This is a genomic window from Azospirillum oryzae, from assembly GCF_008364795.1.
Lineage (GTDB): Bacteria > Pseudomonadota > Alphaproteobacteria > Azospirillales > Azospirillaceae > Azospirillum > Azospirillum oryzae.
The window spans coordinates 562,061-616,765 of record NZ_VTTM01000001.1 but is presented as its reverse complement, the minus strand read 5'-3'; the positions used below and the strand labels follow the sequence as shown (position 1 = coordinate 616,765).

The 54,705-nt window shown below is 67.0% G+C and carries 59 protein-coding genes (2 of these 59 only partly in view); 34 read left to right on the top strand and 25 right to left on the bottom strand.

From position 1 onward, the window contains the following. The 5 genes from parE to FZ938_RS02925 all read left to right on the top strand — a co-directional run. Positions 1 to 1,735, top strand: the 3' portion of a protein-coding gene (gene parE, locus FZ938_RS02945; RefSeq protein ID WP_149197167.1) for a DNA topoisomerase IV subunit B. The gene continues 254 nt to the left of window position 1, outside the view; 1,735 of the gene's 1,989 nt are visible here — the last part of the coding sequence; its start codon lies beyond the left edge, outside the window; its stop codon occupies positions 1,733 to 1,735. Positions 1,736 to 1,780: 45 nt separating this feature from the next. After that, a complete protein-coding gene (locus FZ938_RS02940) occupies positions 1,781 to 2,419 on the top strand; it encodes a hypothetical protein (protein WP_188093909.1) in 639 nt (212 codons plus the stop codon). Continuing rightward, positions 2,361 to 2,855, top strand: coding sequence for a hypothetical protein (locus tag FZ938_RS02935; RefSeq protein ID WP_149197165.1), 495 nt, complete (start codon positions 2,361 to 2,363; stop codon positions 2,853 to 2,855). The genes FZ938_RS02940 and FZ938_RS02935 overlap by 59 nt, the downstream gene beginning before the upstream one ends. 125 nt (positions 2,856 to 2,980) lie before the next feature. Beyond that, entirely contained in the window at positions 2,981 to 3,787 is an 807-nt protein-coding gene (locus FZ938_RS02930; protein WP_246457471.1) for a hypothetical protein, read from the top strand. Positions 3,788 to 3,876: 89 nt separating this feature from the next. Beyond that, positions 3,877 to 4,431, top strand: coding sequence for a hypothetical protein (locus tag FZ938_RS02925; RefSeq protein WP_149197164.1), 555 nt, complete (start codon positions 3,877 to 3,879; stop codon positions 4,429 to 4,431). Between the two features lie 5 nt (positions 4,432 to 4,436). Here FZ938_RS02925 and FZ938_RS02920 read toward each other — a convergent pair whose 3' ends face one another. Then, positions 4,437 to 5,165 (bottom strand): alpha/beta fold hydrolase, encoded by a 729-nt coding sequence (locus FZ938_RS02920; RefSeq protein WP_149197163.1) that lies wholly within the window; start codon positions 5,163 to 5,165, stop codon positions 4,437 to 4,439. A 16-nt stretch (positions 5,166 to 5,181) separates the two neighbouring features. Beyond that, the gene (locus FZ938_RS02915; RefSeq protein ID WP_149197162.1) at positions 5,182 to 5,727 is read right to left on the bottom strand and encodes a hydrolase; all 546 of its coding nucleotides are present in this window, start codon (positions 5,725 to 5,727) and stop codon (positions 5,182 to 5,184) included. A 257-nt stretch (positions 5,728 to 5,984) separates the two neighbouring features. Here FZ938_RS02915 and FZ938_RS02910 point away from each other — a divergent pair, with 257 nt between their 5' ends. Then, positions 5,985 to 7,541, top strand: coding sequence for a DEAD/DEAH box helicase (locus FZ938_RS02910; protein WP_149197161.1), 1,557 nt, complete (start codon positions 5,985 to 5,987; stop codon positions 7,539 to 7,541). Between the two features lie 4 nt (positions 7,542 to 7,545). Then, complete coding sequence (locus tag FZ938_RS02905) at positions 7,546 to 7,788, top strand: Lrp/AsnC ligand binding domain-containing protein (protein WP_085089209.1); 243 nt, start codon at positions 7,546 to 7,548, stop codon at positions 7,786 to 7,788. Between the two features lie 96 nt (positions 7,789 to 7,884). Here FZ938_RS02905 and FZ938_RS02900 read toward each other — a convergent pair whose 3' ends face one another. The 3 genes from FZ938_RS02900 to FZ938_RS02890 form a co-directional block, all read right to left on the bottom strand. Further along, positions 7,885 to 8,304, bottom strand: a complete 420-nt coding sequence (locus tag FZ938_RS02900; protein WP_149197160.1) for a winged helix-turn-helix domain-containing protein — start codon at positions 8,302 to 8,304, stop codon at positions 7,885 to 7,887. A gap of 16 nt (positions 8,305 to 8,320) precedes the next feature. Further along, a complete protein-coding gene (locus tag FZ938_RS02895) occupies positions 8,321 to 9,448 on the bottom strand; it encodes a PLP-dependent cysteine synthase family protein (RefSeq protein ID WP_149197159.1) in 1,128 nt (375 codons plus the stop codon). Positions 9,449 to 9,540: 92 nt separating this feature from the next. Continuing rightward, positions 9,541 to 11,229, bottom strand: coding sequence for a methyl-accepting chemotaxis protein (locus FZ938_RS02890; protein WP_174757296.1), 1,689 nt, complete (start codon positions 11,227 to 11,229; stop codon positions 9,541 to 9,543). Positions 11,230 to 11,457: 228 nt separating this feature from the next. Between FZ938_RS02890 and FZ938_RS02885 the strand changes: the two genes are divergently transcribed. Then, positions 11,458 to 12,189, top strand: coding sequence for a DUF6065 family protein (locus FZ938_RS02885; protein ID WP_149197157.1), 732 nt, complete (start codon positions 11,458 to 11,460; stop codon positions 12,187 to 12,189). Here FZ938_RS02885 and gmk read toward each other — a convergent pair whose 3' ends face one another. Together gmk and FZ938_RS02875 are read right to left on the bottom strand one after the other, a co-directional pair. After that, on the bottom strand, positions 12,190 to 12,837 hold the full coding sequence (gene gmk / locus FZ938_RS02880) for a guanylate kinase (protein WP_149197156.1): 648 nt from the start codon (positions 12,835 to 12,837) through the stop codon (positions 12,190 to 12,192). Between the two features lie 22 nt (positions 12,838 to 12,859). Beyond that, positions 12,860 to 13,726, bottom strand: coding sequence for a YicC/YloC family endoribonuclease (locus tag FZ938_RS02875; protein WP_149197155.1), 867 nt, complete (start codon positions 13,724 to 13,726; stop codon positions 12,860 to 12,862). A gap of 142 nt (positions 13,727 to 13,868) precedes the next feature. Here FZ938_RS02875 and FZ938_RS02870 point away from each other — a divergent pair, with 142 nt between their 5' ends. After that, positions 13,869 to 14,630: an SDR family NAD(P)-dependent oxidoreductase gene (locus FZ938_RS02870; protein WP_149197154.1), complete on the top strand. Its 762-nt coding sequence runs from the start codon at positions 13,869 to 13,871 to the stop codon at positions 14,628 to 14,630. 10 nt (positions 14,631 to 14,640) lie between these two features. On the opposite strand, the gene FZ938_RS02865 is transcribed toward FZ938_RS02870, so the two are convergent. Next, positions 14,641 to 15,927: an EAL domain-containing protein gene (locus FZ938_RS02865; protein WP_149197153.1), complete on the bottom strand. Its 1,287-nt coding sequence runs from the start codon at positions 15,925 to 15,927 to the stop codon at positions 14,641 to 14,643. A gap of 283 nt (positions 15,928 to 16,210) precedes the next feature. Then, positions 16,211 to 17,401 (bottom strand): ribonuclease D, encoded by a 1,191-nt coding sequence (gene rnd / locus FZ938_RS02860; RefSeq protein ID WP_149197152.1) that lies wholly within the window; start codon positions 17,399 to 17,401, stop codon positions 16,211 to 16,213. A gap of 343 nt (positions 17,402 to 17,744) precedes the next feature. On the opposite strand from rnd, the gene aspS reads away from it, so the two are divergent. The 16 genes from aspS to gloA all read left to right on the top strand — a co-directional run bounded on the left by aspS (position 17,745) and on the right by gloA (position 33,988). After that, positions 17,745 to 19,571, top strand: a complete 1,827-nt coding sequence (gene aspS / locus FZ938_RS02855) for an aspartate--tRNA ligase (RefSeq protein ID WP_149197151.1) — start codon at positions 17,745 to 17,747, stop codon at positions 19,569 to 19,571. Between the two features lie 241 nt (positions 19,572 to 19,812). Beyond that, positions 19,813 to 20,595 (top strand): 30S ribosomal protein S2, encoded by a 783-nt coding sequence (gene rpsB / locus FZ938_RS02850; protein ID WP_109155550.1) that lies wholly within the window; start codon positions 19,813 to 19,815, stop codon positions 20,593 to 20,595. A gap of 133 nt (positions 20,596 to 20,728) precedes the next feature. Then, positions 20,729 to 21,661, top strand: coding sequence for a translation elongation factor Ts (gene tsf, locus FZ938_RS02845; protein ID WP_149197150.1), 933 nt, complete (start codon positions 20,729 to 20,731; stop codon positions 21,659 to 21,661). 66 nt (positions 21,662 to 21,727) lie between these two features. Continuing rightward, entirely contained in the window at positions 21,728 to 22,483 is a 756-nt protein-coding gene (gene pyrH / locus FZ938_RS02840) for a UMP kinase (RefSeq protein ID WP_149197149.1), read from the top strand. A 4-nt stretch (positions 22,484 to 22,487) separates the two neighbouring features. Next, complete coding sequence (frr, locus tag FZ938_RS02835; protein WP_012974236.1) at positions 22,488 to 23,045, top strand: ribosome recycling factor; 558 nt, start codon at positions 22,488 to 22,490, stop codon at positions 23,043 to 23,045. 6 nt (positions 23,046 to 23,051) lie between these two features. After that, the gene (locus tag FZ938_RS02830; RefSeq protein WP_149197148.1) at positions 23,052 to 23,792 is read left to right on the top strand and encodes an isoprenyl transferase; all 741 of its coding nucleotides are present in this window, start codon (positions 23,052 to 23,054) and stop codon (positions 23,790 to 23,792) included. A gap of 19 nt (positions 23,793 to 23,811) precedes the next feature. Further along, entirely contained in the window at positions 23,812 to 24,624 is an 813-nt protein-coding gene (locus FZ938_RS02825) for a phosphatidate cytidylyltransferase (protein ID WP_246457470.1), read from the top strand. Then, positions 24,615 to 25,823, top strand: a complete 1,209-nt coding sequence (locus FZ938_RS02820) for a 1-deoxy-D-xylulose-5-phosphate reductoisomerase (protein ID WP_149197146.1) — start codon at positions 24,615 to 24,617, stop codon at positions 25,821 to 25,823. The genes FZ938_RS02825 and FZ938_RS02820 overlap by 10 nt, the downstream gene beginning before the upstream one ends. A gap of 36 nt (positions 25,824 to 25,859) precedes the next feature. After that, on the top strand, positions 25,860 to 26,993 hold the full coding sequence (gene rseP / locus FZ938_RS02815) for an RIP metalloprotease RseP (protein WP_149197145.1): 1,134 nt from the start codon (positions 25,860 to 25,862) through the stop codon (positions 26,991 to 26,993). 78 nt (positions 26,994 to 27,071) lie between these two features. Further along, positions 27,072 to 29,360, top strand: coding sequence for an outer membrane protein assembly factor BamA (gene bamA, locus FZ938_RS02810; protein ID WP_425529364.1), 2,289 nt, complete (start codon positions 27,072 to 27,074; stop codon positions 29,358 to 29,360). A gap of 1 nt (position 29,361) precedes the next feature. Next, positions 29,362 to 30,006, top strand: a complete 645-nt coding sequence (locus tag FZ938_RS02805) for an OmpH/Skp family outer membrane protein (RefSeq protein ID WP_109155557.1) — start codon at positions 29,362 to 29,364, stop codon at positions 30,004 to 30,006. Between the two features lie 217 nt (positions 30,007 to 30,223). Next, a complete protein-coding gene (fabZ, locus tag FZ938_RS02800; RefSeq protein ID WP_109151386.1) occupies positions 30,224 to 30,706 on the top strand; it encodes a 3-hydroxyacyl-ACP dehydratase FabZ in 483 nt (160 codons plus the stop codon). Next, positions 30,703 to 31,497: an acyl-ACP--UDP-N-acetylglucosamine O-acyltransferase gene (lpxA, locus tag FZ938_RS02795; protein ID WP_149197143.1), complete on the top strand. Its 795-nt coding sequence runs from the start codon at positions 30,703 to 30,705 to the stop codon at positions 31,495 to 31,497. Before fabZ ends, lpxA begins: the two co-directional genes overlap by 4 nt. A 12-nt stretch (positions 31,498 to 31,509) precedes the next feature. Then, entirely contained in the window at positions 31,510 to 32,367 is an 858-nt protein-coding gene (locus FZ938_RS02790) for an LpxI family protein (RefSeq protein WP_149197142.1), read from the top strand. Beyond that, positions 32,364 to 33,575, top strand: coding sequence for a lipid-A-disaccharide synthase (gene lpxB, locus FZ938_RS02785; RefSeq protein WP_149197141.1), 1,212 nt, complete (start codon positions 32,364 to 32,366; stop codon positions 33,573 to 33,575). Before FZ938_RS02790 ends, lpxB begins: the two co-directional genes overlap by 4 nt. Before the next feature lie 17 nt (positions 33,576 to 33,592). Next, the gene (gene gloA, locus FZ938_RS02780) at positions 33,593 to 33,988 is read left to right on the top strand and encodes a lactoylglutathione lyase (RefSeq protein WP_109151382.1); all 396 of its coding nucleotides are present in this window, start codon (positions 33,593 to 33,595) and stop codon (positions 33,986 to 33,988) included. A gap of 12 nt (positions 33,989 to 34,000) precedes the next feature. On the opposite strand, the gene ftrA is transcribed toward gloA, so the two are convergent. Continuing rightward, positions 34,001 to 35,029, bottom strand: a complete 1,029-nt coding sequence (gene ftrA / locus FZ938_RS02775) for a transcriptional regulator FtrA (protein WP_149197140.1) — start codon at positions 35,027 to 35,029, stop codon at positions 34,001 to 34,003. 100 nt (positions 35,030 to 35,129) lie between these two features. Between ftrA and FZ938_RS02765 the strand changes: the two genes are divergently transcribed. After that, positions 35,130 to 35,528: a rhodanese-like domain-containing protein gene (locus FZ938_RS02765; RefSeq protein ID WP_149197139.1), complete on the top strand. Its 399-nt coding sequence runs from the start codon at positions 35,130 to 35,132 to the stop codon at positions 35,526 to 35,528. Positions 35,529 to 35,537: 9 nt separating this feature from the next. Here the strand turns inward: FZ938_RS02765 and FZ938_RS30420 are convergent, their stop codons facing one another. From FZ938_RS30420 to gltX, 3 genes are all read right to left on the bottom strand, one after another. After that, complete coding sequence (locus FZ938_RS30420) at positions 35,538 to 35,711, bottom strand: hypothetical protein (RefSeq protein WP_158280154.1); 174 nt, start codon at positions 35,709 to 35,711, stop codon at positions 35,538 to 35,540. Positions 35,712 to 35,733: 22 nt separating this feature from the next. Beyond that, complete coding sequence (gltA, locus tag FZ938_RS02760; protein WP_149197138.1) at positions 35,734 to 37,047, bottom strand: citrate synthase; 1,314 nt, start codon at positions 37,045 to 37,047, stop codon at positions 35,734 to 35,736. Between the two features lie 100 nt (positions 37,048 to 37,147). Further along, positions 37,148 to 38,554, bottom strand: coding sequence for a glutamate--tRNA ligase (gene gltX, locus FZ938_RS02755; RefSeq protein WP_149197137.1), 1,407 nt, complete (start codon positions 38,552 to 38,554; stop codon positions 37,148 to 37,150). 156 nt (positions 38,555 to 38,710) lie between these two features. Here gltX and FZ938_RS31300 point away from each other — a divergent pair, with 156 nt between their 5' ends. Then, positions 38,711 to 40,864 carry a ComEC/Rec2 family competence protein gene (locus tag FZ938_RS31300; protein ID WP_149197136.1) on the top strand — a complete coding sequence of 718 codons (2,154 nt, stop codon included), beginning with the start codon at positions 38,711 to 38,713 and terminating at the stop codon, positions 40,862 to 40,864. A 146-nt stretch (positions 40,865 to 41,010) separates the two neighbouring features. Here FZ938_RS31300 and lexA read toward each other — a convergent pair whose 3' ends face one another. The 8 genes from lexA to FZ938_RS02710 all read right to left on the bottom strand — a co-directional run bounded on the left by lexA (position 41,011) and on the right by FZ938_RS02710 (position 47,198). Further along, entirely contained in the window at positions 41,011 to 41,736 is a 726-nt protein-coding gene (gene lexA, locus FZ938_RS02745) for a transcriptional repressor LexA (protein WP_149197135.1), read from the bottom strand. Between the two features lie 200 nt (positions 41,737 to 41,936). Further along, a complete protein-coding gene (locus tag FZ938_RS02740; protein ID WP_149197134.1) occupies positions 41,937 to 43,166 on the bottom strand; it encodes a molybdopterin molybdotransferase MoeA in 1,230 nt (409 codons plus the stop codon). A 4-nt stretch (positions 43,167 to 43,170) separates the two neighbouring features. Then, complete coding sequence (gene moaC / locus FZ938_RS02735) at positions 43,171 to 43,668, bottom strand: cyclic pyranopterin monophosphate synthase MoaC (protein ID WP_149197133.1); 498 nt, start codon at positions 43,666 to 43,668, stop codon at positions 43,171 to 43,173. Further along, the gene (locus FZ938_RS02730; RefSeq protein ID WP_149197132.1) at positions 43,665 to 44,138 is read right to left on the bottom strand and encodes a GNAT family N-acetyltransferase; all 474 of its coding nucleotides are present in this window, start codon (positions 44,136 to 44,138) and stop codon (positions 43,665 to 43,667) included. Before FZ938_RS02730 ends, moaC begins: the two co-directional genes overlap by 4 nt. A gap of 4 nt (positions 44,139 to 44,142) precedes the next feature. Beyond that, entirely contained in the window at positions 44,143 to 44,946 is an 804-nt protein-coding gene (gene trpC / locus FZ938_RS02725; RefSeq protein ID WP_149197131.1) for an indole-3-glycerol phosphate synthase TrpC, read from the bottom strand. Then, on the bottom strand, positions 44,946 to 45,980 hold the full coding sequence (gene trpD / locus FZ938_RS02720; RefSeq protein ID WP_149197130.1) for an anthranilate phosphoribosyltransferase: 1,035 nt from the start codon (positions 45,978 to 45,980) through the stop codon (positions 44,946 to 44,948). The genes trpC and trpD overlap by 1 nt, the downstream gene beginning before the upstream one ends. Continuing rightward, entirely contained in the window at positions 45,977 to 46,585 is a 609-nt protein-coding gene (locus FZ938_RS02715; RefSeq protein ID WP_149197129.1) for an anthranilate synthase component II, read from the bottom strand. The genes trpD and FZ938_RS02715 overlap by 4 nt, the downstream gene beginning before the upstream one ends. A gap of 160 nt (positions 46,586 to 46,745) precedes the next feature. Further along, positions 46,746 to 47,198 carry an STY0301 family protein gene (locus FZ938_RS02710; RefSeq protein WP_149197128.1) on the bottom strand — a complete coding sequence of 151 codons (453 nt, stop codon included), beginning with the start codon at positions 47,196 to 47,198 and terminating at the stop codon, positions 46,746 to 46,748. 126 nt (positions 47,199 to 47,324) lie between these two features. On the opposite strand from FZ938_RS02710, the gene FZ938_RS02705 reads away from it, so the two are divergent. The 3 genes from FZ938_RS02705 (at position 47,325) to FZ938_RS02695 (ending at position 49,019) form a co-directional block, all read left to right on the top strand. Beyond that, positions 47,325 to 48,464: a divergent polysaccharide deacetylase family protein gene (locus FZ938_RS02705; protein WP_246457468.1), complete on the top strand. Its 1,140-nt coding sequence runs from the start codon at positions 47,325 to 47,327 to the stop codon at positions 48,462 to 48,464. Positions 48,465 to 48,492: 28 nt separating this feature from the next. After that, positions 48,493 to 48,699 carry a heavy-metal-associated domain-containing protein gene (locus tag FZ938_RS02700; protein WP_109155572.1) on the top strand — a complete coding sequence of 69 codons (207 nt, stop codon included), beginning with the start codon at positions 48,493 to 48,495 and terminating at the stop codon, positions 48,697 to 48,699. An 89-nt stretch (positions 48,700 to 48,788) separates the two neighbouring features. Then, positions 48,789 to 49,019: an FmdB family zinc ribbon protein gene (locus tag FZ938_RS02695; RefSeq protein ID WP_149197127.1), complete on the top strand. Its 231-nt coding sequence runs from the start codon at positions 48,789 to 48,791 to the stop codon at positions 49,017 to 49,019. A 7-nt stretch (positions 49,020 to 49,026) separates the two neighbouring features. On the opposite strand, the gene FZ938_RS02690 is transcribed toward FZ938_RS02695, so the two are convergent. Further along, positions 49,027 to 49,785, bottom strand: coding sequence for an alpha/beta hydrolase (locus tag FZ938_RS02690; RefSeq protein WP_246457466.1), 759 nt, complete (start codon positions 49,783 to 49,785; stop codon positions 49,027 to 49,029). Between the two features lie 214 nt (positions 49,786 to 49,999). Between FZ938_RS02690 and FZ938_RS02685 the strand changes: the two genes are divergently transcribed. The 4 genes from FZ938_RS02685 to FZ938_RS02670 are packed head-to-tail and all read left to right on the top strand — an operon-like array spanning position 50,000 to position 53,090. Next, the gene (locus tag FZ938_RS02685; RefSeq protein ID WP_149197125.1) at positions 50,000 to 50,461 is read left to right on the top strand and encodes a cupin domain-containing protein; all 462 of its coding nucleotides are present in this window, start codon (positions 50,000 to 50,002) and stop codon (positions 50,459 to 50,461) included. Next, positions 50,458 to 50,997 (top strand): bifunctional adenosylcobinamide kinase/adenosylcobinamide-phosphate guanylyltransferase, encoded by a 540-nt coding sequence (gene cobU / locus FZ938_RS02680; protein ID WP_246457465.1) that lies wholly within the window; start codon positions 50,458 to 50,460, stop codon positions 50,995 to 50,997. The genes FZ938_RS02685 and cobU overlap by 4 nt, the downstream gene beginning before the upstream one ends. Then, positions 50,994 to 51,605 carry a cob(I)yrinic acid a,c-diamide adenosyltransferase gene (gene cobO / locus FZ938_RS02675; RefSeq protein WP_149197124.1) on the top strand — a complete coding sequence of 204 codons (612 nt, stop codon included), beginning with the start codon at positions 50,994 to 50,996 and terminating at the stop codon, positions 51,603 to 51,605. Before cobU ends, cobO begins: the two co-directional genes overlap by 4 nt. Before the next feature lie 18 nt (positions 51,606 to 51,623). Continuing rightward, the gene (locus FZ938_RS02670) at positions 51,624 to 53,090 is read left to right on the top strand and encodes a cobyric acid synthase (RefSeq protein ID WP_149197123.1); all 1,467 of its coding nucleotides are present in this window, start codon (positions 51,624 to 51,626) and stop codon (positions 53,088 to 53,090) included. A gap of 63 nt (positions 53,091 to 53,153) precedes the next feature. Here the strand turns inward: FZ938_RS02670 and FZ938_RS02665 are convergent, their stop codons facing one another. The 3 genes in view from FZ938_RS02665 to FZ938_RS02655 are tightly spaced (each overlapping or abutting the next) and all read right to left on the bottom strand, a layout consistent with a single transcriptional unit that may run on beyond the window. Then, the gene (locus tag FZ938_RS02665; RefSeq protein WP_149197122.1) at positions 53,154 to 53,771 is read right to left on the bottom strand and encodes a GNAT family N-acetyltransferase; all 618 of its coding nucleotides are present in this window, start codon (positions 53,769 to 53,771) and stop codon (positions 53,154 to 53,156) included. Continuing rightward, entirely contained in the window at positions 53,747 to 54,181 is a 435-nt protein-coding gene (locus FZ938_RS02660; protein WP_246457463.1) for a GNAT family acetyltransferase, read from the bottom strand. Before FZ938_RS02660 ends, FZ938_RS02665 begins: the two co-directional genes overlap by 25 nt. Continuing rightward, on the bottom strand, positions 54,178 to 54,705 hold the 3' portion of the coding sequence (locus FZ938_RS02655) for a sulfurtransferase (protein ID WP_149197120.1). It continues 375 nt past the right edge of the window; only the last 528 of its 903 coding nucleotides appear in the window; its start codon lies off the right edge, out of view; it ends in the stop codon at positions 54,178 to 54,180. Before FZ938_RS02655 ends, FZ938_RS02660 begins: the two co-directional genes overlap by 4 nt.

Sequence of the window (54,705 nt, the reverse complement as noted above, 5' to 3'; positions counted from 1 at the left end):
CGGCATCCCCATCGACGACCACCCGAAATATCCGGGCAAGTCGGCGCTGGAGGTCATCATGACCACGCTGCACTCCGGCGGCAAATTCTCCAACAAGGTCTACCAGACCTCGGGCGGCCTGCACGGCGTCGGCCTGTCGGTGGTGAACGCCCTGTCGGACCGGCTGACCGTGGAGATCGCCCGCGAAAAGCAGCTCTACGTCCAGGAATACAGCCGCGGCCTGCCGCAGGGACCGCTGGGGCATCGCGGCAACGTCAACCGGCGCGGCACCACCATCCGCTTCCATGCCGACCCGGAAATCTTCGGCGAGACCGCTCACTTCGAGCCGCACCGGCTCTACCGGCTGGCGCGCTCCAAGGCCTATCTCTACCGCGGCGTCGAGATCCGCTGGAGCTGCGACCCGTCCCTGCTGTCGGTCGACGCCACCACGCCGGCGTCGGAGACCCTGCATTTCCCCGGCGGGCTTCAGGACTACCTGAACGCCGCGCTGAAGGACCGCAAGACGCTGACGCGCTTGCCTTTCGCCGGCGCGCTGGACTTCCCCAACGGCCAGGGCCGGGTGGAATGGGCGGTGGCGTGGCCCGACGACGACGAGGGCTTCTCGCACACCTACTGCAACACCGTGCCCACCCCGCAGGGCGGCACTCACGAAGCCGGCCTGCGCACCGCGCTGACCCGCGGCCTGAAGGCCTATGGCGAGCTGACGAACAACAAGCGCGCCGGGCAGGTCACCGCCGACGACGTGATGGGCGACGCCTGCGTCCTGCTCTCGGTCTTCATCCGCGAACCGCATTTCCAGGGCCAGACTAAGGAAAAGCTGGTGACGGCGGAGGCGCAGCGCCTCGTCGAGACCGCGGTGAAGGACCATTTCGACCATTGGCTGTCCGGCGACCCGCAGAGCGCCAACGGCCTGCTGGAACGGCTGATCGAGAAGGCCGAGGAGCGGGCGCGCCGCAAGCAGTCCAAGGAGATGACGCGCAAGTCGGCCACCCGCCGCCTGCGCCTGCCCGGCAAGCTGGCGGACTGCTCGCGCAACTCCCCGGAGGGCACCGAACTGTTCCTGGTCGAGGGCGATTCGGCCGGCGGTTCCGCCAAGCAGGCGCGCCAGCGCGAGACTCAGGCCATCCTACCGCTGCGCGGCAAGATCCTGAACGTCGCCAGCGCCTCGGTCGACAAGATGAAGGCCAACCAGGAGCTGAACGACCTGACCCAGGCGCTGGGGTGCGGCATCGGCAAGGACTTCTCGACCGACAAGCTGCGCTACGAGCGGGTCATCATCATGACCGACGCCGACGTCGACGGCGCCCACATCGCTTCGCTGCTGATGACCTTCTTCTATCGCGAGATGCCGGGCCTGATCCAGGAGGGGCACCTCTATCTCGCCCTGCCGCCGCTCTACCGCCTCAGCCACGGCAACAAGCAGGTCTACGCCCGCGACGACGCCCACAAGGACGAACTGCTGTCGAAGATGTTCAAGGGCAAGAAGCCCGACATCAGCCGCTTCAAGGGCCTGGGCGAGATGATGCCGGCCCAGCTGCGCGACACGACGATGGACCCGTCCAAGCGCTCACTCCTGCGCGTGGTCGTTCCCAACGCCGCCGATCCGGAGGAAAAGCCGGAATGCGAGCGCACCCGGTCCTTGGTGGAGGATCTGATGGGCAAACGGCCGGAGCTGCGCTTCAAGTTCATCCAGGACAACGCGAAGTTCGTAAAGGCCGACGACATCGACGTGTGACGGCGACGCTTGGCAGCGCCGGGATTCGAGATCAGCGGAGGCGCAGTGGAGCTGTCGAGGAACCTGCTGGAACGGGCATTTGAAATGATGGGTGACCTTGCCGCACAGGATGGCAAGGTCATCGACATCGCCGTCTATGGCGGATCGTGCCTTCTGCTCGCCGGCAACATCCGCGACGTGACTCGTGATGTCGATGCGGTGTTCCTCAGCGAACGAAGCCGCGGCTACGAGCTTGCCGATCTCGTCGGGCGTCGTCTCGGCCTTCCCGATGACTGGCTCAATCAGGCGGTAAAGAGCGTTGCTCCGCCGAAGGGCAATCCGCAGCCTAATCTGCTTCCATTTGGGGAATATCCCAGAAATGGGCAGATCGGTCTTCGCGTCTATCTGCCGACTCCGGAATACATGCTGGCGATGAAGTTGCTCGCCAACCGGCTCGACGACCCCGAAGGACTGGCCCGAGACAGGCGCGACCTCTATTTTCTGATGGATGTCACAGGCTTGGCTACAGCAGAGCAGCTGGCAGAGCTTGTGATGCTCTGCTATCCGCAGGTTCCCGGAATAAACGCGCGCATCGCCGCGAAGATCGAGGATACCGTCCAGGGTTATGCTGCCCGGGAGTGTGAAGATGACCGACGACCTGAACCATCGTCCTGGAACGCTGGCCGAGGCCATCCGACGCTATAAATCCGGACGGCAGACCTTCTCGGTGGCGTTGGGCGAGTTCCTCGACGAATTCTATATGGACGGTGACATGGGCAGGCGGTACGCCCGCGTCCAGGACTCTCCGGAGTGCGTTGGCGACAACGTCCTTGACGCCTATGCGGGCGCGGTCGGCGAACATCTGGTGCGCCGCTGGCACCTCGGCACGCCGCCGGAATGGACCGAGGAACCTTGCCGCTTCCTTCGCCGCCCTTGGTTCCCGCCCGGCGTGCAGGCGGAGAAGCCGATCCTTCTGGTCGAAAGCCCGATGGCCTTCCGCCGCAGGATGCTGTTCGTCGAGGCGGAGCCCTTGCGGCGGGCGCGGATGCCCCATGACGCGCGCTGGTGTGCCTACGAATATCTGCGCACGGGTTTGATGCCGGAGGAGGACACACTCGATCCGACCCCGGACGCCGCATAGGAATGGGTGGAAAATCCCGTAATTATTTCGCTGTTTTGGGGAAGGTGTCGCCTGGTCTATCATTCGGGATAGCGCCATTTCCGGGAGATTGTCTCGCGGACCATGGCCCGACCCGTAGGAGGCGTATGCACCCCTTGGCCTATCCCGGCGCCGACATTCCGGCCGATGCCATCCCGCCCGGGATGATTGCCGACGCGCTGTCGCCGTTGACCCCTTTCGTCACCGACCTCTTCGTTCCCCGCTATCAACCCTGCGAGGTCGGGCGCTGGCGTTTGCAGGTGGCGCCGATCCTGCTCAGTGCCGGCTATTGGAGTCCGGCACTGATGACGACCGATACCGCCGCCCTGATGCGGCGCGAGGCCGACGGCGAGTATCGCTGCTGGATGTCGATGACGCCGATGGAGATCGAAAGCCAGGAAATCGGCGTCCGTGCCGCCACCGGCCATACGGTGGTGATGGGTATGGGCATGGGCTGGGCGGCGGTGAACGCGGCCCTGCGGCCGGAGGTGACGCGGGTCACGGTGGTCGAACTGGATCCCGATGTGATCGAGGTCAACCGCAACGTCGGCCTGTTCGACCAGCTTCCGGCCGAGGCCGTGGCCAAGATTTCCATCGTCAATGCCGACGCGCTGGAGTTCCGCACCGACGAGCCGGCCGACACGCTGATGACCGACATCTGGCTGCCGATCAACGGCGACGAGCGGATGGAGCAGTCCCGGATCATGGCGCGCAACACCGGTGCCCGGCGGGGCTATGTCTGGGGCCAGGAACTTGCCATCGCCCGCCGTGCCCGTTCGCTCGGGCTGGAGTTGAATGAGGCGACGGTGGCGCGGATCGTCGCGGAATTCGATCTTCCGCTGATCGGGCCGGAGCTTCCCGACTATCCATCCCTGATCGGCCGCGCCGCGGACAAATGGCTGAAGGATGTGTGACGCCAGGGTCACGCGCTGCGCTGAACCTCTCGTCCGGCGCAGCGTTGCTCCCCATATCGGGAACAGCGACACCAACGGACGAACTGAAAATGCGCATGCTCCCGCCGCTCGCCGCCCTTTTGCTGGGCGCCTCGACCCTTGCCGCCTGCTCCAACGAGCGGGTGGTGGCGAGCGAGCCGGCCCCGGCCTACACGCGTAGCGAAGTGGCCTATGCGGCGGGCAACCGCGACCTGCGGGTGGTGCTGCACGGCGACCCCTTCGGTCTGCCGCCGGAGCGCTTCGCGGAGAAGGTGCTGCCCCAAATGCAGAACCGCGTCATGGGCGTGAAGACCAATTTCACCACCACGCCCAACGATACGGCGCGGCGCGACTACAAGGTGGTGCTGGCCTTCAATGTCACGGAAAACACGCTGAACTCGGAGCTGTGCACGAACGGCCCGATCCGGACCTCTCCACCGGGCGGGGCCATCGTCGTGCAGGGGGCGTTCTGCCGGTCGGGTGCCGCGCTGATCTCCGCCACCGGCTGGCTCGACCGGCCTCAGGGGCCCGACGATCCGGATTTCCGCAGCCTCATCAGCGACATGACCTTCTCACTGTTCCCCAGCCCGCGGGCGGATCTGTTCTGCAACGGATCCGACTGCTGAGTGGATCAGCCCCGCAGCAGCCAGTCGCGCATCAGGGCGGTGACCGCCTGCGGCTGTTCCATCGCCGACAGATGGCCGCAGTCCTCGATCAGCACCAGCCGGGCGCCGGGAATGGCCTCCGCCATCTCCTCATGCAGGGCCGGCGGCGTCAGGATGTCCTGGCGACCGCAGATCACCAGAGTCGGGCAGCGGATGGCGGCCAGTCCCGGCCGGCTGTCCACCCGGCCGATGATGGCCTCCTGCTCCCGCGCATAGCCGTCGACGCCCACGCGCTCCATCTGCGCCAGGACCGAACGGACAAATCCGTCGTCCGCCAAACGGTCCGGGTGGACCAGGCGGGGCAGGGCGGCGCGGATCACCTGTCCGTATCGCCCCTGCCGGGCGAGCGCCACCGCCTCCCGCCGGGTGGCCGTCGCCTCCGCCGTGTCGGGGCGGGCGTTGGTGTCGAGCAGGGCCAGCCGCTCCACCCGTTCCGGCGCGCGGCGCAGGATCTCCAGCGCGACATAGCCGCCCATCGACAGGCCGGCGACGGCGAAGCGTTCCGGCGCCTGGGCCAGCACCTTGTCGGCCATCGCCGCGATGGTCGCGCAGTCGGCCAGTTCGATCACCTTCGGGTCGGCGACCTCGCCCAGATGCCGGACCTGATGGTCCCACAGTGCCGCGTCCAGCGGCATGCCGGGCAGCAGGATCAGGGTGGGGCGGCTGGTGGGGTTCCCGGAGGGGGGCGGGGACATGCGGCTTCTCCTGCGTTCACTTCACCAGTGCGCTGACGACCTTGAAGACCGGCGTGCCGGCCCGTTCCATCCACTCGAACAGCACCATTTCGGTGGTGACGATGGTCACGCCGGCGGCGCGCATCCGCTCAAGCGCCATGGCGTGGTTGGCGGGGGTGCGCGACGATGCCGCGTCGGCGACCAGATAGACCGCATGGCCCTGCTGGCGCAGTCCCAACGCGGTCTGCATCACGCAGACATGCGCTTCCGTCCCGCACAGCACGATCTGCGGGCGGTTCAACGCCTCGACCGCCGCATTGAAGGCCGGCTCGCCGGTGCTGCCGAAGGTGATCTTCTCGATCACCGGTGTGCCTTCCGGCAGATGGGCGCGCACCGCCTCCACCGTCGGTCCCAGGCCGCGCGGATATTGTTCGGTCACCAGCACCGGCACCGACAGGGCGGCGGCACCCTTCAGCAGCATCGCGGCGTTGCGGACGACGCGCTCGGAGTCGTGGATGGCCGGCAGCAGCCGTTCCTGCACATCCACCACCACCAGCACCGATTCCTGGGCACGAAGAATCATCAAATGCTCTCGACCGTTCCATTTGAAGCGGACAGCCTCCGACCGGGGCGCCGGCAAGCGCCGCGACTCGCGGTACTGCCGGACGACAGCCTAGCGCAGAGTGCCGAATTCGCCAACGCGGCGTGTTTTCGCGCCAATTTTCGGTTTCGGAACATCGGATCTATTGACATGCAGCTTTGACTTCCTATTCTTCGGCCTCATCCAGGCATCGGGCGTCGAACGCTCGATTTCCGCACTCCAGAACAGAAACAGGTTGGATGCTTTTTTCGGAACTTGGGCTTGGCCCTGACGTCCTGCGCGCCATCGAGGACAAGGGTTACACCCAACCGACGCCCATTCAGGAACAGGCAATTCCCTGTGTCCTGCAACGCCGCGACGTGCTGGGCTGCGCGCAGACGGGCACCGGCAAAACGGCGAGCTTCACCTTGCCCATGATCGACATCCTGGCGTCGGGCCGTGCCCGCGCGCGGATGCCGCGGTCTCTGATCCTGGAGCCGACGCGAGAGCTGGCCGCCCAGGTGTCGGAAAGCTTCGAGACCTACGGCAAGTACCACAAGCTCAGCATGGCGCTGCTGATTGGCGGCGAGACCTTCACCGAACAGGTGAAGAAGCTCGACCGCGGCGTGGATGTGCTGATCGCGACTCCGGGTCGTCTCATCGACCTGTTCGAGCGCGGCAACATCATGCTGAACGACATCAAGGTCTTCGTCATCGACGAGGCCGACCGCATGCTCGACATGGGCTTCATCCCGGACATCGAGCGCATCGTCAGCAAGCTGCCGAAGAACCGCCAGACCCTGTTCTTCTCGGCGACGATGCCGCCGGAAATCCGCCGTCTGGCCGATGCCTTCCTGACCCAGCCGCTGGAGATCAGCGTCGCTCCGCCCGCCTCGCCGGCGGAGACGGTGACCCAGGCGCTGGCCCTGGTCCATGAGATGGACAAGCGCAAGGCGTTGCGCCATCTGCTGCAGACCGAGGACGTCAAGAACGCCTTCATCTTCTGCAACCGCAAGCGCGATATCGCCGTCCTGCAGAAGTCGTTGGAGCGCCACGGCTTCAATGTCGGCGCTCTGCATGGCGACATGGTGCAGTCCAAGCGCACCGAGACGCTGGAGCGGTTCAAGCAGGGCGAGATTTCGCTGCTGGTCTGCTCCGACGTCGCCGCCCGCGGCATCGACGTCCAGGGACTGAGCCACGTCTTCAATTTCGACGTGCCGCTGACCCCCGACGACTATGTCCACCGGATCGGCCGCACCGGCCGAGCCGGCAAGCAGGGCAGGGCCTTCATGTTGGCCACGCCGGACGACACGAAACTTGTCGGCGCAATCACGCGCCTCATCAAGCGGGAGATTCCCATGATCGCCATCGACGGCCTGGAGACGGCCGAGTTCGGCGAGGAAGACGGCAGCTCCCGCGGTCGCGGCCGTGGTCGTGGCGGCCGTGGTGCCAAGCCCGACAGCCGCTCGGAAGCCCGTCCGCCCCGCGGCGGCCGTGAGGAGCGCCCCCCGCGTGAGGAGGCAGCCGCCCCCCGCGAGGAGCGTCCGGTTCGTGAAGAGCGTCCGGTCCGCGAGGAACGCTCCGCGCGCGACGACCGTCCGGTTCGTGAGGAGCGCCAGCCCCGCGAATCGCTGGCCGCTGCCGAATCCCGACGCAGCAACGAGCCGCGCCGCGACCGTGATCGCGACCGCCGCCGCCGCCGCGATGACGATGACGATGACGTGCCGGTGATCGGCTTCGGCGATCACATGCCGGCCTTCATGCTGCGCTCGGCCCGCCCGCGTCCGTCCAGCGAAGCCTCGACCGAGGAGGGCTGAGCCCGTGCAGACCATCTTCGTCATGGTCAAATGCGATCTCGGTCGCGCCTATGAAGTCGCCGATCAGGCGGTGCAACTGATCGAACAGGTGTCGGAGGTGCATTCCATCTCCGGCCAGTATGATCTGCTGATGAAGTGCTACCTGAAGCAGGACGACGACATCGGCCGTTTCGTGACGGAGCATGTGCAGACGCTTCCCGGCGTTCGCGACACCTTCACGCTGATTGCCTACAAGGCATTCGCGTAGACGGTTCGCGGGGTTGGAAAATGAAAAGGCCGGGCAGTGTGCCCGGCCTTTTGCGTTTCAAATCGCCTGAGACGCAAGTCCCGCTCAATTCCCCGCTCAACTCCCCGGGCCACACCCCGGCCCCACCCCCGGATCGCCGGCAAAGCTCCCGTCGTCCACCTGCTTGTCCGCGCCGTAATCCGGGTTGATCCCCGCCGCCAGTGCCGCCAGCCGGTGGGCCGTCGCCACATGCGCTTCGCGCTCGACCGCGCGGTAATGGTCGATCACCTGTTCGCCAAACCCGGTCAGCACCGTGCCGCCGCCATGCTTGCCACCGACTGCCGCACTCACCACCGGCTCGCGGAAGATTCGGTTCAGGTCGTCCACCAGCAGCCATGCCCGCCGATAGGACATGCCCAGCGCCCGCCCGGCGGCGGAGATCGACCCGGTCTCGCGGATCCGCTCCAGCAGAGCGATCTTGCCGGGACCGATCGAGCCGCCGGTCTCGAAATCGATGCGGATCCGCATGCGGGTCATGGCCGCCGGCTCCCGGTCAGCGCCCGGCCGTTTCCAGACCATCGCCGCTCCAGGCACCGGTCCGGAAGAAGCCGTCGATCCGCTCGCACCACGGGTCGATGTCCAGCCCGTTGGCCTGCAGCCAATCGCGGTTGAAATAGGTCCCCATATAGCGTTCGCCGGGATCGCAGATCAGCGTGGCGACGCTGCCCTGCCGGCCCTCGCGCGTCATTTCGGCGATCAACTCGATGGAGCCCACCAGATTGGTGCCGGTCGAGCCGCCGCAGGCGCGGCCCAGCCTCTCGCGCAGGACCCAGACGGCGGCGATGCTGGCGGCGTCGGGGACGCGGATCATCCGGTCGATCACCGTCGGCTGGAAGGACGGCTCCACCGTCGGCCGCCCGATGCCTTCGATGCCGGACCCCCGCCCGACATTGGCCTTCGGGTCGTTGTCGCGGAATCCCGCGAAGAAGGCCGAATGCTCCGGATCGGCGACGCACACCCGTGTCGGCAGCCGGCGATAGCGCACATAGCGCCCGAAGGTGGCCGAGGTGCCGCCGGTGCCGGCGCCGCAGACGATCCAGTCCGGCACAGGATGCGGTTCCTGCGCCAGCTGTTCGAAGATCGACTGGGCGATGTTGTTGTTGCCGCGCCAGTCGGTGGCGCGCTCCGCATAGGTGAACTGGTCCATGAAATGGCCGTCGCAATCGCGGGCCAGCCGCTGCGCCTCGGAACAGACCTCCGACGCGCGCTCCACCATATGGCAGCGGCCGCCATAGAACTCGATCTGCGCGATCTTGGCCGGCGAGGTGTTGCGTGGCACCACGGCGACGAAAGGCAGTTCCAGCAGCTGGGCGAAATAGGCCTCCGACACCGCCGTCGATCCCGACGACGCCTCGATCACCGTCGTGCCCTCGCGCACCCAGCCATTGCAGATGGCGTAGAGGAACAGCGACCGCGCCAGCCGGTGCTTCAGGCTGCCGGTGGGGTGGGTCGATTCATCCTTCAGGTACAGCGTGATCCCTTGCGCCGCCGGGATCGGCAGCCGCAGCAGGTGGGTGTCGGCCGAGCGGTTCACATCCGCCTCGAGTCGGCGCAGCGCCTCGTCGAGCCAGCCCCGGCGGGCGACGGTAGGGAAAGCTGCGGCGGGGGAGGGGGTGGTCATGGCATCCTGTCCGGCGATTGGCAGAACCCATCCATAGCGCGGATTGTTGCCGATTGCATCCGGCGCCGCACCCGCTCCCCGCGGCAAGCCCCTCAGCCCTGGCGGATGCGGGCGACGAAGGCCGACACCTCGCCCAGCATGCGGTCGGCGCGCTCGCCCACCGCGCGGGCCGCGGCGGCGACCTCGACGGAGGCCTGGCCGGTGGCCGTGGCGTGGCTGCACACCATGTTCAGGCTGTCGGACACCGAACTGACGCCCTGCGCCGCCTCGTTGACGTTGCGGCTGATGTCGCGGGTTGCCGCACCCTGCTCCTCGATGGCGGCGGAGATACTGGACGCGACGCTGTTCACCGTCTCGATGGCGCCGCCGACGCCGCGCATCGCCTCGACCACCGAGGAGGTGGCGTCGGTCATGGCGGCGATCTGCGCCTGAACGTCGTCGGTGGCCTTGGCGGTCTGGTTGGCGAGGTTCTTCACCTCGCTGGCGACCACGGCGAAGCCCTTGCCCGCTTCGCCGGCACGGGCGGCCTCGATGGTGGCGTTCAGTGCCAGCAGGTTGGTCTGTTCGGCGATGGAGCGGATCAGGTCGACCACCTCCACGGTGCGCCGGGCAACGCTGTCCAGTTGCTCGATCAGGGCGTAGGTGCGACGCACATCCTCCACCGCGCGGGCCGAGCCGGTGGTCGATTCGGCGATCTGCTGGGCGATCTCGCGGATGGAGGCGGCCAACTCCTCGGTGGCACCGGCCACCGCCTGGACATTGCCGGAGGTCGTCCCCGCGGCGCGGGCGGCGCCGTTCATCAGCCGGGTGGTCTGTTCCGCCCCGCTGCTCATGGCGCCCGACGTGTGGGTCAGCTGCCCCGCCGACTCGGCGACCGAGCGGACCAGGGCGCCGACCGTGCTTTCGAACTCGTCGGCCAGCCGCTTCATGGTGGCGCGGCGAGCCTCATCGGCTTCCCGTTCCAGCGCGGCGTGACGGCGGCGCAAATCCTCCGCCTCGATGGCGCTGAGACGCAGGGTTTCCACCGAGCGGGCCAGCGCCCCAACTTCGTCGGTGCGGTCGGTGCCGGCGACCTGGGCGCCGAGATCGCCCTTGGCGATGCGGCCGGTGGCGGAGGCGATGCCGTCCAGACCCTTGCCGATGCGCGACACCAGTCGGAAGCCGAACAGCCCCAGCAGCAGCGCCGCCGCCAGCGTCGCCGCCAGCGTGTTGATCAGCGTACTGCGGAAAGCAGTGTCGACGTCGTCGATGTAGACGCCGGTGCCGATCATCCAGCCCCACGGTTCATAGATCGCGGCATAGGCCAGCTTCGGAAACGGTTCGGTGCCGCCGGCCTTGGGAAAGTTGTAGACCAGGGTGCCGTCGCCGCTGCGCGCCGAGTCGATCAGACCGCGGATCACCAACACGCCGTTGCTGTCCTTGAAATCGGCCAGCTTGCGGGTGCCGTCCAGATCGGGGCGGACGCCGTGGAACACGTTGGTGCCGTCGAACTCGTACCCGAACATGTATTCGTTGCCGAAGAAGCGCAGGGCCCGCAGCGTAGCCTTTGCGCGGGTCTGCGCTTCTTCCCGGCTGAACTCGCCCTTGGCGGCACGCTCGTCGTAGGACTTCATGATCGACAGCGAGGTTTGCACCACCGCCTCGATGGATTTGCGGTATCCCTCGACCATCGTCTCACGCTTCGAGGTCGCGGACCAGATGCCGGCCACCAGGATGGTGGCGAGGAACAGCCCCTGAAGGATCAGGAGCTTCGCCTTGATGCTGTTGAGTTTGTTGAACATTGCCGCACCCCACACGATACACGCGCCGCCGCCGCCCGCAGGCGCCGAATAATGCGCATCGCTAATTGAAATAATACTAATATAGAGTGTGACACATATTCGAGTATTTCGCGACCGGGAAACACATAACACCGGCCTAGGAGTAACCCGGATGGACAGGCGGCCGGTTGTGACCATCGCCGGCCTCCGGGTTACGCCCGATGGAGAAGTCTGGCAGGATGCGGCGCCATGACGCTGATCGCTTATCCGCTCTCGGGCGTGCTGCCCGACATCCGCCCGGCTCGTCCGACCCGCGACTGGATCGACGCCCTGCCGGAGCAGTACGGCTATCGCTGCCTGCCGCTGAACATCGCCAGCATGCATGGCTGGGAGGTCTGCTGCCCCGTGCGGGTGACGGCGGTGTGGGATGGCGGAATCGGTGTGGAGGCCATCACCGTCACCGCGGAGGAGCAGCACCCCCTGCTGCCCGCCAGCCATTTCGGCAGCGGCGTGCTGACCTTCCACGTCGCAGCGCTGTTCCGCACGCCGCCGGGCGTCAACCTGATGGTGACCGGACCGCTGAACCACCCGAAGCATGGGATCATGGGCCTGTCGGGGATCATCGAGACCGACTGGTCACCGTACCCATTCACCATGAACTGGAAATTCACCGCGCCCGGCGTGCCGGTCACCTGGGAGAAGGGCGAACCCTTCGCCCATCTGATGCCGATCCAGCGGGGCTTGGTGGAAAGCCTGACGCCGGAGGTCCGCGACCTCGACAGCGACCCGGAAACGGCGGCGCAGTACCGCGCCTGGGCGGCATCGCGCAGCCAGTTCAATACCGACCTGCAGACGCCGGGCAGTGCCGCCGCGCAGGAACGCTGGCAGAAGGGCTATTACCGCGGCAAACAGCCTGACGGCAGCGACGGCCCGCCCGGCCACGAGATCAAGGTCCGGGCGAAACCGTTTCCAGACAAGTAGTTACAGCGTGTCCTGAATGCTGCGCACGAATTCCGGCAGGCCGACCTGACGGCGGCGGCGCAGCCGTTCGGCGTGCAGGATCGCTTCCACCGCGGCGATGCTTTCATTCACGTCGCTGTTGACGATGACATAGTCGTATTCCGGCCAGTGGCTGATCTCGTTGGACGCCTTCGCCATGCGGTTGGCGATTACCTCCTCCGAATCCTGGCCACGGCCGCGCAGGCGGCGTTCCAACTCACCGACCGACGGCGGCAGGACGAAGACGCTGACCAGATCGTCGCGGGCATTCTGCGCCAGCTGCTGCGCACCCTGCCAGTCGATGGCGAACAGCACGTCGCGCCCGGCGCCCAGCGCATCCTCCACCGCCACCCGCGGCGTGCCATAGCAGTTGCCGAAGACGCGGGCATGCTCCAGCAGGTCGCCGGTGTCCGCCATGTGGTCGAAGCGCTGCTGGTCGATGAAGTAGTAGTCCAGCCCTTCGGCCTCGCCGGGGCGCATCGGCCGGGTCGTCACCGACACCGACATGGTGATGCCGGCATCGCGCTCCAGCAGGCCGCGGGCGATGGTGGTCTTGCCGGCACCCGACGGGGAGGACAGCACCAGCATCAGGCCGCGCCGGTGGATCAGGGAGGTGTTGGTCGCAGCCATGGCGCTCACTCGCTGTTGCCAGTTATTCGATGTTCTGGACCTGCTCGCGAAGCTGCTCGATCGAGGCTTTCAGCGACAGGCCGATGCGGGTCAGTTCGACGTCCGCCGACTTGGAGCAGAGCGTGTTGGCCTCGCGGTTGAACTCCTGGCACAGGAAGTCGAACCGGCGGCCGATGGCCCCGCCCTCCGCCATCAGGTCACGCGCGGCCTGGATATGGGCGCGCAGCCGGTCCAGCTCCTCGCGCACATCGGCCTTGCCGATCAGGATCGCCGCCTCCTGCGCCAGCCGGTCTTCCGACAGGGCGGGGAAGGAGCCGAGGATCGCGGCGACCTGGGCGCGCAGCTTCTCGCGCAGCGCTTCCGGTTGGGTGGAGGCGCAGGCCGACGCCGCCTCGACCAGCCGGGCGATCTCGTCGAGATGGCCGTTCAGAACCTCGGCGATGCGGGCGCCCTCGGCGAGGCGGTTGACCACCAGCTGGTCGATCAGCTTGGCCAGTTCGCCCTTCAGCACCGATTCGACACGCTCGCGCGCCTCGGTCTCGTCCTCTTCCACCGGCTCGATGATGCCGCGGACCGCCAGCAGCGAATCCAGCCGCGGCGGGGCGGCCCCGGCCCCCTCGATTTCCCGCGCGATCTCCAGCACCTGGGCGAGAAGCTCGCGGTTGATGCGCAGTTGGGAGACCGCCTGGGCGCGGTTGACGGTCAGCGTCAGGTTGACGTTGCCGCGGGCCAGCCGCTTCGGCAGCTCGGCACGCGCCACCGCCTCGACGCTGTCGAATCCAGATGGCAGGCGGCAGCGCAGATCCAGGCTGCGGCCATTGACGCTCTTGGCCTCGAAGGTCCAGGAATAGCCGTCGCCGTGCCCGTCGACGCGCGCGAAACCGGTCATGCTGGCAATGACGGGGCGATGGGCTGGCAAAGGCGGCCTCTTTTGAAAAGCGGTGTCGATTTGTGTCGTGCTTATAAACGCGACATCACCCTACAACAAGCTTCGGCGCCACACGGCAGCCGGCGAACAGGGCGGAAACTCCATGAAACAGCCGCGATCCATCGTCATCACCGGCGCTTCCAGCGGCATCGGCGAGGCACTGGCTGTCCTCTACGCCGCGCCCGGAGCAGCCCTCGCGCTGACTGGCCGCGACTCCGCGAGGCTGGAGGTGGTGGCCCAGCGTTGCCGCACTGCCGGCGCCGATGTGGAGACGGCGGTGATCGACGTGGCCGACCGCGCCGCCATGGCCAACTGGCTGGCGCGGGTCGATGCCGCGACGCCGGTCGATCTGCTGATCGCCAACGCCGGCATGTCGGCCGGCACCGGCGACGGCGGTGAGACGGAGGAGCAGGCCCGGCGCATCCTGGCGGTGAACATCGACGGCGTGCTGAACAGCATCCACCCGGTGCTTCCGGCCATGCGCGCCCGGCGGCGCGGCCAGATCGCCATCATGGCGTCACTGGCGGGATTTCGCGGACTTCCCGGCGCGCCGGCCTATTGTGCCAGCAAGGCGATGGTCCGGGTCTATGGCGAGGCGTTGCGCGGCGATCTGGCCGGGGAGGGGATTGGCGTGTCGGTGATCTGCCCGGGCTTCGTCAAAAGCCGGATGACGGCGGTCAACCGCTTTCCCATGCCGTTCCTGATGGAAACCGACGCTGCCGCCCGCGTCATCCGCCGTGGACTGGAACGCAACAGGGCGCGAATCGCCTTTCCCTGGCCGATGATGGCCGCGGTCTGGCTGCTGGCCCTGCTTCCCCCGGCCTGGACCGACGGTCTGTTGCGGCAGGCGCCGCGGAAGCCGTAACCCGCTGGCTTCAATCGACCTTGGCGTGCGCGATGGCCTCGCGGACACTGACGCCCTTGCGCATGATGTTGTCGACCGCGCGGCCCTGGACCAGATTGATCCCCATCTTGTGGGCATAGACCAGGCTGGTCACGCTGTCGCAGCGCGCCAGGATGAACTTGCAGCGGTCCTGCTCGGCGATGCGGTCGCGGAAATACTTCTCGAACTGCGGGTCCATCTCCAGCATGTCGTTGGACCAGAAGATCTTGGCATAGTCGGCGTTCAGATATTCCAGATCGAAGTTCGTCACCCAGAACGGGTTCAGCCCGTCCACCGCGATCTGGTACCGGCGGTCCTGCGCGAACTCCACCACCTCGTTGAACAGCGATAGATTCTCGATCAGGTCGCCCTTCGACACCTCCAGCACCACCTGCCCGCGGAAATCGATCGGCAGCCGCTCGTCGAATTTCACGAATCCGGTGGAGATGACGGTCGACAGGTTGATGTTGATGCCGATCCGCCGCCCGCGCATGAAGCTCAGGCCATGGTTCAACGCACGCAGAACCGACTGGTCGAGATTGGCGGTGAAGTAATTGAACAGCCACTTGTTGGCGGTGATGTCGTAATCGGGGCACAGCCGCTCCTGGAGCAGCTTGATGGAGATGTAGAGTTCATAATACTCCATCTCCGCATCGCCGCCGCCAATGTTGGCGATGCCCTGGTTGAACAGGAAGGGCGACAGATCGAACATCTGCATCGAGCGTTCGAGCTTGCCCAGTTCTTCCAGCGTGATCGGCGGCTTGGTCTCAGTGACGTGTTGCCCGGTTTCGCTCGCCTGCAGTTCTTCGATGAAACGGATGACGTTGATGAAGTTCAACGCCAGTTCCATGATCGAATAGAGCGAATATTCCTTGTAGGGGTTCGGCCCGGTCAGCGTCGTCTTCGACAGGAAGACCTGTTCCACCGTCTGGCAGACGTCGGTGACGCCCGTCAGCTTCAGCCCCTTGTAGAGGATGATGACGTCGCCGTTGGAGATGTTGAAGGACTGCAGATAGGACGCCTTGGTCGCCAGTTCCTGGATGATGGAGCGGACCATCATCTGGCTGGTCGGATCGCGGTCCTTCAGCAGCGACAGATGCATGTGGATCAGCCGCATGCCCTGCAGTTCGTTCTTCGCCGAGCGCAGCAGGTTCAGGAGCTTGTCGTTGTCGAAATCCGGCTTCTGGTCCTTGGCGGCGGCGACGGCGGCCTGCTTCTCCGTTGTGGAAAGCCGGACACGGTCCCGTCCAACCGGTGGTCTGCCGCCAAACCTGCTCATACCTTGCTCACTCCCACAACAAGCGTCGCGCCTGCCAACCACCCAGTCTCCGGCCGCTCGTTGTTCGGCAGCCTTTTTCTTTCCGTCCGGGCGTTTTCGCCCGGCCGACTCCGGCGGCCCGTGAACCGGCCGGGCATGCCCGATCCGTCCGATCCTACGAAGCCGAACCGATCTTAACGGTAACTTTCTTTAAAAAGCCCTTAAGGCTAAAGTCCGGGCGCAGGAGGCACCCGGATCGCCGCAAAAGGCGCCGCAATCATCGAAGCGACGCCATCCGAAAAGGTCAAGTTTCGGATTCGGCCGAATCGGTCGACTGGCGCGGTTCGCCAGCAGGAACGATGCGGACGCGACGGTCTATGACCGCAAGGCCGATCTTTCCGTGCTTCAGCGCAAGCGCATCATTGCCGAACAGTTCGCGCCGCCAGCCCTGCATCGCCGGAATCTCTGCCCGATCATCGGCCGCCAACGCTTCCAGATCGGCCGAGGACGCCACCAACTTCGCCGCGACATTGTTTTCGTCGCACTTCATCTTCAGAAGCACGCGCAGCAATTCGACGATCGGTTGCAATCCGGGCGGCGGTTCCTCGCGTGGTTCGACGCGGGGCAGGGCGCTGTCCGGCAGGTCCAGCCCGGCCTGTACCGCGGCCAGCACGTCGGCACCCTGGCGCCCCTCGGCGAAGCCGCGGCCCAGTCCGCGCGTGCGGGCAAGATCGTCGACGGTGGTCGGCGCATGGGCCGCGATCTCCAGCAGCGCCTCGTCGCGCAGCACACGGGACCGCGGCTGGTCGCGGCGCTGGGCCTCGCGCTCGCGCCATGCCGCCAGCTCCTTCAGGATGGCCATGAAGCGCGGCTTGTTGGTCCGCACCTTCAGCCGCATGTAGGAGCTTTCCGGATCGACCTGATAGGTCGCCGGGTCGGTCAGGATCGCCATCTCCTCTTCCAGCCAGTGCGAACGGCCGGAGCGGGCGAGGCGGCGCTTCAGCTTCTCATAGGCCGGGCGCAGATGGATGACGTCGGACAGGGCGTAGGTCAGCTGCCGGTCGGTCAGCGGCCGGTGCGACCAGTCGGTGAAGCGGCTGGACTTGTCGATGCGGGCGCCGGCCAGCTTGGTCACCAGCGTCTCGTAGCCGACGCTCTCGCCAAAGCCGCAGACCATCGCCGCGACCTGGGTGTCGAACAGCGGATGCGGGATCTGGCCGGACAGGTGCCAGAAGATCTCCACGTCCTGACGGGCGGCGTGGAACACCTTCAGCACCGACGGGTCGCTCATCAGCGCGAACAGCGGCGCCAGGTCGATGCCCTCGGCGAGCGGGTCGATTGCGACCGCGCCGTCGGGCCCGCCGACCTGCACGAGGCACAGTTGCGGCCAATAGGTCTTTTCCCGCAGGAACTCGGTGTCGACCGTGATGTACTCGGCCCCTGCCAGCGACTGACAGAAGGCCTGAAGGGCGTCGGTTGTCGTGATGAGCGTCATGGTTGCTTCATACACGACCAAACGGGTGCTTGAAAGTCCGCCGACGCGCGGAGGCGATGCGCGTTGCAAAAGGACAGGCCGGGCGGGCGGCCGGCCGGATTTTCCCGCTCCGCTTATCCCACGGCGACGGCGGTGTTAAACTGTGGTCCGGCAGCCGGCCTGCCGGCGGATTGAACGGTTGAACAGGGTGGCCCAGGATGTTTCATGCTGTTCCAAGCGTTTCATCCGGGCACCCGCCGCACTGCGCTGCACCCTATCGCGGCTTGACTTTCGCGCGCGTCCGGTGTGGTGTGTCGAACCGCTTTTTCCGCCGGAATCCGCCCTTTTCAAGGTGTTTCGACCCATGCACCCCTACCGCACGCACACCTGCGGCCAGCTTCGTGAAGAGAATGCCGGTGAAACCGTCCGCCTGTCGGGCTGGATGAACCGGAAGCGCGACCATGGACAGTTGCTGTTCATCGACCTGCGCGACCATTACGGCCTGACGCAGTGCGTGGTCGATACCTCCAACCCGGCCTTCGAGGTCGCCAACCGGCTGAAGCTGGAATCGGTCATCACCGTCACCGGCAAGGTGGTGAAGCGCACGGCCGAGACCATCAACGACAAGCTGCCCACCGGCCGCATCGAACTGCAGATCGCCGAGCTGACCGTCGAAGGCGAGGCGGAGCAGATCCCGCTGCAGGTCAACCAGGATACGGATGCCGGCGAGGACGTGCGCCTGCGCTACCGCTTCCTCGACCTGCGCCGCGAGCGCATCCACGAGAACATCATGCTGCGTTCGCGCGTGATCGCCTCGGCGCGCCGCCGCATGATCGACCAGGGCTTCACCGAGTTCCAGACGCCGATCCTCACCGCCTCCTCACCCGAGGGCGCGCGCGACTATCTGGTGCCCAGCCGCAACCATCCCGGCAAGTTCTACGCCCTGCCGCAGGCGCCGCAGCAGTTCAAGCAGTTGCTGATGGTCGCCGGCTTCGACCGCTACTTCCAGATCGCCCCCTGCTTCCGCGACGAGGACGCCCGCGCCGACCGCAGCCCGGGCGAGTTCTACCAGCTCGATTTCGAGATGTCCTTCGTCACCCAGGAAGACGTCTTCGCCGCCATCGAGCCGGTGCTGCACGGCATCTTCGACGAGTTCGGCGGCTTCCGGCGCGACTCGAAGCCGGCCATCGACGGCCTGCCGTTCCGCCGCATCTCCTTCGCCGAATCGATGCTGAAGTACGGCAACGACAAACCGGACCTGCGCAACCCGCTCGTCATCACCGACGTGACCGAGGTGTTCAAGCGCGACGACGTCGAATTCCGCGCCTTCAAGCAGACGCTCGAAAAGGGCGGCGTCGTCCGCGCCATCCGCGCTCCGAAGGTCTCGGACCGTCCGCGCAGCTTCTTCGACAAGCTGAACGACTGGGCTCGCGGTCTCGGCGCTCCCGGCCTCGGCTACATCGTCATGGAGGCCGGCGGCGGCAAGGGGCCGATCGCCAAGTTCGTGCCGGACGCCGCCCAGGCCGCCTTGCGCGAACTGGCCGGTCTCGAGGACGGCGACGCGATCTTCTTCGTCTGCGACCAGCCCGGCCCGGCGGCCAAGCTGGCCGGCCTCGCCCGCACCCGCATCGGCGAGGAGCTGGACCTGATCGAGAAGAACGCCTTCCGCTTCTGCTGGATCGTCGACTTCCCGATGTACGAGCTGGATGAAGAGACCAACAAGGTCATCTTCAGCCACAACCCGTTCTCCATGCCCCAGGGCGGCCTGAAGGCTCTGGAGACGATGAACCCGCTCGACATCAAGGCCTATCAGTACGATATCGTCTGCAATGGCGTGGAGCTGTCGTCCGGCGCCATCCGCAACCATCTGCCGGAAGTGATGTACAAGGCCTTCGAGATCGCCGGCTATCCGCCGGAGGAGCTGGAAGCCCGATTCGGCGGCATGCTGAGCGCGTTCAAGCTGGGTGCCCCGCCGCACGGCGGTTCGGCTCCGGGCATCGACCGCATCGTCATGCTGCTGGCCGATGAACCGAACATCCGCGAGGTCATCGCCTTCCCGCTGAACCAGCGCGCCGAGGATCTCCTGATGCAGGCCCCGGCGCCGGTGGATACCGCCCGTCTGAAGGAGTTGCACCTGAAGCTCGACCTGCCGAAGCCGAAGGTCGCCGCACCGTCCGCGCCGCAGGCGTAAAGGAACTTTCACCGGTCCTTGGCGGTTTGCTGAAAAGGCCATCCGGACGCTGGTCCGGGTGGCCTTTTTCCTTGTCAACATGCGCGTGCGGGGCTATGTAAGCGCCGTCGTCAAAACCTCACGCGGGCTGGCGGACCCTCGGTTTTACTCCGATGGCCCGATCCGGTGTCTTCAGCCATGGTTTCCATGCGCTGTCGACAATGCCCGCGGCGGAGCAACCGGAAAAAGGGATTTTTTCCACATGACCATGCCCACCTTCACCATGCGCCAGCTGCTGGAAGCCGGTGTCCACTTCGGTCACCACACCCGCCGCTGGAACCCGAAGATGAACCAGTACATCTTCGGCGTGCGCAATGGCGTGCACATCATCGACCTCGAGCAGACCGTCCCGATGCTGCACCGTGCCCTGCAGGCCGTGCGTGACGTCGTCGCCGGCGGCGGTCGCGTCCTGTTCGTCGGCACCAAGCGCCAGGCCCAGGAGCGCATCGCCGAGGCTGCCGCCAAGTGCGGCCAGTACTACGTCAACCACCGCTGGCTCGGCGGCATGCTGACCAACTGGAAGACGATCTCCCAGTCGATCAAGCGCCTGCGCGAGATGGAAGAGCGTCTGGGCGGCGACACCTCGGGCCTGACCAAGCGCGAAGTGCTGGAGCTGACCCGCGAGCGCGACAAGCTGGAGCGTGCGCTGGGCGGCATCAAGGAGATGGGCGGCCTGCCGGACGTCATCTTCATCATCGACACCAACAAGGAGTCGATCGCGGTCAAGGAAGCCAACAAGCTGGGCATCCCGGTCATCGCGGTCCTCGACAGCAACTCCGATCCGGACGGCGTGGCCTTCCCGATCCCCGGTAACGACGACGCCCTGCGCGCCATCGAGCTGTACTGCGACCTGACGGTCGGCGCCGTGCTTGACGGCTTGCAGGCCGAGATGAGCGCCGCCGGCATCGACGTCGGCGCCGCCGAGGACGCCCCGGCCGAACAGCTGCCGGAGGAAGAGACCGCCGCCGAGACCGCCCAGGCCTGACCCTGACGGTTCAAGGGCAGCCGGGCCTTATGACCTATGGCCCGGCTGCCTTTTTTATGGGTTGCCACCCGTTTTGACTTTGTGACTCAATCCGATCCGCCTGCCGGATCGCTTGGAAGGAAGAGGGCGCAACATGGCCGAGATTACCGCCTCGCTCGTCAAGGAACTGCGCGAGAAGACCGGCGCGGGCATGATGGACTGCAAGAAGGCGCTGAACGAGACGCAGGGCGACCTCGAGGGCGCCGTCGACTGGCTGCGCAAGAAGGGCCTCGCCGCCGCCGCGAAGAAGTCGGGCCGCGTCGCCGCCGAGGGTCTGGTCGCCGTCGCCACCGCCGGCACCAAGGGTGCCGTCGTCGAGGTGAACGCCGAGACCGACTTCGTCGCCCGCAACGACAAGTTCCAGGCTTTCGCCGCCAAGGCCGCCGAGCTGGCGCTGACCTCTGCCGGCGATGTCGAGGCACTGAAGGCCGCGACCTATCCGGGCACCTCGCACACCGCCCAGGACGAGCTGACCAGCCTGATCGCCACCGTCGGCGAGAACATGAACCTGCGCCGCGCCGTCACCCTGTCGGTCTCGGCCGGTGTCGTCGTCAGCTACGTCCACTCGGCCATCGCGCCGGGCCTGGGCAAGATCGGCGTCCTGGTCGCCCTGGAGTCGACCGGCGACACGGCCAAGCTGGCCGATCTCGGCAAGCAGATCGCCATGCACATCGCCGCCGCCCGTCCGGACGCGCTGGACATCGCCGATGTCGACAGCTCGTCGCTGGAGCGCGAGCGCAACGTGCTGGCCGAGCAGGCCCGCGCTTCGGGCAAGCCGGAAGCCATCATCGAGAAGATGGTCGAAGGCCGCGTCCGCAAGTACTACGAGGAAGTCTGCCTGCTGGAGCAGACCTATGTGATCGACGGCGAGACCAAAGTCCGCAAGGTGGTGGAGAACGCCGCCAAGGATATCGGCGCTCCGGTCAAGGTCACGGCCTTCACCCGCTTCGCGCTGGGCGAGGGCATCGAGAAGGCCCAGTCGGACTTCGCCGCCGAAGTCGCTGCCGCTGCCGGCGGTCAGGGCTGAGACCGGTAAGGTCGAACGCTTAGGTCCGCACGCCGCATTCCGAAACAGCAAGGGAGCGTTCCCCCCATGGTCGAAACCACCGGGACCACCGCGCCGGCCGAGGGCGTCCGCTATAAGCGCGTCCTCCTCAAGGTGTCGGGCGAAGCGCTGATGGGTCAGCGCGACTATGGTCTGGACCCGGAGATGGTGAACCGCATCGCCAACGAGGTGAAGGCGGTCATCGCACTCGGCGTCCAGGTCAGTCTGGTCATCGGCGGGGGGAACATCTTCCGGGGTGTGAAGGGTGCGGCGAACGGCATGGAGCGTGCGTCGGCCGACTATATCGGCATGCTCGCCACCGTGATGAACGCGCTCTCGATGCAGAGCGCGCTCGAACGGATGGGCGTCAGCACGCGGGTGCAGTCGGCCATTCCCATGTCGACGGTCTGCGAGCCCTATATCCGGCGCCGCGCCGTCCGCCACATGGAAAAGGGCCGGGTGGTGATCTTCGCCGCCGGCACCGGCAACCCCTTCTTCACCACCGACACCGCCGCGGCGCTGCGCGCCTCCGAAATGGGCTGTGACGGTCTGCTGAAGGGCACGCAGGTCGATGGCGTCTACACCGCCGATCCGAAGAAGGATCCGTCGGCCCAGCACTACGAACGCCTCACCTACATGGATGTCCTGACCAAGGACCTGCAGGTGATGGACGCTTCGGCGATCGCGCTGTCGCGCGAGAACCACATTCCCATTCTGGTCTTCTCGATCCACACGCCCGGCGCCTTCGCCGAAGTGATGCAGGGCCGTGGCAAGCACACCATCATAACGGAAGAAAGGGAGTAGGCCCGTGGCTGCGCCCGACCTATCGGATCTGAAGCGCCGCATGGAAGGCGCGCTTGACTCGTTTCGCAAGGAACTGGGCGGTCTGCGCACTGGCCGCGCCTCGTCCAATCTGCTCGAACCGGTGATGGTGGAGGCCTATGGCAGCCGCATGCACCTGCGCGAGGTGGCGACCGTCTCCGTTCCGGAGCCGCGCCTGATCTCGGTGCAGGTGTGGGACCGCGGCATGACCAAGGCGGTCGAAAAGGCCATCCGCGACAGCGGCCTGGGCTTGAACCCGCAGGCCGAGGGGCAGGTCATTCGTGTGCCGCTGCCCGATCTGACCCAGGAGCGCCGCGCCGAACTGGCGAAGGTCGCCCACAAATATGCCGAGCAGTGCCGTGTCGCCATCCGCAACATCCGTCGCGACGGCATGGACGGCCTGAAGAAGGCCGAGAAGGCCAGCGAGATCACCCAGGACGAGCACAAGGTCCAGGCGGACAAGGTGCAGGTGCTGACCGACCAGCACATCAAGCTGGTCGACGACTCGCTTGCGCAAAAAGAAAAGGAAATCATGCAGGTCTGATCCGGAATGCGCGACGCGGACGACAACCGGTCCAACACGGCCCCAGGGCATGTCGCCATCATCATGGATGGCAACGGGCGCTGGGCCAAGGCGCGCGGCCTGCCGCGCACCGCCGGGCACAAGAAGGGCGTGGACGCCGTCCGCCGCACCGTGGAGGCGGCGCGCGAACTTGGCATCGGCACTCTGACGATCTTCAGCTTCTCCTCGGAGAACTGGCGCCGGCCGGAGGAAGAGGTCAGCGACCTGATGGGTCTGCTGCGCTTCTACCTCCGCAGCGAAGTCGCCGAACTGCACCGGGCGGGCGTCCGCCTGCGGGTGATCGGTGACCGTACGCGACTGTCGGAGGACATCAACCGGCTGATCGACAATGCCGAGGGCCTGACCCGCGACAACCGGGTGATGACGCTCGTGGTGGCACTCAGCTACGGCTCGCGCCTGGAGATCGTCCATGCGGCTCGCCGGTTGGCGGAAGAGGTGGCCGCTGGGCGTCTGGCGCCCGAGGCCATTGACGAGGACGCGCTGTCGGCGCGGCTCTACACGGCCGACATACCCGACCCCGACCTGATCATCCGCACCAGCGGCGAGAAGCGGATTAGCAATTTCCTGCTGTGGCAGGCGGCCTATGCCGAGCTGGTCTTCGTCGATACGCTCTGGCCCGATTTCACCAAGCGCGATCTGGAGGCGGCGATTGAAGAGTTCCACCGACGGGAACGCCGCTTCGGCGCCACCACCGCCGGGTCCCGCTGACACGCCGGATTCGCTCGCAGTGCCGGCCAAGCCATCCAGGGCGGGGGACCTCAAGGTTCGCGTCCTGTCGGCATTGGTCATGGCGCCGGTCGTGCTGGGTGCCGTCTGGATCGGCGGCTGGGTGTTCCATGCCCTGATCGCCTTCGGATCGGTGGTCGCCGTATCCGAATGGACCAGCATCGTTCCGAGCGCCCGCCGCTTGCCGGCCCGCATCATGGCGGCGATCGGCATCATCGTCGCGTTGATGGCGCAGATCGCCGCCGGTCCGGCCGCCGGGCTGGGGGTGGCGGCAGCTTTTGCCGTTCTGACCGCCATAGTCGGTGGCGGCGCCGACCGCAACCTTCTCGGGTTTGGCGTGCTGTATGTCGCTGTCGGCATGGCCGGCCTGATGTGGCTGCGTGATCTGCCGGAGTCCGGGCTGTCTCTCTTCCTGTTCGTCCTCATCGCCATCTGGGCGACCGATATCGGGGCCTATGCCGCGGGCCGCAGCATCGGCGGGCCTAAGCTGGCGCCGCGCATCAGCCCCAAGAAGACCTGGGCCGGCCTGATCGGCGGCATGGCATCGTCGGCCCTGTTCGGCTGGCTGGTGGCTCTCGCCTTCGGAACGGCGCGTCCGGACATCGCTTTGGCGGTTGGCGCGGCCGTCGCCGTGGTCGGGCAGGCCGGCGACCTGTTCGAATCGGCGGTCAAGCGGCGCTACAATGTGAAGGACAGCGGCCAGCTCATTCCCGGGCATGGCGGCATCCTCGACCGCATCGACGGGCTTCTGGCCGCGGCCCCGGTGCTGGCCCTGTTTCACGCGGCCGTTGGATCGGTTCTGTCATGGTGGTGAAAGCGGGGGCGGGGCCTGATGCGCCGCGCAGCGTAACGATCCTCGGGTCGACAGGCTCGGTCGGAACGCAGACCGTGGACCTCGTCTCCCGCGATCCGGAGCGTTTTCCGGTGGAGGCGCTGACCGCCAACCGCAACGTCGCTCTGCTGGCTCAACAGGCCCGGCAACTGAACGCCCGATTGGCCGTGGTCGCCGACCCCGCAGCCTATGCCGAGTTGAAGAGCCTTCTCTCCGGCACCGGCATCGAGGTCGCGGCCGGGTCCGAAGCGGTTGCCGCGGCGGCGGAACGTCCGGCCGACTGGGTGATGGCCGCCATCGTCGGCGCCGCTGGTCTGGAGCCGACCCTTGCCGCTGTCCGGCGTGGCGCCATCGTCGCCTTCGCCAACAAGGAGGTGCTGGTCTGCGCCGGCGCCCTGATGATGGAAGAGGTGAAGGCCCACGGCGCGACGCTGCTGCCGGTCGACAGCGAGCATTCCGCCATCTACCAGGTCTTCGATTTCGACCGCACCGACAGCATCGCCCGACTGATCCTGACGGCGTCCGGCGGTCCCTTCCGCACCAGGGATCGCGCCTTCATGGCGGCTGCGACGCGGGAGCAGGCGGTCGCCCACCCGACCTGGGACATGGGCGCCAAGATTTCGGTCGACAGCGCGACGATGATGAACAAGGGGCTTGAGCTGATCGAAGCCCACTTCCTGTTCGGTATCCCGGAAGAGCGCATCGACGTGCTGGTCCACCCGCAGTCCGTCATCCATTCGCTGGTGGAATATGTCGACGGCTCGGTCCTGGCGCAGCTCGGCACGCCCGACATGCGCACGCCGATCGCCTATGCGCTCGGCTGGCCCGCCCGCATCGCCACGCCAGCGGAGCGGCTCGATCTGGTCAAGGCGGCGACGCTGACCTTCGAGGCTCCTGATCCCCAGCGTTTCCCCGCACTTCGACTGGCCCGGGCCGCCTTGCAAAGCGGGGGGGGCGCTCCTACTATACTCAGTGCCGCCAACGAGGTGGCCGTCCAGGCGTTTCTCGACCGCCGGATCGGCTTCCTCGACATCGAACGGATCGTCGAGGAGACGTTGACGGCGTTGCCCCACCGCCCGCTGCGCGATCTCGCCGCCGTGCGGGAGGCCGACGCGGACGCGAGGCGGGATGCCGCCGGCCGCGTGGCGGCGATCGGTGCGACGGCGGTTGGCAGCCGATGATCCGCGTTCGAGGCGCTGGAAGGCGCAAGGGTTGATATGGACGTTATCGGCGGTTTCTGGACCTCGGTGCTGGCCTTTCTGCTGGTCCTCACCGTGCTCGTCTTCGTGCACGAGCTTGGTCACTATCTGATCGCGCGCCGCAACGGCGTGCGGATCGAGACCTTCTCCATCGGTTTCGGACCGGAACTGTTCGGTTTCACCGACCGGGCGGGCACGCGCTGGAAGTTCAGCGCGCTGCCGCTCGGCGGCTATGTCAAGATGTTCGGCGATGCCGATCCGGCCAGCACGCCAGGCGCCCATCTGACCGCCATGTCGGCGGAGGAGCGCGCGGTGTCTTTCCACCACAAGCGGGTGGGGCAGCGCGCAGCCATCGTCGCGGCCGGACCGATCGCGAATTTCGTCTTCTCCATCGTCGTTCTATCCCTGCTGTTCATGACCGCCGGCCAGTCCTTCACCCCGCCGGACGTCGGTGGCATTCAGCCCGGCAGTGCGGCGGAACGCGCCGGCATCCAGCCGGGCGATCTGATCCTGTCGGTCGATGGTACCGGGGTTCAGCGATTCGAAGAGATCCGGCAGATCGTTTCGATCCGCCCGGGCGAACCGCTGGCCATCGAACTGAAGCGTGATGGGCGGGTGATGACCCTGACTGTCACACCGGAGTCGCAGACGGTCACCGACCGACTCGGCAATGCTCACCAGATCGGTCTGCTCGGGATCAGCCGCGGCAGCGTCGGCATGATGCGTCATGACCCCCTGACCGCCGTCTGGCAGGCGGGACGTGAAGTCGCAGGCATGATCACCGGCACCTTCACCGCATTGGGCCAGATGGTCCAGGGATCGCGCGGGACGGAGGAGTTGGGCGGCCCCCTGCGGATCGCCCAGATGTCGGGCGAGGTGGCGCAATCCGGCTGGTATCCGCTGGTCTGGTTCATGACTTTCCTGTCTGTGAACCTGGGCCTGATCAACCTGTTTCCGGTGCCGATGCTGGACGGCGGCCACCTGCTTTTTTACGGCATCGAAAAGCTTCTCGGCCGGCCGCTTGGAGCGCGAGCGCAAGAATACGGTTTCCGAATTGGATTGGCCTTGGTATTAACGCTCATGGTCTTCGCCACGTGGAACGACCTTGTTCAATTGCGCGTGGTCGATTTCTTCCGGGGACTGGTTTCCTAAAACCAGCCCCTTGCCAGGGAGCGTGATTTGCCGGTGTCGAGCAAAGTTCTGGTGGCGGGCCTGATGGCCGGCTGCGCCATGACGACGGTGTCTGTCGCCCTCGCCCAAACCGCCGCCTCGCCCGGTCGGGCCCCGGCGGTCACCGGGTCCACGGTCAGCCAGGTGTTCAGTGGCGGTACGGTGCGCGACATCCGGGTCGAAGGCACCCAGCGCATCGAACCCTCCACGGTCCGCTCCTACCTGACCGTCCAGCCCGGCGACCCGTTCGATCCCGACCGGATCGACCAGTCGCTGAAGTCGCTGTTCAACACCGGCCTGTTCGCCGACGTCGTGCTGAAGCGCGAGGGCGATACGCTCGTGGTCACGGTGGCGGAGAACCCGATCATCAACCGCATCGCGTTCGAGGGCAATCGGCGCATCGAGAAGGACACGCTGGAGAAGGAAATCCAGTTGCGTCCCCGCGTCGTCTATACCCGGACCAGGGTCCAGTCCGACGTCCAGCGCATCCAGGAGATCTACCGGCGGCAAGGCCGATTCGGTGCGACGGTCGAACCGAAGATCATCCAGCTCGACCAGAACCGTGTCGATCTGGTGTTCGAGATCAATGAAGGCGTGCGCACCGGCGTGCGTGGCATCACCTTCATCGGCAACGAGCATTTCTCCGACGGTACCCTGCGCGAGAACGTCCAGACCAAGGAATCCGCCTGGTGGCGGTTCCTGTCGTCGGATGACAATTACGATCCGGATCGCCTGAACTACGATCGCGATCTGCTGCGCCGCTTCTACCTGAAGGAAGGCTATGCCGATTTCCGCGTCGTGTCGGCGGTCGCCGAACTGACTCCGGACAAATCGGATTTCTTCATCACCTTCACCATCGAGGAAGGCGAGCGCTACAAGTTCGGCAAGGTCGACATCAAGACCTCGCTGAAGCAGCTCGACCCTGCGGTTCTGCAGAACAGCGTCACCACCACCGAGGGCGACTGGTACAATGCCCAGAAGGTGGAAGACACCATCACGAAGCTGACCAGCGCGGTCGGCGATCTGCAGTACGCCTTCGTCGATGTCCGTCCGCGGATTTCGCGCAATCGTGAAACCCACACCATCGACATCACCTACGAGATCAACGAGGGGCCGCGCACCTTCGTCGATCGCATCGATATTTCGGGCAACGTCCGGACGCTCGACAAGGTGATTCGCCGCGAGATGCTGCTGTCCGAAGGTGACCCCTTCAACGCGTCGAAGCTGAAGCGGTCGGAGCAGCGCATCAAGGATCTCGGCTTCTTCGAGCGCGTGAACATCACGACGTCGGAGAGCAGTGCGCCGGATCGTACCGTCGTCAACGTCGACGTCGCTGAGCAGTCCACCGGTGAAATCTCCATCGGTGCGGGCTTCTCGACCTCCGACGGTCCGTTGGGTGACTTCTCTATCCGCGAACGCAATCTCCTCGGCCGCGGTCAGGATCTGCGTCTGGGCGCCACGCTGTCCGGCCGGCGCCAGTTGTACGATATCTCCTTCACGGAGCCGTACTTCATGGACCGCGACCTGTCGGCCGGTGTCGACGTCTTCCGGACGCGCTACAACTACCAGGACGAAAGCTCGTTCAACGAGAAGAACACCGGCTTCGCCCTGCGCCTCGGCTATCCGCTAACCGAGCGCCTTCGCCAGCGCGTTTACTATCAGCTGCAGGACACGCTGATCGAGGAAGTGCCGACCACGGCGTCGAAGTACATCCAGGAGCAGCGCGGTGAACGTCTGACCTCGCTGATCGGACAGGAACTGACCTATGACGTCCGCAACAGCAAGCTGACGCCGACCGAGGGCTACTTCGTCCGTCTGACCAACGACATCGCCGGTCTCGGTGGGTCGGTGCGCTTCCTGCGGAACAAGCTGGCTGCCGGTTACTATCTGCCGCTCGGCGAGGACCAGTGGGTGCTCAGCACCACCGGTGAAATCGGCTACATCCACGGCCTCGGCAAGAAGGTCGATCTGGGCGACCGCTTCTTCATCGGCGGCGACACCCTGCGCGGCTTCAACACCGCCGGTATCGGCCCGCGCGACATTTCGACCGGCGACGCGCTGGGCGGCACGCGCTATGCCCGCGCCTCGGTGGAAATGAGCTTCCCCTTCGGCCTGCCGGAGGAATTCGGTCTGCTTGGCCATGCCTTCACCGATGTCGGCACGCTGGGCAAGGTCGATATCAGCGATCCGAACGTGAAGGATGACGAGAGCATCCGCGTCTCCATCGGCACCGGCGTGTCGTGGAAGTCGCCGTTCGGCCCCATCCGGCTCGATGTCGCCCTGCCGATCCGCAAGGAAGGCTACGACAAGAAAGAGCTTATCCGCTTCAGCTTCGGAACCAGGTTCTAAGATGCAATCCACCCTGTCGAAGACGCCGTTCCGCGTCGCCGCCCTGTCGGCCGTTACGGCTGCCGGTCTCCTCTTTGCCGCGACCTCGGCCATGGCCCAGGCGGCTCCGGCCCAATCGGCACCCAAGACCGACGCCCCGAAGGCCGAAGTCCCGGGTCCGGGTGCGGAGCTCAAGGCGCCTGTCATCGCCGTGATCGACGTCCAGAAGATCATGCAGGAATCCGCCGCGTCGAAGGGCATCACCAAATCCTTCGAATCGCTGCGCGATTCCTACCAGAAGGAAATTTCCGCGCTGGAGGACAAGCTCCGCAAGAACGAGGACGAACTGCGCAAGCAGCAGACCGTCCTGTCGCCGGAAGCTCTCGCCAACAAGCGCCGCGATTTCGAAAAGCAGGTCGCCGACGTGCAGAAGACGGTCCAGAACCGCAAGCGGGCCCTGGAGACCAGCCTGAACGAAGCGATGGCCGTCGTTCACAAGACGATGGTCGAGGTGGTCGCCGACATCTCCCGCGAGCGCGGCGCGAACCTCGTTCTGGCCCGCCAGCAGTTCGTTCTGGTCGACACGCAGCTCGACGTCACCGACGCGGTAATGGAGCGCGTGAACAAGAAGCTGCCGCAGGTCGCACTGAACGTCCCCAAGCAGTGATGCTTGTCTGAACAGGGCCGTCGCCGTCCCGAGCGGGGGGCGGTGACGGCCCTGTTCCGTTTCTGGGTTCGGCGGTTGCGGTCGCCGCGGAAATGGGGCAAGAAGGCGGAGCAAACAATAAGGCACCGGTGTTCCTTATCCGGGCGGCGGTGCCCGTTCCCCTGAAAACAGGGAATACTGAACTCTATCGGTTGGTGGAAAGGCGGGCGGCCGGGCAATGGACGTGACGGCGGACAACAACGCGCAAAGCAATAAGATCGACGACATCGACATCATGCGGATCATGAAGATGATCCCGCATCGCTACCCGATCCTGATGATCGACCGGGTGATCGATGTGACGCTGGGCGAAGGCGCTACCGGCGTGAAGAACGTCACGATCAACGAGCCTTTCTTCCAGGGCCACTTCCCGTCGCGCCCGGTCATGCCCGGCGTGCTGATCATCGAGGCGATGGCCCAGACCTCCGCCGTGCTGGTCGTGGCGACCCTGGGTCCCGACGCGGAAGGCAAGCTGGTCTATTTCATGACCGTCGACGAGGCGCGCTTCCGCCGCCCCGTCACCCCTGGCGACACCATCCACATCCACGTCACCAAGCAGCGTCAGCGCGCCAACGTGTGGAAGTTCAAGGGCGAGGCCAAGGTCAACGGCGTCCTCGTCGCTGAAGCCGTCTATTCCGCCATGATCCTGGACGAAAAATGACCGTGACCATCCATCCGTCCGCCATCGTCGATCCCGCGGCCAAGCTGGGGGAGGAGGTCAACATCGGCCCCTTCTGCGTCGTCGGTCCCGACGTGACGCTGGGCGACGGCGTTCGGCTGGTTTCGCATGTTGCTGTCGACGGGCGCACTAGCATCGGCGCCGAAACCGTCATCTATCCCTTCGCGTCCATCGGGCACCGGCCGCAGGATCTGAAGTTCCATGGCGAACCGTCGGAACTCGTCATCGGCGCCCGTAACCAGATCCGCGAACATGTTACGATGAACCCGGGCACCGAAGGCGGCGGCATGATCACCCGCGTCGGTGACGACGGGTTGTTCATGATGGGCTCGCACGTGGCCCACGACTGCATCGTCGGCGACCATGTTATCATGGCCAACAACGCCACTCTGGGCGGTCATGTCACGCTGGGTGACTATGTCATCATCGGCGGACTGTCGGCGGTGCGCCAGTTCGTGCGCATCGGCTCCCACGCCATGATCGGCGGCATGTCCGGCGTCGAGAACGACGTGATTCCCTTCGGCCTGGTCATGGGGGACCGCGCCCGCCTGGCTGGCCTGAATCTGGTCGGCCTGGAGCGCCGCGGCTTCAAGAAGGACGACATCCACGCGCTGCGTGCCGCCTATCGCATGCTGTTTGGTCCGGAGGGGACCTTCGCCGAGCGGGTGGATGAGGTCGGTCGCGATTTTGGCGGGCGTGCGCTGATTTCGGACGTTCTCTCCTTCATCCGGGCCAAGGAAGCCCGGTCTCTCTGCCAGCCGCGCGAGAGCTGAGGCGACCGGCCGATGGCCGATACCACAAAAGGCGCCGGATCGCCGCCAGCGGGTCCGAAGCTGGCGATTCTGGCCGGCGGCGGTACGCTTCCGGCCCGCATCGCCAACGCGGTGCGCGGGCAGGGGCGTGAGGTGTTCATCGTTGCCTTCGATGGACACACCGATCCCGAGACGGTTGCGGGAGTGCCCCATGTCTGGAGCCGCTTCGGTGCCGCCGGCACGATCCTGCGGCGTCTGCACGAGGAGGGCGTGGGGGAGGTCGTTCTCGCCGGGCCGGTAAAGCGTCCCTCATTCACCGAATTGATGCCGGATTGGCGCACCGCACGTTTCCTTGCCCGCGTCGGCACCCGTGCGCTCGGCGATGACGGTTTGCTGCGCGCCGTTGTGCGCGAAGTCGAGGATGACGGGTTCCGTGTGGTCGGATTGCATGACCTGTTGAAGGAACTGCTGACCGTTGCCGGACCGGTCGGCCGTCTCGCGCCCGACGCGGACGCGGAGCGGGACATCGCCCGTGCGGTCGAAGTCGCCCGCGCACTGGGCGCGCTGGACGTCGGGCAGGGTGCGGTGGTTCAGCAGGGAATCGTTCTGGCGGTCGAGGCAATCGAGGGAACCGACGCCATGCTCGCCCGCTGTGCCGCATTGGCGCGTCCGGGAACCGGTGGTGTTCTGGTCAAGGTCAAGAAGCCGAAGCAGGATCGCCGCATCGACCTTCCCACGATGGGTGTCACCACGGTGGAAAAGGCCGCGGCTGCCGGTCTGCGAGGGATCGCGATCGAGGCGGGCGGCAGCCTGCTGGTGGACCGCACTGCGGTGGCGGAGGCTGCGGATCGCCTCGGCCTGTTCGTTGTCGGTATCGAGATTCCGCAATGAGCGGCCCGCTTGCGGCCGACGGCGGTCCGACGCTGTTCCTGATTGCCGGCGAGCCGTCCGGCGACGCGCTGGGCGCCCGGCTGATGTCTGCGGCCAGGCGGCTGACCGGCGGAAAGGTGAGGTTCGTCGGCATCGGCGGAGAGAAGATGATGGCGGAGGGGCTGGTCAGCCTCTTTCCCATGGCGGAACTGACCCTGTTCGGCATCTTCGAACTGCTGCCGCACCTGCCGAACCTGATCCGTCGTATCGACCAGACCGTCGCAGAAGTCATGCGTGTCCATCCCGACGCCGTGATCGGCATCGATTCGCCCGGCTTTACCGTGCGCGTGGCGAAGAAGGTGCGTGTGGCGGCGCCCTCCATCCTATTGATCCATTACGTCGCACCGACGGTATGGGCCTGGAAGCCGAAGCGTGCGGCGAAATATGCCGCCATCTACGATCATCTGCTTGCCGTGCTTCCCTTCGAGCCGCCCTATTTTGAAAGGGAAGGGCTGGCCTGCACGTTCGTCGGCCATTCGGTGGTCGAGGGCGGAGCGGGGAAGGGCGACGGTGTCGGCTTCCGCAATCGTCATGGGATCGGACCGGCAGACCGCGTGGTCGCCGTTCTTCCAGGCAGCCGCAAAGGCGAAGTGTCGCGCTTGCTGCCGGATTTCCGTGCAACGATGGAGCGGTTACTCCCCTCCCACCCGAATTTGATGGCGGTGGTGCCGACAGTGGCCACGGTACGCGACCGGGTGGCGGCGGCGATCGCCGACTGGCCGGTCCGAACCGTGCTGGTGGAAGGCGACACTGAAAAATACGATGCCTTTGCCGCGGCGGAAGCGGCACTCGCCGCGTCCGGCACCGTTTCTCTGGAGTTGGCTCTCGCGCGGCTGCCAACGGTCATCGCCTATCGGCTCAACCCCGTCACGGTTGCGCTCTATCGTCGGTTGATCCGGGTGAAATACGTCAACCTCGTCAACCTGATGCTTGATCGGATGCTGGTTCCCGAACTGCTGCAGCAGGATTGCCGTCCGGATAGACTGGCCATGGAATTGGGTCGCCTGCTGGACGATCCGGCGGCACGTCAGGCGCAGATCGATGGCGTTGCCGAGGTGGCCCGCTGGCTGGGGCAAGGCGACACTCCCCCCAGCGAACGGGCTGCCCGTGCGGTTCTGGACGTCATTGCGGAGCGACGATTGAATGGGCCCCAAGAGGGCAAACCCTGAATGGGAGAACAGAGACCATGAGTGAATTTCGTCTGCTGCACACGATGCTGCGCGTGCTGGACCTGGAGAAGTCGCTGGACTTCTACACGCGGCTGCTCGGCATGAAGCTGCTGCGCCGCAACGACTATGAGGGTGGCCGCTTCACCCTCGCCTTCGTCGGTTATGGCGAGGAGTCCGATACCGCCGTTCTGGAATTGACCCATAACTGGGATCAGAAGGAGCCGTACGAGATCGGTACCGCCTATGGTCATATCGCGCTCGGCGTTCCGGACATCTACGCCACCTGCGAAAAGCTGGCGGCCGAAGGTGTCAAGATTCCGCGTCCGCCGGGCCCGATGAAGCATGGCACCACGGTGATCGCCTTCATCGAAGACCCCGACGGATACAAGGTGGAGTTGATCGAGAGGAAGTGAGCGGCCCTTCGGTCAAAGGTCGTGAGGAGGGGCGCGGTCGGTGATGACCGCGCCCTTTTTCATTGGCGCAGGCCCGGCCATATGGCGGAAGCGTTCGCGGTAATTGGCCGGGCTGAGCCCCAGCCTGCGGCGGAAATGGTGACGGAGGGTGGCGGCGGAGCCGAAGCCGGTCAGGGTCGCCACCTCCTCCACCGGCAGGCTGCTCGTTTCCAGGAGGTCACGGGCACGGCTCAGCCGCTCGGTCAGCAGCCAGTCGCCGGGCGTGGTGCCGGTCAGGGACTGGAACCGGCGCAGGAACGTACGGAGACTCATCCCCGCCCGCGATGCCATGCCGGACAGGCTGTGTTCTTCCGACAGCCTCTCCCGCAAATGATCGAGCAAGGGTGCCAATCGGGCTCCTTCGCGGGCGGTCGGCACCGGCGTTTCGATGAATTGGGCCTGTCCGCCCTCGCGGTGGGGTTGGACGACCAGACGGCGGGCCACGCTGTTTGCCGCCTCTGGTCCGAAATCGCGGCGGACCAGATGCAGACAGAGGTCGATGCCGGCTGCACTGCCGGCCGAAGTCAGGATGTTGCCTTCGTCCACATACAGCACGTCGGGCATCACCCGGATATCGGGGTAGAGTTCACCGAGCGTCGCGGCATATCGCCAGTGCGTGGTCGCCCGGCGTCCGTTCAGAAGCCCGGCGGCGGCAAGAACGAAGGCGCCGGAGCAGATCGACAGGATGCGCGTACCGCGTTTGTCGGCCCGGCACAGCGCGGCGATCAGGTCGCCCGGCACCGGTTCCCGTGCGCCGCGCCATCCGGGAATGATGATGATGTCGGCCTGGTCGAGCAGGTCGAGCCCGCCATCGGCCTCCACGCGGATGCCGCCCACCGCGCGCAGCGGTCCGGCATCGAGTGCGGCGACCGCGAAACGGTACCAATCCGGCCCGAGTTCCGGGCGCGACAGGCCGAACACCTCGACGGCGACGCCGAATTCGAAGGTGCAGAGGCCGTCATAGGCGAGGGCTACGACAAGCGGGGGCGTGGCGTTTGGCATGATCTGCACGATAGCTGGCAGTTACGCCACTTTCCAGTCGAAGGAGCGATTGGAATGATGTGGTCGTCACTTCCAACCAGACCCCAGCAACGAGGATCCCATGCCCAGTCTCGTCACCGAAAATCCTGCTGCGCCGTCCGAGTTGGCGGCGGCTCATTTTACGAAGCGGCTATCGCTGGAGACTGATTGCTGGGACGTTCATGAGACGCTGAAATCGGGAGCCCAGGACTTCATCCTGCTCGATGTGCGCGGCCCCGCAGCGTTCGCGCGGGGGCATCTGCCCGGAGCGCTGAACCTGCCGCATGGCAAGATCACCGAGCGGCGGATGGTGGATTGGCCGGACGGCACGCTGTTCGTGGTCTATTGCGCCGGACCCCATTGCAACGGTGCCGATCGCGCCGCCTTGCGGCTCGCGAGGATCGGGCGGCCGGTCAAACTCATGATCGGCGGCATCACGGGTTGGATCGACGAAGGTTTCGCACTGGAGTGCGAGACCTGAGGCGTCGCCTCAGATGAAGACGATCCCGGCGATCAGTGCCAGGATCAACAGGTAAACGATCAGCCGGCGGACGCGCCAGCCGAGCGGCGCCCTGTTGTCGTTGGCCGGCGGGCGCAGACGCACCCGCCGGGCCGGAACGATGTACGCAGTCGGGTCTTGGGCGGCTCCGTTGGAGCCGCCCATTCCCATGTGGGCTGTGGGCCGGTTAGCCACGCTCGGCCAGCGGCACGAACGGCCGCTTGGTGTCGCCGGTGTAGAGCTGACGCGGACGGCCGATCTTCTGCACCGGGTCCTCGATCATCTCCTTCCACTGGCTGATCCAGCCGACGGTGCGGGCCAGCGCGAACAGCACGGTGAACATGCTGGTTGGGAAGCCCATCGCCTTCAGGATGATGCCCGAGTAGAAGTCGACGTTCGGATAGAGCTTCTTCTCGATGAAGTACTCGTCCGACAGGGCGATCTTCTCCAGCTCCATCGCGATGTCCAGGAGCGGCTCGTCCTTGATGCCGAGCTCGCCCAGAACCTCGTGGCAGGTCTGGCGCATGACCTGGGCGCGCGGGTCGTAGTTCTTGTAGACCCGGTGGCCGAAGCCCATCAGGCGGAAGTTGTCGTTCTTGTCCTTGGCGCGGCGGACGAACTCGGGGATGCGATCCACCGAGCCGATCTCCTCCAGCATCTTCAGCACGGCCTCGTTCGCGCCGCCATGGGCCGGACCCCACAGCGAAGCGATGCCGGCGGCGATGCAGGCGAACGGGTTGGCGCCCGACGAACCGGCCAGACGGACGGTCGAGGTCGAGGCGTTCTGTTCGTGGTCGGCATGCAGGATGAAGATCTTGTCCATCGCCTTGGACAGGATCGGGTTGACCTTGAACGGCTCGCAGGGCGTTCCGAAGGTCATGTAGAGGAAGTTCTCCGCATACGACAGGTCGTTGCGCGGATACATGAAGGGCTGGCCGGTCGAATACTTGTAGGCCATGGCCGCGATCGTCGGCATCTTGGCGATCAGGCGGTGCGCGGCGATCTTGCGCGCCTGCGGATCGTTGATGTCCAGCGAGTCGTGGTAGAAGGCCGACAGGGCGCCGACGACACCGCACATGATCGCCATCGGGTGGGCGTCACGGCGGAAGCCGCTGTAGAACTTGGTCAGCTGCTCGTGCACCATCGAGTGGCGGCGCAGGATGTTCTCGAACTCCGTGCGCTCGGCCGCGGTGGGCAGATGGTTGTTGAGCAGAAGGAAGCAGACTTCCGGGAAGGTCGAATGCTCGGCCAGTTCATCGATGGCGTAGCCGCGGTGCAGCAGCACACCCTCGTCGCCGTCGATGTAGGTGATGCCCGATTCGCAGCTGCCCGTGGAGGTAAAGCCCGGATCGTAGGTGAAATAGCCGGTCGCGGCGTAGAGCTTGCGGATGTCGATCACGCTCGGCCCGACGCTGCCGTGCATGATCGGCATCGTGACCTGCTTGCCCGTCTTATTGTCGATGAGGGTTACGGTGTCCTTGCCGTCCTCAGTCTGGGTCATCTCGGCACGTCCTTATCGTTGAGGGTCGGGCTTGGCGCCCTTTTTTCGTCGGCGCAGCATAGTTCCAAGGCTGCCCGATGGCAACGCACGGAAGTGACCATTATGCTGCACCCGCTGCATCGCGAATGCGAGAAAGCGTCGCTTCGCGGCCCAGCAGTTCGGCCACTTCGAAGATCGGCGGCGACACCGTCGACCCGGTCAGCGCGGCGCGCAACGGCTGCGCCACCTTGCCCAGCTTTTCGCCCCGTGCCTCGGCGAAGGCGCGCACCTGCGATTCCAGCGCTGCGGCGGTGAATTCCGGCTCTTGGGCGAAGGCCGCCGCCAGTTCTTTCAACAGATTGCGGCCCTTTTCGTCCAAAAGCGCCGATGCTTTTTCGTCATAGCTGAGCGGCTGCGGCGCGACATAGAAGCGTGCGCTCTGCGCCAGATCGACCACGGTGCGGGCGCGCTGCTTCAGGCCGTTCATCGCCCGCGTCAGAAGGTCGCGTTCGGCGTCGCCCAGGCCGCGGCCGAGCTCCGCTTCCAAGCGCGGGGCGACCAGGCCAACCAGTCGGGAATCGTCGGCAAGCCGCATGTAATGGGCATTCAGATTCTCGAGCTTGGCGAAATCGAAGCGCGACGGCGAGCGGCCGATGCTCTCCAGGTTGAACCACTCGATGGCCTGTTCGGTCGAGATGATCTCGTCGTCGCCATGCGACCAGCCGAGCCGCAGGAGATAGTTGCGGACCGCCTCCGGCAGATAGCCCATGTCGCGGTAGGCGTCGACGCCCAACGCACCGTGGCGCTTGGACAGCTTGGCGCCGTCGGGGCCATGGATCAGCGGGATATGGCCGAAGCGCGGCAGGTCCCAGCCCATGGCGTTGAAGATCTGGATCTGACGGAAGGTGTTGGTCAGATGGTCGTCGCCACGGATCACATGGGTGACGTTCATGTCGTGATCATCGACCACCACAGCCAGCAGATAGGTCGGCGTGCCGTCGGCGCGCAGCAGGATCAGGTCGTCCAACTGGGCGTTCTGCACCGTCACCTCGCCCTGGACGAGGTCGTTCAGGACGGTCTCGCCCTCCTGCGGCGCCTTCAGCCGGATCACCGGCGCCACGCCCGGAGGGGCATCGGACTCAGGCCGGTCGCGCCAGCGGCCATCATAACGCATCGGCTGCCCGGCCGCCTTCTGGGCGGCGCGCATCTCCTCCAGTTCAGCCGGGCTGCAATAGCAGCGATAGGCCTTGCCGGCAGCCAGCATCTGGTGCGCCACCTCGGCATGGCGGTCCTTGCGCTCGAACTGGCTGACCGCATCGCCGTCCCAATCCAGGCCCAGCCACTGCAGCCCGTCCAGGATGGCGTCGACCGCCGCCTGGGTCGAGCGTTGCCGGTCGGTGTCTTCGATCCGCAGCAGGAACTTGCCGCCGGTGTTGCGGGCGTACAGCCAGTTGAACAGGGCGGTGCGGCCACCGCCGATGTGCAGAAAGCCGGTCGGCGACGGAGCGAAGCGGGTGACGACGGTCATCGGTCTCTCAATTTCCGGTTCGGCGCTGGTATGATGCGCCGGTGGTTCGACATCGTGGTTTAACACAGCCACCCGGCTTGGAGGCAATGCGATGCATGCATGGACGGTCGCTGAAGGGCCCGCGGGCGGCATCGCTGGGCCGGGAAGCGGCTGCCGGTGACTGCCGCCGGCTGGCCGGAGGAGACGGCGGACGGCCCACCGGCGCTCGGCGGACGGTGGCGGCGCCTGTTGGCGCGCGCGGGCGGGCGACTCGCGGCATTGGCAGGGGCCGAGGGGGAGCGTTGGGTTCTGTGGCTGCCTGTCGCTTTCGGAGCGGGGGTGTCGCTGTATTTCGGCTTGCGGCAGGAGCCGGTCTGGTGGGGCGGGCTCGCGGGTGTCGGCGGAGCGGTTGTTCTGCTGTTGGCGGTGCGGCGCTGGTTCGCATTGGCCGGAGTGGCGATGGCTCTGCTGATGGTGGCGGCCGGATTTCTGGTGGCGCAGGCGCATACGGTCCGCATGGCGGCGCCGGTCCTGACCCGAAGCATCGCTGGCGCCACCGTCACCGGGCGGGTGATGGCGGTGGAGCGGCGGCCGGGTGCCGTGAGGATCACATTGCGCGAGGCGACGGTCAGCAGACTGGCACCTGAACAGACGCCTGCCGCCTTGCGAATCCGCCTGTCCGACCGCAATCCCGCGCCCGTGCCGGGATCGGTGGTTCGGTTGCGGGCGACGCTGTTGCCGCCGCAGGCACCGGCCGAACCCGGAGCCTTCGACTTCCAGCGACGGGCCTGGTTCATGGGGCTGGGTGGAACCGGCTTCGCCACGGGGGCTGTAGAGCAGGTGGAGGCACCGCCGGTGACGGGCTGGAGCACGGTCGCCATCGCCTTTGAACGGGCGCGGGGAGCCATTGCGGAGCGCGTTGCGGCGGCGATCGGCGACCCGGTGGAGGCGAGCGTCACCACCGCACTGCTGAATGGCGAGGAGTTCGGCATTCCGGAGGCGACGCTGGACGATTTCCGCAACAGCGGGCTGGCGCATCTTCTGTCGATTTCCGGCCTGCATGTCGGCATCGCGGCGGGCATCCTGTTCTATGTGGTGCGGGCGCTGCTGGCGGCGGTGCCCTATATCGCGTTGCGATGGCCGATCAAGAAGATCGCGGCGCTGTTCGGGATTGTGTCGGCGCTCGCCTATACGCTGCTGGTCGGGGCGCCGTTGCCGACAGTGCGGTCGGTGCTGATGACCGGCATGGTGATGGGGGCGATCATGCTGGATCGTCATCCGCTGAGCATGCGGCTGGTCGCCTTCGCCGGTCTGGTCACCATCGCCATGGACCCGGAGGGGATGCTGGGGCCGAGCTTCCAGATGTCGTTCGCGGCGGTGGTGGCGCTGATCGCGGCGTTCGAGCGCGGCAGTGTCAGGCTGGCGGAGTGGCGGCGCGACGCGGGGTGGTTTGGGCGCGGGCTGTTCTATGTCGGCGGGATCCTGCTGACCAGCGTGGTGGCGACACTGGCGACCTTGCCCTTCTCGCTCTTCCATTTTCAGCAGATCGCCTTCTATGGCGTGCTGTCGAATCTGATCGCGATTCCCATCACGTCCTTCTGGGTCATGCCGTGGAGCCTGATCGCCTATGCGCTGCTGCCTTTCGGGCTGGAGGCGCCGGCGTTGATCGCCATGAACTGGGGCGATCGGGCGGTGATCTGGACCGCGGCGTTCTTCGGTCGGTTGCCCTGGGCCTCGCTGACGGTGCCGGCGATGCCGGTGGCGGGATTCGCGGCGCTGGTGGCGGGCGGACTCTGGCTGTGTGTGTGGAGGCGGCGGTGGCGCTGGTTGGGGATGCTCCCGATCCTGGCGGGGTTGGCCTCGCCGATGCTGGTGGAACGGCCGGACGTGCTGGTGGCGGGGGACGGGACGGTGGTGGCGGTGAGGCTGCCGGACGGGCGGCTCAGTGCCTCGGGCAAGGGAGGCGGGCGGGTGACCGAGACCTGGAGGGAACGCGACGGGGAGCGGACGACAGCGGATCCCTGGCCCGTGGCGGGGGGATGGAGCGAGGGTGAGCGGTCGCTGAGTTGCGATGCTCTCGGGTGTCTGTACCGGCTACGGGGGAAGATGCTGGCGTTGCCACGGTTGCCGGACTCGCTGGACGAAGATTGTGGAGCGGCGGATGCGGTGGTGACGGCGGCGGTGGCCCGGGGATGTCGGGCTGGCGTGGTCGTCGACCGATGGGCGCTGCGGCATGAAGGGGCGCATACGCTGACGGTGACGGCCGAAGGGATAAAGGTGGAAACCGTGCGGGGGCTTAGGGGAGACCGGCCTTGGACCGGGGGGAGATAGATGCGGGGCCGCTTGCCCCCACCCCGACCCTCCCCTGCTCTCAGCGGACCTACGGTCCGCCTGTCGCGTCAGCACAAAGCGAAGCTTTGTGCGAGAGCTGGGCGGGGGAGGGAGAATGGAGCTTTGCCGGGACGGCTTTCTGGAACTCAGTACTTGCGGACCAGACCGACCAGCTTGCCCTGCACGCGGACGCGGTCGGCGCCAAAGATGCGGGTTTCGTAGGCGGCGTTGGCGGGTTCCAGGGCAACCGTATTGCCCTTGCGGCGCAGGCGCTTCAACGTCACCTCGCCTTCATCGACCAGGGCGACGACGATGGTGCCGTTCTCCGCCGCGTCGCAACGCTGGATGATGATGGTGTCGTGGTCGAGAATGCCGGCCTCGATCATCGAGTCGCCGGAAACCTCCAGCGCGTAATGATCGCCGGCGGTCAGCATCGAGGCGGGGATGTCGACGAAGGCGCTGTTGTCGCGCAGAGCTTCGATCGGCGTGCCGGCGGCGATGCGGCCGTAGAGCGGAAGCTGAACGGTCTCGTTGGCGGCGGCGGGCGTCGCGGCGGAAGGCGTGGTGTCGCGGCCGGCAAAGGCGAAATCGCCCTTGATGACGTTGGGCTGGAACTTCGGCTTGGGCGCGGCGCTGCGGCTGCGGGCGGCGTCCAGGCCTTCCGGCAGGCGGAGAACCTCCAGCGCGCGGGCGCGGTGGGGCAGGCGGCGGATGAAGCCGCGCTCTTCAAGCCCGGTGATGAGGCGGTGGATGCCCGACTTGGACTTCAGCCCCAGGGCGTCCTTCATCTCGTCGAACGACGGCGAGACACCGCCCTGGCCGAGCCGTTCGTGGATGAACAGCAGCAATTCGTGCTGCTTGCGCGTGAGCATGGATGCCTCCCGGCCGTCGCCAGACTGAAGATGGAACAAAAACCAAACGTTGCCTCCATGTTCTAGTTTGGTTCTTGCCGCGCGTCAAGCCCCCCGTCGGCTTCTTTTAGAACTTGAACGGAACATTTGGAACGCCGTGAAACAGTCTTCGGGGTGGTGTTCAACTGTTCAATCCGCCGTTCGGCGGCATGTCGCCAAGTCTAGATGCTGAGCGCTCCATCGGTCAAAGAAAGCACTGTCACCATGGCGCCGGCCGGTTCCGGGTCGGCGTTGGGCGGACGGGGGATCAGGCAATCGGCCTGGGCGTAAAGCGTGGTGATGGCGCTGTCCTGCCGGGCGAAGGGGGTGACGGTCAGGACCCCGTCCGGGCCGGCGGCGAGCGTCGCACGCAGAAATTCCTCGCGCCGGTCGTTGGCCTTCAGTGCGGTGGTCAGACGGGCGCGAAGCGGCGGACGGTCGTCATCGGGTGGCAGCCCCTGCAGCAGGCGCAGGATCGGGCGCAGGAACAGGACGGCGGTGACACCGGTGGACACCGGGTTGCCGGGCAGGCCCAGCAGAGGCACCGACCCGACCCGGCCGAACATCAGCGCCTTGCCCGGTCGCATCGCCACGGTCTGCACCTCCAGGGCCACGCCGTTTTCGGCCAGTACGTCGCGCACGAGGTCGTAATCGCCATGGGCGGCGCCGCCGGTGGTGACCAGCAGGTCGCAGCCGGCGGCACCCTTCGCCAGGGCGGAAACGCTCTCCGGGGTATCCTTGGCGACGCCGAGATTGTGGGCGAGCCCGCCTTGCGCGGTGACCAGGGCGCAGAGGCCGAGTGCGTTCGTGCTGACGATCTGGCTCGGACCCAGCGGATCGCCGGGCAAGGCGATCTCGTCGCCGGTGGCGAGAATGGCGATGCGCGGCCGGCGGTGGACCGACAGCCAGGGCACGTTGCCGCCGGCGGCCAGCGCGATGTCGCGGGCGGTCAGGCGGCGGCCCTTCGGCAGAAGCTCCTGGCCCAGGGTGAAATCGAAGCCGGCTTCGCGGATGAAACGGCCGGCAATCACGGCGCGGCCGATGCGGACGATGTTGTCGTCGGCGCTGCAATCCTCCTGCATCACAACGGCGTCGGCACCGTCGGGCAGGGGGGCGCCGGTGAAAATGCGTACCGCCTCGCCCGGGCCGACGCTGCCGGTGTAGGCATGGCCGGCGGCGGATTCGCCGATACGGCGCAGCGGGATAGGAGCGTCAGCGGTCGCGGCGGCGATGTCGGCGGCGCGCACGGCCCAGCCGTCCATGGCGGCGGCGTGGAAGGGCGGCTGGGTCAGCCGCGCGACCACCGGTTCGGCCAGCACGCGGCCGAGCGCGTCGGGCAGGGCAACGGTCTCCGCCGGCAGAGGGGCGAAGGCCGACAGGATGCGGGCGCGCGCCTCGGCGACGGAGATCATCGACTTATCCTCCTGTGGACGGGGCGGCGGCGGCACCCCATTCGCCGCTCTTGCCGCCGGCCTTGTGCAGAAGGCGGACGTCGGTGATGGTCATGCCGCGGTCCACCGCCTTGCACATGTCGTAGACGGTCAGGGCGGCGACGGTGACCGCGGTCAGCGCCTCCATCTCCACGCCGGTCTGGCCCCTGAGCTTGCAGGTCGCGGTCACGTCCACGGCTTTGCGCGCGGGGTCGCAGGACAGGTCGACCTTGACCGAGGTCAGCATCAGCGGGTGGCAAAGCGGGATCAGGTCCGGCGTGCGCTTGGCCCCCATGATGCCGGCCAGCCGGGCGACCGACAGAACGTCGCCCTTCTTCACTCCGCCCTGCATGATGAGCGCCAGGGTTTCCGACTGCATCAGCACGGTGGCGGCGGCGGTGGCGGTGCGTTCGGTGTCCGCCTTGTCGGAGACGTCGACCATCACCGCCTTGCCTTCGGCGTCGAAGTGGGTGAAGCCGGTCATCGGACGGTCTCCAGCAAGCGTTTTTCCATGAAGACGCTGACGCCGTTGTCCGCGTAGCAGGCGTAGGGACCGCGGTCGGTGAAGCCGGCCTTGCGGTAGAGCGCCAGCGCCTCGTGCTGGTGGATGCCCGATTCGAGAAGCAGGGCGGTCAGACCCTCCGCCCGCGCCTGCTCCTCCAGCCGGGCGAGCAGGCGGTCGCCGATGCGGTGGCCGCGGGCGGCGGCATCGACATACATGCGCTTCACCTCGCCATAGCCGGCGGAATCGACCCGCAGGGCGGCGCAGCCGACCGGAACGCCGTCCTTGCGGGCGACGAAAAAGCGCACGTCCGGCGCCTCCAGGGACTCGATGTCCAGCAGGTGGCAGGTGTCCGCCGGATAGAGGTCCAGCAGATAGCGGTCGAGCGCGGCGACCAGCGCGACCACCGCATCCTGGCGCGGGCTTTCCGCGGCGATCACCACATCGGTCATGGCATCACACCGGGGCCAGCAGGGCGCGGGTGGCGGCGGTCACGTCCGCCTGCCGCATCAGCGATTCGCCGACCAGGAAGCAGCGCGCCCCGACCTTCGCCATCCGGGCCAGATCGGCAGGTGTGTAGAGGCCGCTTTCCGCCACCAGCATGCGGTCGGCCGGCACATTGGCCGCCAGTTCCTCCGTCGTCGCGATGTCGACGGCCAGCGTCTTGAGGTTGCGGTTGTTGACGCCCAGCAGCGGAGTCTTCAGCAGCAGCGCGCGGTCCAGCTCGGCACGGTCATGCACCTCGACCAGCACGTCCAGCCCCTGGGCGATCGCGGCATCCTCGATCTCCGCCGCCTGGGCGTCGGACAGCGAGGCCATGATGATGAGGATGCAGTCGGCGCCCAGCGCGCGGGCCTCCACGATCTGATAGGGATCGACCATGAAGTCCTTGCGCAGCACCGGCAGATCGACCGCGGCGCGGGCGGCGACCAGATACTCGTCCTTGCCCTGGAAATAGGGCTCGTCGGTCAGCACCGACAGGCAGCTGGCGCCACCCTCGCGGTAGGCGCGGGCAAGGGCCGGCGGGTCGAAGTTGGCGCGGATCAGGCCCTTGGACGGGCTGGCCTTCTTGATCTCGGCGATCAGGCCATAGCGCCCGGCCTCCACCGCGGCGCCGAGCGCCCGGATGAAACCGCGCGGCGGGTTGGTCTCGTTGGCGGCCTTGGCAGCGGCCTCGACCTCCGACAGCGGACGGGCGGCCTTGCGGGAGGCGACCAGCGCGCGCTTGTCGTCGTTGATGCGGGTCAGAACGTCGCTCATCAGGCCACCGCCTCGTTGGTAATGGCGACCAGCCGGCGCAGGCGGTCGCGGGCGCCGCCGCTGTCGATGGCGTCGGCGGCCATGGCCACACCCTCCTTCAGCGTCGCGGCCTTGCCGGCCACATGCAGGGCGGCGGCGGCGTTCAGCAGGACGATGTCGCGGTAGGGGCTGCGCACCCCGTCGAACAGGGCGTGGATCGCCTCGGCGTTGACCTGGGCGTCGCCGCCCTTCAGGTCCTCGATGCGGGCGCGCGGCAGGCCGGCGTCCTCCGGCGTCACCTCGAACACCGTCACCTCACCGTCTTTCAGCTGGGCGACGGTGGTGGGGCCGGTGGTGGTGATCTCGTCCAGCCCGTCGGAGCCATGGACGACCCAGGCGGCCTCCGATCCCAGCCGTTTCAGCACCTGGGCCAGCGGCTCAACCCACTGCTTGGAGAAGACACCGAGGACTTGGCGCCTGGCGGTCGCCGGGTTGGCGAGCGGTCCAAGCAGGTTGAAGACGGTGCGGGTGCCAAGCTCGACGCGGGTCGGGCCGACGTTGCGCATGGCGAGGTGGTGGCGCGGCGCCATCAGGAAGGCGATCCGGGCATCCCACAGCGCCTTGCGCACCAGCGCAAAGTCGCAGTCGAGGTTGACGCCCAGCGACCCCAGCACGTCGGCCGCACCGGATTTGGAGGAGATGGCGCGGTTGCCATGCTTGGCGACCGGCACGCCGCAGGACGACACCACCAGCGCCGCGGCGGTGGAGATGTTGTAGGTGCCGGCGCCGTCGCCGCCGGTGCCGCAGGTGTCGATGGTGCCGGGAGGCGCCTCGACCGGGATCGCCTTGGCGCGCATGACGCGGGCGGCGCCGGTGATCTCGTCCACCGTTTCGCCGCGGACGCGTAGCGCCATCAGGAAGCCGCCCATCTGCGACGGGGTGGCGTTGCCGGACATGATGATGTCGAAGGCGAAGCCGGCCTCGGCCTCGGTCAGGGCGGCGCCGGTGGCGACCTTGCCCAGGATGGCCTTCATATCGGACAGATCGCCGCTCATGCTGCGCTCTCCAGGGCCGCGTTTTCCGGGCGGGGATGGGTCAGGTCCAGGAAGTTCTGCAGGATCTTGTGGCCGTGCTCGCTCTCGATGCTTTCGGGATGGAACTGCACGCCGTGGATCGGCAGCTCGCGGTGGGCCAGCGCCATAATGAGGCCGTCGGCGGTCTCGCCGGTCACCTCCAGACAGGCGGGCAGCGTGTCGCGCTCTACGATCAGCGAGTGGTAGCGGGTGGCGCGGAACGGGCTGGGCAGGCCGGCCAGCACGCCGCGGCCCTCATGCCGGATGTTGTCGACCTTGCCGTGCATGGGGACCGGCGCGCGGATCACCCGGCCGCCGAAGGACTGGCCGATGGACTGATGGCCGAGGCAAACGCCCAACAGCGGCAGGCGGGCCTTGGCGGCGGCGTCGATTAGGGCCAAGCAGATGCCGGCGCGGTCGGGGTCGCAGGGGCCGGGGGACAGCACGATGCCGTCGGGGCGCAATGCCATCGCCTGTTCCACCGTGAGGGCGTCGTTGCGGCGGACCTGCACGTCGGCGCCAAGCTCGCCCAGGTAATGGACGAGGTTGTAGGTAAAGCTGTCGTAGTTATCGATGAGCAGCAGCATGCGCCTTCCGCCTTCCACCTTCGCCCGGCCAACTTCGCCCGGGCAGTCTGGGCCGTTCCGGCCCTGTTCCAACGCGGGCCCGTTCCGGCCCTGTTCCAACGATGGACACCCTAGCGGCTGAGGGGGCGGATTTCCAGCCTCCGCGCAGAACTTCGCCGCTTCACCGGCAGTCGAGCTGCGGCGGCGTCTTCGGGTCGTCCAGGACGGTGCCGCGGATGTCGGTCGCCAGCGTCAGGGTGCAGCGCCGGATGTGGCGCGGCAGGTCGGCGGCGAGCGTCGCCTGGGTGTCGCGATAGCGGCAGACCAGGAAGACGTTGCGTTGCCGGGCGCCGGTGAACTCCCAGACCTGAACGATGCTGCGGCCGCGCCGGACCTCGCGGTCGGGGGCCAGGGTGGCGGGCGCGGCGCTGGTCATTTCGCTGGCGCGGTCGCCCTCGACGATGGTGATGCCGGCGAATCCGTGGCTGTCGCGGCCGGGGTAGGGTGACCAGCCGCCGGGGGCGTCGGGCTGCGCCTGGACCGTCAGGCTGGCCGGGCATTGCAGGCCGCCGGCGGCCTGCGCCGGGGCGGAAGCGGCCAGCAGGAGCGTTGCGGTAACAAAGATCGGACGCATCGGACGGACTCTTCTGGGTGGGCATGGCCGGGGAGCGCAGGGGGACTGCCGCTCCGGCCTTTTGCGCCGTTTGGGCGGTTGCGGCGACGACGACGGGGTGCCACTGTGCGGCGCCCCGGTCGCAGGATGGACATCGTCACCATGGCCCGCAAGGCGCCTTCTAAAGCCCGCAAGACTTCGCTTCCCCCCTTTTTGTCGAATCCCTTCGTTCTGGCTTTGGCTGCTGTCGCCGTGGTGTTCGCCGTGGCGATGGGCGTCGCGACTCTGACCGGTGGACGGTCCGGCGGCGGGCAGGCGCAGCAGGCGCCGGTTCAGCACGCTGCGGTGCCGCCTGCGCCTCCCTCCGTGCTGCCCGCGACGCCGCCTTCATCGCCTGCGGTCAAGGCCGAGTCACCGGCGCACGCGGCGGAGGGGCCGGAACATGCGGTGCCGGAAAAGCCGGCGCAGGACAAGGCCGAGGCGCGTCCACCCGCCACGACGGTGGCGATGCTGCCGCCGCCGGTTCCTCCCGCCCTGCCGCCGGTGCAGGCCCCAAGCGGCAATGCCGCGCTGTGGCGCAAGAACGCGTTGCCGGCCGAGGTGCCGCCGGGCAAGCCGATCATCGCCATCGTCATCGACGACATGGGGCTGGACCGCAAGCGCTCGGCGCGGATGGCCGGGCTCCATGGGCCGCTGACGCTGTCCTGGCTGCCTTATGCCCGCGAACTGTCGGCCCAGTCGAAGGCGGCCCGCGCCAACGGGCACGAACTGATGCTGCACATGCCGATGGAACCCAGCGTGAAGGCCGATCCGGGGCCGAACGCCCTGCTGGTCTCGCTGGACAAGGGCGAGATCGTGAAGCGGTTCCGCACGGCGCTGGACAGCTTCGACGGTTATGTCGGGGTGAACAACCATATGGGCAGCCGTTTCACCGCCGACCGGGCGGCGCTGACGCCGGTATTGGCGGAGCTGCACCGCCGCGGGCTGTTGTGGCTGGACAGCCGGACGACGCCCAACAGCGCCGGGATCGGGCTGGCGAAGGAGCTGAAGATGCCCTGGGTCGGCCGCGACATCTTCCTCGACAACGAAGAGACCGTGGCGGCGGTGAAAGCCCAGCTGGCGAAGACGGAACAGGTGGCAAGGCGGCAGGGCTATGCCGTCGCCATCGGTCACCCGCATGATGCGACAATCGAGGCTCTGGCGTCCTGGCTGCCGGACGTGCAAAAGCGTGGCTTCGTTCTTGTCCCGGTCAGCGCGGTGGTGCGGACGCACCATGCCGGCGGCTGACCCGACCGAAAAGGGGAGCCCCGTGACGATGGCCGATGCGTACAAGGTGGATGGAATGACCTGCGGCGGCTGCGCCCGCTCCGTTTCCAACGCGATCACCAAGGCGGCCCCCGATGCCGCGGTGACCGTCGATCTCGCCACCGGCACCGTGCTGGTCGATGGCGGCGTTCCCGCCGATGTGGTGCGGCAGGCGGTCGAGGCGGCCGGCTTCGATTTCGCTGGGGCTGCTGCCTGACCGATATGGGTGCGGCGCAACAAAACCATTTTCTTGATATGGATATTGCGGCATGCTCGGGGCGATGCGATCCGTTCCGCGAGGGTGCGATGCCGCTCTATTCCTACCGCTGCAAGGCCTGCGACCATGGGTTCGAGACCCTGGTGCGCTCCGGTGAGACTCCCGCCTGCCCGTCTTGTGGCAGTGCCGACCTGACCCGCCAGCTGTCGAACGTGGCGCCGGAAGGAAAGTCCGGCGCCGTCGTCCAGTCCGCCCGCCGGATGGCGGCCAAGGAAGGGCACTTCAGCAACTATTCCCGGTCGGAGCGGCCCAAGGCCTAGGGCGGCCTCAGGCCACTTCGGCGGTCACCGTCGCGGCGATCCACGCCTCTACGCGCTCGGCCGCCGACTGCCAGTCCTGCTCCAGCATCATCGCATGGCCCATGCCCGGCATGAACACCGGCCGGGTGCCCAGCGCGGCCGCGGTGGCGACGACCTCGGCACGGGGGAACAGCAGGTCTTCCTCCGCGCCCATCACCAGCATCGGCATGTCGCGCGGCGGCAGGACGGGGAAGGGGATCCAGCCACCGATGTCCAGCAGGACGCGGCGCGATTCCTCCTGCAGGCAGCTCTCGTACTTGGCCGCTTCGGCGCGCGGCATCTTGTCGGAGAACATGGCGCGGCGGATGGCGTCGGGGTCGATCGCCTTCTCGCCGAAGGTCATCAGCATCGACATCTGCTGGAACACATAGGGCGAGCGCCAGGCCAGCCCCATGGTGGAGGACAGCAGGCCATAGGGCGGTGCGGAAGCCATCAGCACGCCGGCCGGAAAACGGCGCTTCGCCAGCGCGCGCTGCACCACCATGCCGCCCATGGAATGGCCGATCAGCACCGGCGGGGACGAGAGGCGATCGGCCGCCTCCAGCACGTCGTCGACATAATCGGCGATGCCGAAATCATGCAGCCGGTCGCGTCCTTCGCTGTTGCCATGGCCGCGCAGCGAGACGGCATGGGCTTCCCACCCACGCGCGGCGAACCAGGGCAGGAACTTGGCATCCCAGATCCAGGCGCCGCTGAAGGCGCCGTGGACGAACAGGAGCGGCGGCATTTTCGGCGTGCCGGCGGGAAGGCGGCTTATGATTTCCAGGGTCGACATCGCATCGCAGGTTGTTGTTTTGCGTTGCAATAAGCATGGTGGGGGAGAGGCTGGCTGTCCAGCCATGGGGCGGTCAACCCTGCCCTGTAAGGGGACTTGCACCGTTTGACGCCGCAGGTGCGGTTTGCGACAGTCCGGACCCGCAATGCAGAACCGGAGACCGCCCGTGCCGAACCCGCCGGTCCTTGATCCCGCGACGCTGGCCGCCGAAACCGGCGCCACCGACTATCCGCAGCCGTTCCGGGCGCAGGTCGCCGGGCGGCACCGGGTCGTGCTGGGCGATCCGCTGGGTCTGAGCAATTTCGGCGTCAATCTGACCCGGCTGGCGCCCGGTGCGTCGTCCGCCCTGCGCCACTGGCACAGCAAGCAGGACGAGTTCGTCTATCTGGTGGAGGGCGAACTGACGCTGGTGACCGAGGCCGGGGAGACGCTTCTGACCGCCGGCATGTGTGCAGGATTTCCGCATGGCGTCGCCGACGGGCACCGGCTGATCAACCGCGGTGACCGCCCGGCCAGCTATCTGGAGGTCGGCGACCGCAGCGCCGGCGACGAGATCGACTATTCCGACGAGGACATGGTCTGGCGCGACGGCGCCTATCGGCATCGCGACGGGACCGACTGGGAATGACGGTCGGGGGAATGAGCGCCGACCTGACGCTGGTGCTGGGCGGCGCGCGATCGGGCAAGAGCCGCTATGCCGAGGGGCTGGTGACGGCGCTTGGGGGCCCGCGCGTCTACATCGCGACCTCGCAGGTGTGGGACGCCGAGATGGCGGAGCGCGTGGCGAAGCATCGCGACGACCGTGGCCCCGACTGGACCACGGTGGAGGAGCCGCGCGACCTGACCGGGGTCCTGCGTGCCTATGCGGCCGAGGGCTCCGGCGTCCTGGTCGATTGCCTGACTCTGTGGCTGACCAACCTGATGATGGCGGAGGCCGACGTCGCGGCGGAGAGCGCGGCGCTGGTGGAGCTTCTGCCGACACTGCCGGGTCGGGTGGTCCTGGTCTCCAACGAGGTCGGGATGGGCATCGTGCCCGACAATGCGCTGGCCCGCCGCTTCCGCGACCATGCCGGCCGCCTGCACCAATCCATCGCGGCCGTGGCGCCGCGCGTCGTGCTGACCGTCGCCGGTCTGCCGATGTTCGTGAAGGGAACCCCCGTATGACCGACTCCGACGAGATCAACCGCCGCCATGCCGAGAAGATGAAGCGGCGCAAGGCATTGCAGGAGCGGGCGCTCGCCTCCAAGACGGTGGAGAAGGGCCTGCTGATGGTCCACACCGGCAAGGGCAAGGGCAAGTCCACCGCCGCCTTCGGCCTGATGATGCGCGCGGTCGGCCACGGCATGCGGGTGGGCATGGTGCAGTTCGTCAAGGGCGCCTGGTCCACCGGCGAGACGGTGGCGCTGGAACGCTTCGAGGATCTGGTCGATTTCCACACGATGGGCGAGGGCTTCACCTGGGACACCCAGGACCGCGCCCGCGACATCGCCGCTGCCGAGGCCGCCTGGGCCAAGGCCAAGGAACTGATGGCCGACCCGCGCTATCGCCTGATCGTGCTGGACGAACTGAACATCGTGCTGCGCATGGACTACTTGGCCCTGGACGAGGTGCTGGCCACGCTGGCCGCCCGCCGGCCGGACCTGCATGTCTGCATCACCGGCCGCAACGCCAAGCCGGAGCTGATCGCCGCCGCCGACCTCGTCACCGAGATGACGCTGGTCAAGCACCCATTCGAGGCCGGGGTGAAGGCCCAGCCCGGCATCGAGTTCTGAGCCATGCAATCTCGGGCGATGCGGTCTCGGGCGATCATGCTGCAGGGTACCGGCTCCGACGTCGGCAAGTCGCTGCTGGTGGCCGGGCTGTGCCGGGCGCTGGTGCGGCGTGGGCTGACCGTCCGGCCGTTCAAGCCGCAGAACATGTCCAACAATGCGGCGGTGACGGCCGACGGCGGCGAGATCGGCCGTGCCCAGGCGCTCCAGGCGCGGGCCTGCGGCGTGGCGCCCAGCGTCCACATGAACCCGGTGCTGCTGAAGCCGCAGTCGGATGTCGGGTCCCAGGTGGTGGTGCGCGGCGTGGTGGTCGGGACCGCGCGCGCTGCCGACTATCAGGCACGCAAGCGCGAGCTGCTGGGCACGGTTCTGGACAGTTTCGAGCGGCTGCAGGGCGAGGCCGACATCGTGGTGGTTGAGGGAGCCGGCAGCCCGGCGGAGGTCAATCTGCGGGCCGGCGACATCGCCAACATGGGCTTCGCGACCGCCGCCGACGTGCCGGTCCTGCTGGTCGGCGACATCGACCGCGGCGGCGTGATCGCCAGTCTGGTCGGCACCCACGCACTTCTACCAAAATCTGAGCAGGAGCGGATTAAGGGCTTTCTCATCAACAAGTTCCGTGGCGATGTTCGCCTGTTCGATGAAGGGCTGCGGATCATCGAGAGCCATACCGGATGGCGCGGATTCGGCGTGGTGCCCTGGCTGCACGAGGCGGCGACACTGCCGGCGGAGGATGCGGTGGCGCTCGATCGGCCGCGAAGGGCCGGCGACGGGGCGCTGCGCGTGGCGGTGCCGATGCTGCCGCACATCGCCAACTTCGACGATTTCGATCCGCTGGCGCAGGAGCCGGGTGTCGCGCTGACCATGGTGCGTGCGGGCCAGCCGCTGCCGGGCGATGCCGATCTGGTGATCCTGCCCGGCACCAAGACGACGATTCCCGACCTCGCCTTCCTGCGGGCGCAGGGCTGGGATATCGACCTGCTGGCCCATTGGCGGCGTGGCGGGCGCGTGCTGGGTATCTGTGGCGGATATCAGATGCTGGGCCGGCGCATCGCCGATCCGGACGGCATCGAGGGACCGCCGGGAGAGGCCGCCGGGCTCGGCCTGCTGGATGTCGAGACGGTGCTGAAGGGGCCGAAGGTGCTGGAGGAGGCGCGCGGCACGGAGCGTCGCACCGGCGCTGCGGTGGTGGGGTACGAGATGCATATGGGCCGCACCGAGGGGGCCGACCGGGCGCGGCCGATGCTGGAGCTTACGGGCGGCGTGACGGACGGCGCGGAGTCGGCGGATGGGCGGGTTGCCGGCTGCTACCTGCACGGGCTGTTCGGCGCGGACGGTTTCCGTGCGGCCTATCTGCGCCGACTGGGCGGCGACGGGTCGGAACTGGCCTATGGCGTGGCGGTGGAACGGGCACTGGACGCCGTTGCCGACCGGCTGGAAGCGACGGTCGATGTCGACGGGATGCTGGCGGTGGCAGAGGGCGCCTAACTTTCCGGCCTTGCGCTTCGGTTGGGAAGACGGGGCGGCGGAACGTCGCCGCCCTCTCTCAACTTAGCGGGCGAGCGGAATATGCTCCCCGGCGCTGCGCGGAAGCACACCGTCCAGACGCGGGTCGCGGACCTCGCGGGCGACATGGCGGGTAGGGACGAAACCCATGCTCTGGTAGAGCGGCAGCGCCTTCGGATGGTCGAAGCTGCAGGTGTTGACGACCAGCTTTGTCGCGCCGCCCTCCCAGGCCTTGCGGATGATGGTGTCGAGCAGCCAGGGACCGAGCTTGTGGCCGATGAAATCGGGGATCAGGCCGAAATAGGAAAGATCGGTCTCCTGCGTCCGCCGGTCCAACTCGCCATAGCCGGCGGGCGTGCCATCGAAATACAGCACCCAGACCTCCACCAGCGGATCGTGGATCGAGCGCTCCAACTCCTTGCGCGGCAGGCGGCGGCGTTCGTGCCACAGCCAGGGTTCGCCCACCGTGTCGTACAGGTAGCGGTAGAAGGACCAGGTCGGCGGGTCTGCCCGCACCAGGGAAAGGTTGCCGGCCGGCTGGCGCACGGGCGCATGACCCGGCGGTGCGGTCATCTCCAGATAGGTGACGATCACCGGCAGATGGCCGGGCCGGCTGGCGGCGGGCACGGCGGGGCGGGTCAGGGAGAAGGGTTGGTCAGCCATTTCTGCATCATCGTGACGGGCGATTTGGCATAGCCCAGCCTTTCATAGAAGGCCAGCACCCGTTGGTTGGTCTCACGGACGAGGAGTTGGACCTTGGGCATGCCGGCAGCAGCCAGCCAGCCTTCGGCCTCCGCCACCATGCGGCGACCGAGCCCCCGTCCCTGCAAGGCCGGATCGACGGCGACATAATAGATCCAGCCGCGATGGCCGTCCTGCCCGACCATTGCGGTGGCGACGAGCCGGCCATCCGCGACCGCCGCCAGCACGGTCGAACCGGTCTTGGACAGAGCCAGCGCGAAGTCCGCCGCCGGGTCGTTCCACGGCACCACCAGCTCGCAGGCGGTCCACAGCGCCACGACGGCGTCGCGGTCCTCCGCCGTGCAGGGCCGGACGGTGATGGGGCCGGTCACGGTTTCCGCGCGTCGGTTTTCAGAGGTCCAGTTTCCAGCGGCAGATCCTCGCGCAGACCCCATTCCGCCCAGGAGCCGTCATAGATCGCCACGTCCGTCTTGCCGGCGGTTGCGAGGCCGAGTGCGATGACGCAGGCGGTGATGCCGCTGCCGCAGGAGGCGACGACCGGCCGGTCGAGGTCCAGCCCGGCGGCGCGCGCCTTCCCGGTGATGACCTCCGGCGGCAGCAGGGTCTTGGCCTCGGCGTCGATCAGGTCGGTGTGGGGCAGGTTGAAGCTGCCGGGAATCCGCCCGCTGCGTCGGCCGGGCCAGGGCTCCGCGACCGCGCCTTCGAAGCGCGGCTGGGCGCGGGCGTCCGTCACCTGATCGGCGCCGGCGTCGATGTTGGCGAGCACCTGATCGGCGCTGCGGATCAGCTCCGGCCGCTTGCGCACGGTGAAGGTTGCAGGCTGGACCGGGGAGGCCTCGCCCGATTCGGTCGGGCGTCCTTCCGCCAGCCATTTCGGCAGACCGCCGTCCAGCAC

Bases quoted from the DNA above. Each gene is read 5' to 3' on its own strand.
- FZ938_RS02870 (WP_149197154.1), top strand. From the start codon at position 13,869: ATGAAACAGCCGCGATCCATCGTCATCACCGGCGCTTCCAGCGGCATC.
- FZ938_RS02715 (WP_149197129.1), bottom strand. From the start codon at position 46,585: ATGCTGCTGCTCATCGATAACTACGACAGCTTTACCTACAACCTCGTC.
- lpxB (WP_149197141.1), top strand. From the start codon at position 32,364: ATGAGCGGCCCGCTTGCGGCCGACGGCGGTCCGACGCTGTTCCTGATT.
- ftrA (WP_149197140.1), bottom strand. From the start codon at position 35,029: ATGCCAAACGCCACGCCCCCGCTTGTCGTAGCCCTCGCCTATGACGGC.
- FZ938_RS02900 (WP_149197160.1), bottom strand. From the start codon at position 8,304: ATGACCCGCATGCGGATCCGCATCGATTTCGAGACCGGCGGCTCGATC.
- moaC (WP_149197133.1), bottom strand. From the start codon at position 43,668: ATGACCGGCTTCACCCACTTCGACGCCGAAGGCAAGGCGGTGATGGTC.
- trpD (WP_149197130.1), bottom strand. From the start codon at position 45,980: ATGAGCGGCGATCTGTCCGATATGAAGGCCATCCTGGGCAAGGTCGCC.
- fabZ (WP_109151386.1), top strand. From the start codon at position 30,224: ATGGACGTGACGGCGGACAACAACGCGCAAAGCAATAAGATCGACGAC.
- gltA (WP_149197138.1), bottom strand. From the start codon at position 37,047: ATGACCCAGACTGAGGACGGCAAGGACACCGTAACCCTCATCGACAAT.
- FZ938_RS02700 (WP_109155572.1), top strand. From the start codon at position 48,493: ATGGCCGATGCGTACAAGGTGGATGGAATGACCTGCGGCGGCTGCGCC.
- FZ938_RS02925 (WP_149197164.1), top strand. From the start codon at position 3,877: ATGCGCATGCTCCCGCCGCTCGCCGCCCTTTTGCTGGGCGCCTCGACC.
- FZ938_RS02820 (WP_149197146.1), top strand. From the start codon at position 24,615: ATGGTGGTGAAAGCGGGGGCGGGGCCTGATGCGCCGCGCAGCGTAACG.
- FZ938_RS02895 (WP_149197159.1), bottom strand. From the start codon at position 9,448: ATGACCACCCCCTCCCCCGCCGCAGCTTTCCCTACCGTCGCCCGCCGG.
- rnd (WP_149197152.1), bottom strand. From the start codon at position 17,401: ATGACGCTCATCACGACAACCGACGCCCTTCAGGCCTTCTGTCAGTCG.
- trpC (WP_149197131.1), bottom strand. From the start codon at position 44,946: ATGAGCGACGTTCTGACCCGCATCAACGACGACAAGCGCGCGCTGGTC.
- FZ938_RS02695 (WP_149197127.1), top strand. From the start codon at position 48,789: ATGCCGCTCTATTCCTACCGCTGCAAGGCCTGCGACCATGGGTTCGAG.
- FZ938_RS30420 (WP_158280154.1), bottom strand. From the start codon at position 35,711: ATGGGCGGCTCCAACGGAGCCGCCCAAGACCCGACTGCGTACATCGTT.
- FZ938_RS02875 (WP_149197155.1), bottom strand. From the start codon at position 13,726: ATGACCGGTTTCGCGCGCGTCGACGGGCACGGCGACGGCTATTCCTGG.
- gltX (WP_149197137.1), bottom strand. From the start codon at position 38,554: ATGACCGTCGTCACCCGCTTCGCTCCGTCGCCGACCGGCTTTCTGCAC.
- FZ938_RS02790 (WP_149197142.1), top strand. From the start codon at position 31,510: ATGGCCGATACCACAAAAGGCGCCGGATCGCCGCCAGCGGGTCCGAAG.
- pyrH (WP_149197149.1), top strand. From the start codon at position 21,728: ATGGTCGAAACCACCGGGACCACCGCGCCGGCCGAGGGCGTCCGCTAT.
- tsf (WP_149197150.1), top strand. From the start codon at position 20,729: ATGGCCGAGATTACCGCCTCGCTCGTCAAGGAACTGCGCGAGAAGACC.
- rseP (WP_149197145.1), top strand. From the start codon at position 25,860: ATGGACGTTATCGGCGGTTTCTGGACCTCGGTGCTGGCCTTTCTGCTG.
- FZ938_RS02805 (WP_109155557.1), top strand. From the start codon at position 29,362: ATGCAATCCACCCTGTCGAAGACGCCGTTCCGCGTCGCCGCCCTGTCG.
- FZ938_RS02865 (WP_149197153.1), bottom strand. From the start codon at position 15,927: ATGAGCAGGTTTGGCGGCAGACCACCGGTTGGACGGGACCGTGTCCGG.
- FZ938_RS02765 (WP_149197139.1), top strand. From the start codon at position 35,130: ATGCCCAGTCTCGTCACCGAAAATCCTGCTGCGCCGTCCGAGTTGGCG.
- FZ938_RS02705 (WP_246457468.1), top strand. From the start codon at position 47,325: ATGGACATCGTCACCATGGCCCGCAAGGCGCCTTCTAAAGCCCGCAAG.
- FZ938_RS02885 (WP_149197157.1), top strand. From the start codon at position 11,458: ATGACGCTGATCGCTTATCCGCTCTCGGGCGTGCTGCCCGACATCCGC.
- FZ938_RS02930 (WP_246457471.1), top strand. From the start codon at position 2,981: ATGCACCCCTTGGCCTATCCCGGCGCCGACATTCCGGCCGATGCCATC.
- FZ938_RS02890 (WP_174757296.1), bottom strand. From the start codon at position 11,229: ATGTTCAACAAACTCAACAGCATCAAGGCGAAGCTCCTGATCCTTCAG.
- FZ938_RS02690 (WP_246457466.1), bottom strand. From the start codon at position 49,785: ATGCCGCCGCTCCTGTTCGTCCACGGCGCCTTCAGCGGCGCCTGGATC.
- FZ938_RS02730 (WP_149197132.1), bottom strand. From the start codon at position 44,138: ATGACCGATGTGGTGATCGCCGCGGAAAGCCCGCGCCAGGATGCGGTG.
- aspS (WP_149197151.1), top strand. From the start codon at position 17,745: ATGCACCCCTACCGCACGCACACCTGCGGCCAGCTTCGTGAAGAGAAT.
- FZ938_RS02670 (WP_149197123.1), top strand. From the start codon at position 51,624: ATGCGGTCTCGGGCGATCATGCTGCAGGGTACCGGCTCCGACGTCGGC.
- FZ938_RS02935 (WP_149197165.1), top strand. From the start codon at position 2,361: ATGACCGACGACCTGAACCATCGTCCTGGAACGCTGGCCGAGGCCATC.
- lexA (WP_149197135.1), bottom strand. From the start codon at position 41,736: ATGCTCACGCGCAAGCAGCACGAATTGCTGCTGTTCATCCACGAACGG.
- gmk (WP_149197156.1), bottom strand. From the start codon at position 12,837: ATGGCTGCGACCAACACCTCCCTGATCCACCGGCGCGGCCTGATGCTG.
- FZ938_RS02920 (WP_149197163.1), bottom strand. From the start codon at position 5,165: ATGTCCCCGCCCCCCTCCGGGAACCCCACCAGCCGCCCCACCCTGATC.
- cobU (WP_246457465.1), top strand. From the start codon at position 50,458: ATGACGGTCGGGGGAATGAGCGCCGACCTGACGCTGGTGCTGGGCGGC.
- lpxA (WP_149197143.1), top strand. From the start codon at position 30,703: ATGACCGTGACCATCCATCCGTCCGCCATCGTCGATCCCGCGGCCAAG.
- bamA (WP_425529364.1), top strand. From the start codon at position 27,072: ATGACGACGGTGTCTGTCGCCCTCGCCCAAACCGCCGCCTCGCCCGGT.
- gloA (WP_109151382.1), top strand. From the start codon at position 33,593: ATGAGTGAATTTCGTCTGCTGCACACGATGCTGCGCGTGCTGGACCTG.
- rpsB (WP_109155550.1), top strand. From the start codon at position 19,813: ATGACCATGCCCACCTTCACCATGCGCCAGCTGCTGGAAGCCGGTGTC.
- FZ938_RS02665 (WP_149197122.1), bottom strand. From the start codon at position 53,771: ATGGCTGACCAACCCTTCTCCCTGACCCGCCCCGCCGTGCCCGCCGCC.
- FZ938_RS02915 (WP_149197162.1), bottom strand. From the start codon at position 5,727: ATGATTCTTCGTGCCCAGGAATCGGTGCTGGTGGTGGTGGATGTGCAG.
- FZ938_RS02740 (WP_149197134.1), bottom strand. From the start codon at position 43,166: ATGATCTCCGTCGCCGAGGCGCGCGCCCGCATCCTGTCGGCCTTCGCC.
- cobO (WP_149197124.1), top strand. From the start codon at position 50,994: ATGACCGACTCCGACGAGATCAACCGCCGCCATGCCGAGAAGATGAAG.
- FZ938_RS02910 (WP_149197161.1), top strand. From the start codon at position 5,985: ATGCTTTTTTCGGAACTTGGGCTTGGCCCTGACGTCCTGCGCGCCATC.
- FZ938_RS02830 (WP_149197148.1), top strand. From the start codon at position 23,052: ATGCGCGACGCGGACGACAACCGGTCCAACACGGCCCCAGGGCATGTC.
- FZ938_RS02710 (WP_149197128.1), bottom strand. From the start codon at position 47,198: ATGCGTCCGATCTTTGTTACCGCAACGCTCCTGCTGGCCGCTTCCGCC.